The sequence below is a fragment of the Neomesorhizobium albiziae genome (assembly GCF_900114255.1).
GTDB lineage: Bacteria > Pseudomonadota > Alphaproteobacteria > Rhizobiales > Rhizobiaceae > Neomesorhizobium > Neomesorhizobium albiziae.
In genome coordinates this window covers 1-55,389 of record NZ_FOSL01000020.1, presented here as the reverse complement: position 1 = coordinate 55,389, position 55,389 = coordinate 1, and the positions used below count along the sequence as shown (strand labels likewise).

Below are 55,389 nucleotides of genomic sequence, written 5' to 3'. Positions count from 1 at the left end.
TTCGCATCGGGTGTAAAACGTATCACCGCGGAAAAGCGCGATCTTTTCCGCCGCCCTCTCACCTTCAAGGAGCTCAATGCGTTCGACGGCGTGGTGTTCGACCCGCCGCGCGCCGGCGCCGAGGACCAGTCGAAGCAACTCGCCCGCTCGGACGTACCGCTTGTCGCCGCCGTTTCCTGCAATCCGGTAACGCTGGCGCGCGACCTGAAAATATTGATGGAGGGCGGCTACAAGCTGAAAAGCGTGACGCCCATCGACCAGTTCCTGTGGTCGCCGCATGTCGAGGCCGTGGCGCTGCTGGAGAAGCCGCGGAAGCGGCGGTAGCCGGCTCTACCCCTTGCCAAGCAGCCGTTCGACAAAGGCGGGTACGATTTCGGTCGCCCTGCCGTGTTCGGCTTCGGCAAACAGATTGTGCCCTTCGGACGGTTCGAGATTGAGCTCAACTGTATGGGCGCCAGCGTTGCGCGCTTCTTCGACGAAGCCTGCGGCGGGATAGACATTACCGCTGGTGCCGATGGAGACGAACAGGTCGCAGGCGCCGATCGAGGTTTCGATTTCGTCCATCCGGGAGGGGAATTCGCCGAACCAGACGACATCGGGGCGCATGAAACCGGCGACGTGACAGGCGAGGCAGGGAACTCTGGTGGAAAGGTCGTCATGCCATTCGCATCGGGTGCCGCAATTGGTGCACCATGCCCCGGCCAGCTCGCCGTGCATGTGAACCAGCTTTCGCGAGCCGGCGCGCTCGTGCAGATCATCGATGTTTTGCGTAACCAGCAGGAAATCGCCGGCAAATTCACGCTCCAGCCGCGCCAGTGCGATATGCGCCGCGTTCGGTTGCACGTCGGCCATGCGACGGCGGCGCTCGTTGTAGAATTCGTGAACCAGCGCGGGGTTTCGGTGGAAACCTTGTGGTGTCGCCACGTCGCGGTAGTCGACCTTCGACCAGATGCCGTCCTTGTCGCGAAACGTGTCGACGCCGGATTCGGCCGAAATGCCCGCGCCGGTGAGGATGACGATCCGTCGGAATTTGCTCAAGCGCGCCGGCCGGCGATCAGGCGGATGGAGCAGGCGATGAACAGGAACGGCATTATGCCGAACAGGAGCAGCGAGCTCATGTTGGATGACGACGTCGGCGCACGGAAGACGGCGAGATAGAAGACGTAGCCGGTGGCCAGGCCGACAGCCACGCACAGCGGCCAGAGATCGAGCCGGTAGTGCCTGAGGACCAGGAATGCCGGCAAAAGCAGGAACAGGCTGGTGGCGTAGCCATAGGCAAGCGAGGTTGCGAGGTAATAGAAGAAGCCGTGCGTGCCGGTGCCCGCAAAAACGCCGGCGATCGCCGCATGCAGAATTGCACCAAGCAGCGGGCCGAGCAGGAAACCGGCGACGAAGCGCTGGTCGATCAGCGGCGGTGGCGGGTTCATTTCAGCCTCCCGGTGGAATCACTGGGGGCTATCTAATGCATGTCGCCCGAAAGTGTCATCGGTTTCGGGACAAACGACATGCACAACTGAAGCTACAGCGCGGCCGCCGAATCCCATTCGGCGAGACGCGCTGTAGAGCATTGATCGCGAGAGGCGGGGAACCGCTTTCGAGGAACCGGGCATCAGGCCCGCGTGCCGCCGACCGTCATCTGGTTCATGCGCAGATGCGGCTGGCCGACGCCGACCGGCACGCCCTGTCCGGCCTTGCCGCACATGCCGATGCCGGTGTCGAGTTTCATGTCGTTGCCGACCATGGTGACCCGGTGCATGGCGTCCGGCCCGTTGCCGATCAGCATGGCGCCCTTGATCGGCTGGGTCACCTTGCCGTTTTCGATCATGTAGGCTTCGGTGCAGCCGAACACGAATTTGCCCGATGTGATGTCGACCTGGCCGCCGCCAAATGAGACGGCATAGATGCCGTTCTGCACCGAGGCGATGATTTCGGCCGGGTCCATGTCGCCGGCGGTCATGTAGGTGTTGGTCATGCGCGGCATCGGCTGGTGCGCGTAGGATTCGCGGCGGCCGTTGCCGGTGGCCGCCATGCCCATCAGCCGAGCGTTCTGGCGGTCCTGCATGTAGCCGACCAGTCTGCCGTCATCGATCAGCACCGTGCGGTTGGTCGGCGTGCCCTCGTCGTCGACGGTGAGCGAGCCGCGCCGTTCGCTGATCGTGCCGTCGTCCACCACGGTGACGCCCTTCGAAGCCACCTGCTGGCCCATCAGGCCGGCGAAGGCGGAGGTCTTCTTGCGGTTGAAGTCGCCCTCCAGCCCGTGGCCGACGGCCTCGTGCAGCATGACCCCCGGCCACCCGGAGGACAGCACGATATCGAACGTGCCGGCAGGCGCTGGGATCGCCTGGAGGTTGACCAGCGCCTGGCGCAACGCCTCGTCGGCGGCGAACTTCCAGCTGTCCTCGGCCACGAATTCGCCGAAACCCTTGCGCCCGCCCATGCCATAGGAGCCGGTTTCCTGGCGGTCGCCGTCGCCGACGACCACCGAAACATTCATGCGCACCAGCGGGCGCACGTCGCGCACCGCCTGGCCGTCGGCGCGCAGGATCTCGACATGCTGCCACGAAGACGCGAGCGACGCCGTCACCTGGCGCACCCTCGGATCCTTGTTGCGCAGGAACGCATCGATTTCCTGCAGCAGCTTCGCCTTTTCCTCGAAGGAGGGCGAAGCGATGGGGTTTTCCTCGCCATAGAGATGGCGGTTGGTGCGTGCGGGTGCGGCGGCGAGCGTGCCGGAATAACCGCCCTTGACGGCTGAAACCGCGCCTGACGCGCGCAACAGCGCCGCCTCGGACAGTTCACTGGAATGCGCGTAGCCGGTCGCCTCGCCGGCGACGGCGCGCAGGCCGAACCCCTGGTCGGTATTGAAATTAGCGGTCTTCAGGCGGCCATTGTCGAAGACCAGCGATTCGCTCTGGCTCGATTCGAGGTAAAGTTCGCCGTCGTCGGCGCCCTCGATCGTCTCGGCCACGATGCGGCGGATACGATCGTCGGAAATATCGAATTGCTTGAGCAGGCTGTCCATCGAAGCGTCCATTCTCAATGCCGCAAAAATCTCAGCACCGATGTAGGCGCGCAAGCTCCATTCGGCAATGGATGGAACAAGGACGGATCAGGGAAGTGCTGCGAAACCTTCGCCGAAACCCTTGAGGTCGACCGGGATGCCGACGCCTTCCTCCGGCGTCTGGAAGACGATGAAGGTGGCGGCCTTGCCGGTCTTCAGCGTGTCGAGCAGCGGCTTTTCGAGAATGACCTCGGCGTAGCAGCCGTCCTGGAAGCAGCGCACGAAATAGGCGCGGCCGATATCCTTGCCGTCGACATTCAGTCCAAGCCCGTTCGGCAACAGGACCCCGAGCGGCGCCAGCACGCGCAGGATTTCCGCCTTGTTGTCGGCGGTGCGCAGCACGACGACCGACAGGCCGATTTCCGGGCGGTCCTCGGCGACGACGTTCTGCATCATCGCGCACTGCTCGGCGGTTGCGCCGGCCGGCGTGTCGCAGATGATCGACCAGGCGCCATGCGTCGACTTGACCGTTCCGCTCTGCTGCGGTTGCTGCGCAGCAGACGGGAGCGCCAGCCCGAAAGTAGCGGCAAGGACAAGGAACGCTGTCCTCGAATTGAAAAGCCTGAATTCCATGGTGGCTCCGTGCGAATCACGGCACTCTAGACCGCGACCTTGGCAAGTAAAAGAACAGGCAGGTTGTGGAAGCCTGCTGAATTGGCGAGTTTCCACGACATTCGTCATGAAAATCCGCCTGAATTGCGACGAGCGCCTGTATCTCCAAAACCTCGTGCCCTTTGCCCGGCGCGCTCGGCTGCACATCAGCGCCGCAATGATGCTTACCTGGCGCCGTCCTTTGCGCGCAAAAATGCCGCACAGTTTCCGCCGCTCCTTTCTTGCGGTCGGAAAGAGAGTATGGTTTGAACGCCCCAACAGGCTCCGGGATTCCCGTTCCGGCGTCGTTCCACGTTCGCGGGCACGCTTTACCGCGGTGAATTGGGAGAAGAAGAGGGCGATGAGGAAATTTTTTGCGGGCGCAACTGCTCTGGCCGCGTTCTTCACGACCGCCACAGCATTTGCTGATCAGCCGACGCCGTGGCAGTGGCGCTTCCAGGAAGCCGCCACCGATATCATGGAACAGATCGAGTGGTTCGAGCGCTATACGCTCTGGTTCATCATTCCGATTACACTGCTGGTGCTGGCGCTGCTTGCCTGGTGCATCATCAAGTACCGCGCGAGCGCCAATCCGACCCCGTCGCGGACCAGCCATAACACGCTGATCGAGGTCATCTGGACTGTCGGTCCGGTCGTGGTGCTGCTGTTCCTGGCAATCCCGTCCTTCCAGCTGCTGACGGCGCAGTATACGCCGCCGGAAGAGCCCAAGCTGACTATCAAGGCGACCGGCAACCAGTGGAACTGGGACTATGAATATCAGGTCGAGGAGCCGCTTTCTTTCAATTCGGCAATGCTTGCCGACGGCGACCGTGCGGCCGCCGGCAAGGAGGATCGTGGCGTTTATCCGCGGCTTCTGGCCGTCGACAACGAGGTTGTCGTGCCGGTCGATTCCACCGTGCGCGTCCTGGTGACGGCAAGCGACGTGATGCACGCCTTCGCCATGCCGGCGTTCGGCGTGAAGACCGACGCGGTGCCCGGCCGCATCAATGAGATCTGGTTCAAGGCGCGCAAGGAAGGTCTCTACTACGGCCAGTGCTCCGAGCTTTGCGGCAAGGATCACGCCTACATGCCGATCGCCATCCGCGTCGTCTCCGACGCGCAGTACAACACCTGGTTCGCTGCGGCCAAGACCGACCTCAACGGCGCCAACAAGGCGCTTATGGCGGAAGTCGAAGCCAAGCGGAACGTGGCGGTCGCCGGCAACTGATGCCGCGGACCGAGAAGGAATAAGGAACGGAGCGGAACATGGCAGGCGCGGCAGCTCACGACGATCATAGCCACCACGACCACAAGCCCAAGGGCTGGGTCCGCTGGGTCTATTCCACCAACCACAAGGACATCGGCACGCTCTACCTGATCTTCGCGATCTGCGCGGGCATCATCGGCGCCGCCCTGTCGGTCGTCATGCGCATGGAGCTGCAGGAGCCTGGCGTCCAGATCTTCACCGGTCTGGCGCAGATGGTCTACGGCCTGAACGGCGATGCCGCTGTCGACGGTGGCAAGAGCATGTACAATGCGTTCACCACCGCGCATGCCCTGATCATGATCTTCTTCATGGTCATGCCGGCGCTGATCGGCGGTTTCGCCAACTGGATGGTGCCGATCATGATCGGCGCGCCGGACATGGCGTTCCCGCGCATGAACAACATCTCGTTCTGGCTGCTGCCGCCGGCCTTCATCCTGCTCATCCTGTCGGCCTTCATGCCGAGCGCTCCGGGCGCCTATGGCGTCGGCGGCGGCTGGACCATCTATCCGCCGCTATCGACATCCGGCCAGCCCGGACCAGCGATGGATCTGGCGATCCTGTCGCTTCACATCGCCGGCGCCTCGTCGATCCTCGGCGCCATCAACTTCATCACCACCATCTTCAACATGCGCGCCCCTGGCATGACGCTGCACAAGATGCCGCTGTTTGCCTGGTCGGTGCTGATCACCGCCTTCCTGCTGCTTCTGTCGCTGCCGGTTCTGGCAGGTGGCATCACCATGCTCCTGACCGACCGCAACTTCGGCACGACCTTCTTCGCGCCTGAGGGCGGCGGCGACCCGATCCTGTTCCAGCACCTGTTCTGGTTCTTCGGTCACCCGGAAGTCTACATCCTGATCCTGCCGGGCTTCGGTATCATCAGCCACATCGTCTCGACCTTTGCGCGGAAGCCGATCTTCGGCTATCTCGGCATGGCCTACGCGATGGTGGCTATCGGTGCGGTCGGCTTCGTCGTGTGGGCCCACCACATGTACACCACCGGCCTGTCGCTCGACACACAGCGCTATTTCGTGTTCGCCACGATGGTCATCGCGGTGCCTACCGGCGTGAAGATCTTTTCCTGGATCGCCACCATGTGGGGCGGCTCGATCACCATGAAGCCGCCGATGCTCTGGGCGATCGGCTTCATCTTCCTGTTCACCGTGGGCGGCGTCACTGGCGTCCAGCTCGCCAATGCCGGCCTCGACCGCTCGCTGCACGACACCTACTACGTGGTGGCCCATTTCCACTACGTGCTGTCGCTGGGCGCCGTCTTTGCGATCTTTGCGGGCTGGTATTACTGGTTCCCGAAGATGACCGGCTACATGTACTCGCCGATGATCGCCAACACCCACTTCTGGGTCACCTTCATCGGCGTGAACCTGATCTTCTTCCCGCAGCATTTCCTCGGCCTTGCCGGCATGCCGCGCCGCTACATCGACTACCCCGACGCGTTCGCGGGCTGGAACATGGTCTCCTCCTACGGCTCCTACATTTCGGCCGTCGGCGTGTTGGTGTTCCTCTACGGCGTGTTCGAGGCGTTCTCGAAGAAGCGCGTTGCCGGCGCCAATCCCTGGGGCGAGGGTGCGACGACGCTGGAATGGCAGCTGCCTTCGCCGCCGCCATACCATCAGTGGGAGCAGCTGCCGAAGATCAAGTGATCGGCAGGAATTGATTTCGAAGCCGTCGGCCCTGTCGGCGGCTTCGGCCAAACGGAGAGACTGGAACTCGTACGCATGGCCGTGGTTCACCACAATCGACTGGACGATTCCGGCATAGTCATGTCGGAAGCGACGGCGGGCGATTTCTTCGCCCTGCTGAAGCCGCGTGTCATGTCGCTGGTCGTGTTCACGGCGTTCGTCGGACTTGCCGCCACGCCGGTCGCCGTCAATCCGCTGATCGCAATCATCGCGATCCTCAGCATCGCGGTCGGGGCAGGCGCCTCCGGTGCGCTCAACATGTGGTACGACGCCGACATCGACCGGGTGATGTCGCGCACGGCGTCGCGGCCGATTCCGGCCGGTCGCGTGCAGCCCGGCGAAGCGCTGACCTTCGGCCTGGTGCTGTCCGCGCTTTCGGTGCTGACGCTCGGCGTACTGGTCAACTGGCCGGCGGCGGCGATGCTTGCCTTCACCATCTTCTTCTACGTGGTCGTCTATACGATGTGGCTGAAGCGGGCGACGCCGCAGAACATCGTCATCGGTGGCGCCGCCGGCGCATTCCCGCCGATGATCGGCTGGGCCGCGGCCACCGGCACGATCAGCCTCGAAAGCGTGATCCTGTTCCTCATCATCTTCCTGTGGACGCCACCGCATTTCTGGGCGCTTGCGCTGTTCAAGTCTGAAGATTACGGCCGCGCCGGCATCCCGATGATGCCGAATGTCGCCGGTCACGCGTCGACGAAGCGGCAGATTTTTGCCTATGCGCTGCTGGTGGCCCCTGTCGGCGTGCTGCCCTGGGTGCTCGGCTATACGAGTGCTGCCTATGGCATCGTCGCGCTGGCGCTTGGCGTGGGTTTCGTCTGGTACGCCTGGAAGGTGCTGGCGATGCCAGCCGGCGATGCCAGGATGCGTCCGGCGAAGGCGTTGTTTGCCTATTCGCTGCTCTATCTTTTCGGCATTTTCGCCGCCTATCTCGCGGACAGCCTTGTGGCCCGCTGGATGGTGCTGGCGGGAGCCTGACCAGTGCGGGATGAAGACATGGTGACACTGACCGACAGCCAGAAGAAGGCGCGCCGCAGCCGCTCGATCGCCATCGCGCTGGCGTTGGCGGCATTTGTGGTCGTCGTCTATTTCGGCAGCATCGCGAAGTTCGCCCCGGCGTTGTTCGACCGGGCGATGTGAGACGTCAATAATGAGCGACCAGCCGACCTCGACGGAAACCGGGAAAGAGCGCAGCAACCGCGCGGTTGCCGTCGCCTGCTTAGCGTTCATCGCCGGCATGGTCGGCATGGCGTATGCCGCGGTGCCGCTCTACGCGATGTTCTGCCAGGTCACCGGCTACGGCGGTACCACGCAGCGCGTCGAGCAATATTCCGACCGCGTTCTCGACCGTGAAATCACCGTGCGTTTCGACGCAAATGTTTCGGGCGGCCTGCCGTGGGACTTCCAGCCCGTCCAGCGCGACGTCACGATGAAGATCGGCGAGACCACGCAAATCTCCTACAAGGCGAAGAACATCTTCGACACGCCAACCAACGGCCGTGCGTCGTTCAACGTCACGCCCGAGATGGCGGGCGCCTATTTCAACAAGGTCGAGTGCTTCTGCTTCACCGACACCACGCTGAAGCCGGGCGAAACGCTCGACATGCCGGTCGTCTTCTATGTCGATCCCGACATCGTCGACGTGCCGGAACTCAAGGACCTCAAGACGATCACGCTTTCCTACACCTTCTTCCCGATCGAGGGGGAAAAGCCGGTGGCGACCGCGCCAAAGGCGGAAGACGGGAAAGCACCAGCAAACTCCACCGGGGGCTGACATGGCTGACGCACACGCAAAACCGCAGCACGACTATCACATCATCGATCCAAGCCCGTGGCCGTTCATCGGTTCGGTGGGTGCGCTCGTCATGGCGATCGGTGGCGTTGCCTGGATGCAGTATCTGAAGGCCGGCGACTTCCCGTTCTTCGGCATCAACCTCGCCAACCCGTGGCTGTTCTTCATCGGCCTCGCGATCGTGCTCTACACCATGTATTCGTGGTGGTCGGACACCATCAAGGAAGCCCACGAAGGCCACCATACGCGGGTCGTGTCGCTGCATCTGCGCTATGGCATGATCATGTTCATCGCCTCCGAGGTGATGTTCTTCGTCGCCTGGTTCTGGGCGTTCTTCGACGCCAGTCTGTTCCCCAACGAAACGGCGCAGTATGCCCGCGAAGCCTTCACCGGCGGTGTCTGGCCTCCGAAGGGCGTCGAGGTCCTCGATCCCTTCCACCTGCCGCTCTACAACACGATCATCCTTCTCTTGTCCGGCACCACGGTGACCTGGGCGCACCATGCCCTCCTGCACGACGACCGCAAGGGCCTGGTCTGGGGCCTGGTGCTGACGGTGGCTCTCGGCGTGCTGTTCTCGATGGTGCAGGCCTACGAGTACATGCACGCGCCGTTCGGCTTCAAGGATTCCATCTACGGCGCGACCTTCTACATGGCGACCGGCTTCCACGGTTTCCACGTTTTCGTCGGCACCATCTTCCTGCTGGTCTGCCTGCTGCGGGCGATGAGGGGTGACTTCACGCCGAAGCAGCATTTCGGCTTCGAGGCGGCGGCCTGGTACTGGCACTTCGTCGACGTCGTCTGGCTGTTCCTGTTCGCCTGTGTCTATGTGTGGGCTTCGTCCGGAGCGCCGGTCGCGCACGGCTGACGGCGCGTCCAGCCTGGAATGCGGAGGCGGCGGTGGCGACACAGCCGCCTTCTCTTTTTCGGCGTAATGTTGCGTGAAGTTCCCGCCATGTCCGGCAGTCAGATTCGCACCCTCGGCGCGTTGGTCTTTTCCGTACTCGCCGGCGAGGCGGCAGCGGAAAAGGCCGATCTGGTCCGGGTCGACAAATCCGACCGCCGTATGGAACTGCTGGCTGATGGCGTGGTGCTGCGAACCTACGCCATCGCGCTCGGCGCCAATCCGGTCGGTCACAAGAACCAGGAGGGCGACGAACGCACGCCGGAAGGCCGCTATATCCTCGACTGGCGCAACCCGAAGAGCGCCTTCACGCGGTCGATCCACATCTCCTACCCGAACGAGGAGGACAAGGAGAGGGCGCGCAAGGCAGACGTCTCGCCAGGCGGCGACATCATGATCCACGGCCAGGCGAAGGGATTTGGCTGGTGGGCGTGGCTGTTTCAGATGTTCGACTGGACAAACGGCTGCATCGCCGTCACCGATGAAGAGATGAAAGAGATCTGGGACACGGTCGCCGACGGCACGCCGATCGAGATCAGCCCATGATCGGGCAGGACCGACAATGAGCGACGACAAGACCTGGCCGCCTGTGGAGCCGATCAGGGCAGGCCTTATGGGGCGCTGCCCGCGTTGCGGCGAGGGCAGGCTGTTCAAGGGCTTTCTGGCGGTCGGCAAGGAATGCGAAACCTGCGGGCTCGACTATTCCTTTGCTGATCCGGCCGACGGTCCGGCCATCTTCGTCATGCTGATCATCGGCTTCATCGTCGTTGGGTTCGCGTTGTGGACCGAAGTCTCGGTGAATCCGCCGCTCTGGGTGCATTTCATCATCTGGATACCGCTCACCTTTACGCTTTGCCTGCCGGCGCTGCGGCTCATCAAGGGCGTGCTGATCACGCTTCAATACGCCAACAAGGCCGAGGAAGGCCGCTGGGACAGGTCGCGGTGAGCACGACGGTGAAAGGAGCGAGCCACACGCACGCACGCTTCCCCTGGCTGGCGCTGGTCCTTGCCGGCATCGTCTTCGCCATGCTGATCGGGCTTGGCACCTGGCAGCTGCAGCGCCTGCAATGGAAGGAGGCGCTGATTGCGACGATTGACCAGCGGACGAAGGCCGAGCCGCTGTCCCTTGAGGACGTCGAGTTGCAATATGGGAGAACCGGCGACGTCGACTACACGCCGGTCGTCGTGACCGGCGAGTTCATGCACGAAGCCGAACGGCATTTCTTTGCCACCTGGCAGGGTGCGTCGGGCTATTACGTCTATACGCCACTGCGGCTCGAGACGGGACGCTCCGTCTTCGTCAATCGCGGATTCGTGCCGTTCGACAAGAAGGATGCTTCGACACGCCAGCAGGGCCAGGTGACGGGCGTCCAGACGGTGAAGGGGCTGGCGCGCAATCCGCTTCCCGGCAAGCCGTCGGCGATGCTGCCCGACAACGATCCCGACAAGAACATCTTCTTCTGGAAGGACTTGCGGGCGATGGCGGTGCTGTCCGGCCTCGATGTCGACCGCGGCGTCGTGCCGTTCTTCATCGATGCCGATTCCCAACCCAATCCCGGTGGCCTCCCGCAGGGCGGCGTGACGATGATCGACATGCCCAACAGCCACCTGCAATATGCCGTCACCTGGTATGGGCTGGCGGCCGCGCTCGCCGGCGTTCTCGGCATCTGGCTGTACCGGCGCCGAAAGGCGGTGTGACGCGACGCGCCCTTGACAGGAGGGCATGGCACGCATCATTTCCGCATTGCCTCGGAGTACCGGACAACAATGGACGCAACATCCACCAGATCGCCGCTGACGATACGGCTGTGCCAGCCGCGCGGCTTTTGCGCCGGCGTCGACAGGGCGATCCAGATCGTCGTGCTGGCGCTGAAGAAATATGGCGCGCCGGTCTATGTCCGCCATGAGATCGTGCACAACCGCTACGTCGTGGAGGGGCTGCAGAACCTCGGCGCCGTGTTCATCGAGGAGCTTTCCGAGATCCCGCCGGAGCATCGCGCCAGCCCGGTGGTGTTTTCAGCGCATGGCGTGCCGAAATCGGTGCCTGAGGATGCGCGCGAACGCGAGCTTTTCTATCTCGACGCGACATGCCCGCTGGTATCCAAGGTGCACAAGCAGGCGATGCGGCACCAGCGGCTCGGCCGCCATGTGCTTCTGATCGGGCACGCCGGGCATCCGGAAGTGATCGGCACGATGGGCCAGTTGCCGGAAGGCGCCGTCACGCTGATCGAGACCGATGCCGATGTCGCCAATTTCAAGCCAGCCGACCCTTCGGCGCTGGGCTTCGTCACCCAGACGACCCTTTCGGTGGAAGACACTGCCGGCCTGCTGAAGGCGCTGCAGGAGCGGTTCCCGCAGATGCAGGCGCCCGCCGCCGAATCGATCTGCTACGCCACCACGAACCGCCAGGAGGCGGTGAAGGAGACAGCACCCGGCGCCGATCTGTTCCTGATCGTCGGGGCGCCGAATTCCTCGAATTCGCGCCGGCTTGTCGAAGTTGCGGAGCGTGCCGGGGCGAAGATGTCGCTTCTCGTGCAGCGCGCCGCCGAAATTCCGTGGGATGAGATCGGCAGGATTTCGACGCTCGGCCTCTCGGCGGGGGCTTCCGCTCCGGAGATCATCGTCGACGAGATCATCAACGCGTTCCGTGATCGTTTCGACGTGACGGTCGAACTGGCGGTGACTGCGACCGAGACGGAGGATTTCCCGGTCATGCGGGTTCTGCGCGATGTCGAACTGACGGCCGCCGACATGGCTTTCGTTAACGGAATGGCCTGACCTCGTGGCGGTCTACACGGACATAACGGAGGGCGAACTCGAAGCCTTCCTCAAGAACTACGATGTCGGCCAGCTGCTTTCCTACAAGGGCATCGCGGAAGGCTCGGAGAATTCCAACTTCCTGCTGCATACGGCGAGCGGCGCCTACATCCTGACGCTTTATGAGAAGCGGGTGGACGCGGCCGACCTGCCGTTCTTCCTCGGGCTGATGGATCATCTGGCGAGGAAGGGCATCAATTGCCCGCTGCCGGTGCATCGCCGCGATGGCGCCGTCATCGGCAAAATCGCCGGGCGGCCCGCCGCCCTGATCACCTTTCTGGAAGGCATGTGGATGCGCCGCCCGACGGTGACGCATTGCCGCGAGGTCGGCAAGGCGCTGGCCGGCATGCATCTGGCCGTCGCCGATTTTCCGCTGAGCCGTCCCAACGCCCTGTCGGTCGAGGGCTGGCGCAAGCTCTGGGACGGGGCGCGGCCGCGCGCCGACGAAGTGGAGCCGGGGCTGGTGGCGGAAGTGGATGCCGATTTCGCCGAACTTTCGGCCAGATGGCCGTCAGACCTGCCTTCGGGTGTGATCCACGCCGATCTTTTTCCCGACAATGTGTTTTTCCTCGGCGACCGGCTGTCCGGGGTGATCGACTTCTATTTCGCCTGCAACGATCTTTACGCCTACGATCTGGCGACCTGCCTCAACGCCTGGTGCTTCGAGAAGGACCATGCCTTCAACCTCACCAAGGGTACAGCGCTTCTGGCAGGCTATCAGAGCGTGCGGCCGCTGACTGCCGCGGAGAAAGACGCGCTGCCCATGCTGGCGCGCGGTTCGGCGCTGCGTTTCATGCTGACCAGGCTCTACGACTGGCTGACCATTCCTGATGGGGCGCTGGTGCAGAAACGCGATCCGTTCGAATACATAAGGCGGCTGCGTTTCCAGCGGCAGATCCGCTCGGCTTCCGAATATGGACTTGGTGAAGCATGAAATCGGTCGAAATATTCACGGACGGCGCCTGTTCCGGAAATCCCGGCCCGGGCGGCTGGGGCGCCATCCTGCGTTTCAATGGCACCACCAAGGAGCTTTCCGGCGGCGAGGCGGTCACAACCAACAACCGCATGGAACTGCTGGCGGCGATCTCGGGACTGAATGCGCTGAAGGAGCCGTGCACGGTCGACCTCTACACGGACAGCAAATACGTCATGGACGGGATCTCGAAATGGATCCACGGCTGGAAGAAGAACGGCTGGAAGACCGCCGACAAGAAGCCGGTGAAGAACGGCGAGCTCTGGCAGGGTCTGGATGAGGCCAACAAACGCCACAAGGTGACGTGGCACTGGGTCAAGGGCCACGCCGGCCATGCCGAAAACGAACGCGCCGATGAACTGGCGCGCCTCGGCATGGCGCCGTTCAAGCCGCAGCGAAAGATGGTCGCCGCGCCCGATCCGCTGAGGAAGGCGGCAAAGCCCGACCCGTTGAGGCAGGCCGCCGGCGACAAACCGCCGGCGAAGAAAACGCGGCGTTCGACCCAGAGCTACTGATCCGGGGAACAGCCCGAAAACCGCCGATGGCTTCCGGGCCGCGCTATGGGGTTGATTACGTCAGAGCTGTTCGAGCAGCTTCGCAGCCCCGGACTCGACGGCCTGGCCGGGCGCATCCTCGATGTTGAGCGCCGTGACCTTGCCGTCCTCGACGATCATCGAGAAGCGCTTCGAGCGAAGTCCGAGGCCGCCTACGCTGAGATCGATGTCGAGGCCGAGCGCCTTGACGAAATCGCCATTGCCGTCGGCCAGGAAGTCGATCTTGCCTTCACCGCCGGTGAAGCGCGCCCAGGCGGTCATCACATGATGGTCGTTGACGGCGACGACGGCTATTTTGTCGACGCCGCGCGCCAGGATAGCGTCGTGGTTTTCGAGATAGCCCGGCAGGTGGTTGTTGCTGCAGGTCGGCGTGAAGGCTCCGGGAACACCGAACAGCACGACTTTCTTGCCTGCGAAGAATTCGCCGGTGGTGACGTTCTTGGCGCCATCGGCGGCCAGCATCTTGAAGGTCGCATCGGGCAGTTTCTGGCCTACGGCAATGGTCATCTCTTTACCTCGGATTTGGGATCTGTTCCGCAGGATGCGTACCGGCTTCCGGCTGCCTGGGCAACCAGAAGATGCGGCCGAATTCACGGATAGGGAAGGGTGCCTTCGACAGCGCCTGTGGCTGTCGACAATGTGTAGTGGAGCGCGCCCTCGGCGGGTTTGGTGTCCGGCCGTTCGACGATGGGCACGGTGAAGACCGTCCTGCCGTCTTTTTCGGCGCGTTCCGGCGTCCCGAATATGTAGCCTTGCTCGCCGGCGACGAAGAATTCGGCAGGCGCCGCGTCGCCGGGCAAGGCTGCCTCGACCGTCAACTGCTTGTTGTCGGCTCTCCGTACGGTCACGCCGAAATCCGGCCGCGCCGCGCCGGGAAGCGTTTCGACTGCCGCCGTGACTAGCGCCTGGTGGTCGGCGTTGTCCGGGTCGTTGGCGGGGTCGAGCGCGAAGGTGCCCTTCACGGGAATGCAGATCGTCTCGCAGATGCCGAGGAACACATCGGCCTCGATTTGCGTCGGCTCGCCCGGCGTCTTCAGCGTGAAAGTAACGGGAAACGCCACCGGGTGCTTGTAACCTGCCCATTTCGAAAAGCCGTCGTCGAAACGCTCGGGCGCCGGAAAGCGCATCTCGGCGGCGGTGACATTGATGCTCCGGGAAACATCGATCTGCGGCGGCACGCCGGCATAGCCCGGATCGCGCCAGTAGGTCTTCCAGCCGGGATGCAGGTCGATTTCCAGGACGCCCTGCAACGTCCCGCCGGCGTCGGGCGCGCCGGCGGTCACCAGCCTGACGCGGCCGCCTTCAACCTCCACCCAGTCGCTGGCGGTCGCGGAGGCGGAAGTCTGGAACGCTGCAGCAAGGAGCAGGTAGAGAGCGGCGGTCGACAAAATGCGCATGGCCGACATTTGAGTGGCGCTGACACATTTCGCAACCGCAGAACCGGCAGATTTCATCATATTCGCGTGAGACCTGGCTTCAGACTGGAGGTTCATCCCCGAAAGTCGCCTTCCAAGTAAGCCGGAAAAAGGTTACCTTCGAAAAATGGACCTCTTGCGGCAGAAAAAGACCGCGACGCGCGGCTTTCTTGACGACCAGTTCCTGATTGCCATGCCCGGCATGAAGGACGACCGGTTCGCGCGCTCGGTCATCTACATCTGCGCTCACAGCGACGAAGGGGCCATGGGGCTGATCATCAACCAGACCCAGCCGCTGCGTTTTCCCGATCTTCTGGTGCAACTCGGCATCATGAACGAGCAGGAGGCGATCAGGCTGCCGCCGCCGACACGCGATTTCGTCGTGCGCAACGGTGGCCCGGTTGACCGCAGCCGCGGCTTCGTCCTCCATTCGGACGACTATATGGTGGAGTCCTCGCTGCCGGTTTCGGAGGACATCTGCCTCACTGCGACGATCGACATACTACGGGCGATCTCATCAGGCCGCGGACCCCGCAAGGCTCTGATGGCGCTGGGTTACGCCGGCTGGGGCGCCGGTCAGCTTGAACACGAGATTGCCGAGAACGGCTGGCTGACCTGCCCGGCAAGCATCGACCTGCTGTTCGATTCCGACATCGAGCGCAAGTACGACCGCATCATGGCCTCGATCGGCATCGATCCGGCGCATCTCAGCCAGACCGCCGGTCACGCCTGAGCGACGGGATATTGTTCCTTCAGCAGTTTGAGCACGGTGTCGCCCGGTTGTGGCGAGCCGAACATGAAGCTCTGCACATATTCGCAACCCATCTGGCGAAGCCGTAGCGCGTCGCTTTCATCGGCAACACCCTCGGCCACAACCGACATGCCGAGATCGTGCGCCATGTTGACCATGGATTTGAGCAGCACTTCACGCTTCGGCGTGGTGTCGTCGACGAAGCTCTTGTCGATCTTGATCGTGTCGAAGGGGAAACGCGTCAGGTAGGCGAGCGACGAATAACCGGTGCCGAAATCGTCGAGCGACAGGCCGATGCCGAGCTTCTTCAGCTTCGAGAGCACATGGTTTGATTGCTCGGGATTGTCCATTATCAGCGATTCGGTCAGCTCGAGCCGGAAACAGCGCGGCTTCAGATTGGCGCGGGCGATCACCGAGCGGACGTCGGTGACGAGATCGCGGCGGATCAGCTGCCGGCTGGAAAGATTGACCGAAACAGAAAGCGGCACGTCGCCGATCTGCTTTTGCCACATCGCCAGGTCGTCGGCGGCCTTCTGCATGGCAAACAGGCCGAGCTGCACGATCAGGCCGCAGCTTTCCGCGACCGGGATGAAATCCGATGGCGGGATGGAGCCCCGGCGCGGGTGCTCCCAGCGCAGCAGCGCTTCGAAGCCAGCGACCGAGCGGTCTTCGAGGCGCACGATCGGCTGATAGGCGAGCGTGAACTCCTTGCGGTCGATCGCCCGGCGAAGGTCGGATTCGAGCTGCAGGCGATCGGTGCCGACGGAGCGGAACGCCGGCCGGAACGGCTCGATGCGGTCGCCGCCGAAACGCTTTGCCTGATGCATGGCGAGTTCCGCGTCCTTGACCATATCCTCGGCGGAGGCCTGTGCCTGCGTCCAGGTGATCAGGCCGATCGACGCGGTCAGCACGATTTCGCGCTTGGCAAAGGTGATCGGCGCGCGGATCGCCTGCTTGATCGCGTCGGCGACGCCAGCGATGTGCGCCGGGTCCTGTTCGGAAAGCAGCATCAGGGCGAACTGGTCGCCGGCAAAGCGCGACAGCGTATCGCGCGGCTTGAGCAGACGATGGAGACGCCGCGCGATGGTGAGCAGGATAGTGTCGCCCGCGGAGATGCCGAGCCCGTCATTGACCTGCTTGAAGCGGTCGATATCGATGACGAAGACCGTGGGCCTGATCGACTCCTCGCCCTTGGCGATGGAAATAATGCCCTCCAGGCGGTTGAGGAACAACTCGCGGCTCGGGAGGCCCGTCAGGTTGTCGTGCACGGCGTCGTGCAGCAGGCGCTCCTCGGCCTTCTTCTGCTCGGTCACGTCGACCAGCGTGCCGACGCAGCGGATCACCTCGCCGTCGGAGCCGATGACGGGCCGGGCCCGCAGTGCGAACCAGTGATAGTGGCCATCGGCGCCGCGCAGCCGGAAATTCTGGGAGACGCGGCCGCGCCGGTGCTCCAGCACCACGTCGAGTGTGGTGCGGAAGGTGTCGCGATCGTCGGAATGCAATACCGGCAGCCAGTTGCGCGCCGGGCCGGTGAGGCTGTTGGGGGCGAGGCCGAGCTGGTTGCTGACGTCCGGCCGGGTCACCACGCGGTCGCGCAGCACGTCCCAGTCCCAGACGGTATCGCCAGCACCAGTAACGGCGAGCGCCTGGCGCTCCATGTCGCTGAATAGACCCTGGTAAAGGCCGCCGCCGGCGAAGGCATGCTGCATGACGGTGAAGCCGATCAGCAGGATGATCAGGATCAACGCGCCGCCAAGCGCCGGCTGCACGACGTCATTGTCGAGCACGCCAGTGATCGCCATCCAGGATCCCGCCATCCAGACCAGCACCATCAGCCAGCTCGGCACCAGCATGATGGCGCGGTCGTAGCCCTGTATGCCGAGATAGACGATCAGGCCAATGCCGACGATGGCGGTGGCGGCGAACGAGACGCGCGCGATCCCGGCAGCAATCGCCGGATCGACGACCGCCACTCCGGCGATCAGCACCAGGCCGAGAACCCAGGCCAGGGCGCCGTAGCTGAAATGGCCGTGCCAGCGGTTTAGGTTGAGATAGGTGAACAGGAAGACGACGAAGGTCGCGGCAAGCGCCACCTCGGCGCCGGCGCGCCATATCTGCTCATTTCCGGGCGAAATCTCGATCACCCGGTTGAGGAAGCCGAAATCGACGCAGATATAGGCGAGCACCGACCAGGAAAGAGCGGCGGTGGCGGGAAACATCGAGGTTCCCTTGACCACGAAGAGGATGGTCAGGAACAGCGCCAAAAGGCCGGAAATGCCGATCACGATGCCGCGGTAGAGCGTGTAGGAATTCACTGAATCCTTGTACGATTCAGGTTCCCACAGATAGACCTGCGGCAGTTTCGGCGAGGCGAGCTCGGCGATGAAGGTGACCACCGAACCAGGGTTCAGCGTGACGCGGAAGACGTCGGCGTCCGGGCTTGCCTGGCGATCGAGCGCGAAACCTTCGCTGGGGGTGATCGCCGCGATGCGGCTCGAACCGAGGTCCGGCCAGAACAGCCCGGAATTCACCAGCCGGAAATGTGGCGCCACGATCAGTCGGTCGATCTGCTCGTCGGTGGTGTTGGCGAGTGCAAACACTGCCCAATCGCCTGTCGAGCGCGCATCGTTGGCCTCGACCTCGATGCGGCGGACGATGCCGTCCGGGCCGGGTGCCGTGGAAACCTGGAAATTTTCGCCCTGGTCCCGGTAGATTTCGACGGCGCCGGAAAGATCCAGCGCGACGTCGTCGCGGGCAATCTTGATCGGCTCGATGGCCAGAGCCGACGAGACGGCGCACAAGGTGACAATTGCCGCAAGGGCAAACGCCAGCAAGTTCCCGCTCTTGAAGAATCGTACCAAAAATCAGCCTCGTGTTTTGCTGCCGCCCCAGTCGTCGGAAATGAGGGCGTAGAGATAGTGATCCTGCCAGCTGCCGTTGATCCGGAGATAGGATCGCAAGAGGCCTTCGCGCTGAAATCCGGCTTTTTCAAGCACACGCACCGAACGCGCGTTGTTGGGAATACAGGCAGCCTCGATGCGGTGCAACCTCAGCGTCTCGAAAGCGAAATGGACGACCAGTTTCACAGCTTCGAGCATGAAGCCTTGGCCGGCATAGCGCTCACCGATCCAGTAGCCGATCTGGCCGGATTGCGAAACGCCGTGGCGGATGTTGCCCACGGTGATGCCGCCCATCAGCTTGCCCGAGCGGCTTTCGAAAATGAAGAAGGCGACAGCAAGCCCTTGCTCGAAATCCTCGCGGTAGCGGCGGATGCGCTGGCGCCATGCGCTGCGCTCGAGTTCATCCGGAGACCAGCGCGGCTCCCAGGGCTCGAGGAAGGCGCGGCTCGTCTGGCGCAGCGCCGCCCATTCACGGTAGTCGTTGGGTTCCGGCAGCCGCAAGGTGATGCGCTCCGCTTTCAGCGCCGGAAGTTCTCGGCGGAAGAAAGGCAGCGGAAACATTGCCTTGGTGTCCGGTGTCAGACGGCAAGTCTGCGGGCTGTGATGCCCGAGGTAGGCAATGCGTCGCGGATCGCCTCATAGGGCGCCAGCGTGCCGACAGGACCGACGGCGGTGACTGTCGGCTTGGTCGAGAACAGACGCCCCGACAGATCGGTGAGGCGCTCGACGGTAAGGTTCGACAGCCGCTCCACAAGCTCGTCCATGCCGATCGGCCGGCCGAAGAGCAGGAGCTGCCGGGCGATCTGCGAGGCGCGGCTGGCCGAGCTTTCGGCCGACATGACCAGCCCGGCGCGATATTGCGCGCGCGCCCGGTTGAGTTCCTCCTGCAGGATCGCATCGCCGGCCTTCTGCAGTTCGCTGACGATCACCGGCACGAGTTCGGCGATATCGCTCTGCCCGGTCGCGGCGTGGATGCCGAAAATGCCGGTGTCGGAGAAGCCCCAGTGAAAGGCATAGACCGAATAGCAGAGGCCGCGCTTCTCGCGCACCTCCTGGAAAAGCCGCGACGACATGCCGCCGCCGAGAATCATCGACAAAACCTGCGAGGCGTAGAAATCGCGCACGTGATAGGCCCGGCCCTCGAAACCGAGCACGATCTGCGCGTCCATCAGGTCGCGGTTCTCGCGATAGTCGCCGCCGACATAGTGAGCATATTGCGGCAGCGCGCTTTCGGCCTTGGTGCGGAACGAGCCGAGATTGCGCTCGACCTCGCGCACGAACTCGTCGTGCTTGATGGCGCCGGCGGCCACGACCACCATGCGCTCGGCGCCGTACTGGCGCTCCATGAAGTCGTGCAACTGTTTGGAGGTGAAGGATTTCACTGTCTCGGGTGTGCCGAGGATGGAGCGGCCGATGGTCTGGTGACGGAAGGCCGTTTCGGTGAAGCGGTCGAAGACGATGTCGTCGGGCGTGTCGTGCGCGGCGCCGATCTCCTGCAGGATCACATGCTGCTCGCGTTCGAGTTCGTGCTCGTCGAAGCGTGAGTCCGTCAGGATGTCGGACAGGATATCGATGGCGAGCGGGACATCGTCGCGCAGCACGCGCGCATAAAAGGATGTCGTTTCGACGCTGGTGGCTGCATTGATTTCGCCGCCGACGTCCTCGATTTCCGAGGCGATCTTCCACGCACTGCGTTTGTTGGTGCCCTTGAACGCCATGTGTTCGAGCAGATGGGCCATGCCATGCTCGTCCTCGCGCTCGTTTCTTGCGCCGGACTTGACCCAGACGCCGAGGGCAACGGATTCGACTTGTGGCAGCGTTTCGGTGGCGACTGTCAGGCCGTTCGACAGACGGCTTACCTCAACACCCATGTACGATTTACTCCCTAACGCGCCGCCCGCGCACGGCGACTAATATGATCTTCCACCATTTTCAGTTCTGATGGAAGAACGGTAAACTTTTCTTCACGCAGCATCATCCCATCAAGCCACGACGGGAGTTTCGGCGCAACCCCCGATGCTTTTTCGACCGCGGCAGGGAATTTCGCCGGGTGGGCGGTGGCAAGCACAATCATCGGTATTGTGCTCTTCGGCTGCGTATTGGCGACATGGACGGCGGTTGCCGTGTGCGGGTCGAGCAGATAGCCGGTCGAGGCGAGCGTCGAGCGTATCGTTTCGTCGGTCTCTGCCATAGACGAACGGCCGGCTGAGAATTCGCCACGGATGTTTTGCATCTGCGCTTTTTCGATGGTGAAGGCGCCCGATTGCTTCAGGCCGGCCATATAGCGCCGCACAGTGGCGGCGTCACGGCCGCCGGATTCGAACAGCAGCCGCTCGAAATTCGACGACACCTGGATATCCATCGACGGCGATGTGGTCGCGACAACGCCCGTCGTGCGGTATTCGCCAGAGGCCATCGTGCGGGCAAGTATGTCGTTGTCGTTGGTGGCGATCACCAGCCGGTCGATGGGCAAGCCCATGCGCTTGGCCGCGTAACCGGCGAATATGTCGCCGAAATTGCCCGTCGGAACGGTGAAGGAAACCGGGCGGTCGGGGCTGCCAAGCGTCAGCGCCGACGAGAAATAATAGACGATCTGGGCCATGATACGGGCCCAGTTGATCGAATTCACGCCAGACAGCGCGACCCTGTCACGGAAGGCGTGATCGTTGAACATGTCCTTCAGCAGCCCCTGGCAATCGTCGAAATTGCCTTCGATGGCGAGCGCGTGGACATTGGCGGCGGTGGATGTCGTCATCTGCCGCTGTTGCACCGGCGAGACCCGGCCGTGCGGGAACAGGATGAAGATGTCGGTGCGGTCGCGGCCGGCGAAGGCGTCGATGGCCGCCCCGCCGGTATCGCCCGAAGTTGCGCCGGCGATCGTCGCATGCTGGCCGCGTTCGGCGAGCACATGGTCGAGAAGCCGCGCCAGCAACTGCATCGCCACGTCCTTGAAGGCGAGCGTCGGTCCGTGGAAGAGTTCGAGAATGAAGCTGTTGGGTCCGCTCTGCACCAGTGGGCAGACCGCATCGTGCCGGAACGTGGCATAGGCTCCGCGCACCAGTTTTTCGAAGACGGGTGCTGCGATTTCCCCGCCGAGAAAGGGCGTCAGCACGCGGATCGCCAGATCCGGATAGGCAAGGCCGCGCATGGCGCGAATCTCGGCTGCGCTGAATTGCGGCCACTGCTTGGGAACGTAGAGCCCGCCGTCGCGGGCGAGGCCAGTAAGGACAGCGTCCGAAAATCCAAGCTCGGGGGCGTCCCCGCGGGTGCTGATGTACTGCATGCTCACCTGTCCATAGCGGCGTCGATGCCGGCTGGTAGCAGACTTTGGAAAACCGCGTTCCGCAGTCGCATTTTTGCCGCCGGGTTGCTATAGACGGCCCGTTTGCGAGAGGGAAGTGCAGTATGGCGTTGATCGACAGTCGCTTTTTCACGGGTTTCGCTCTGGCTGGCTTTATGCTCGCCGCCGCAGGTTGCCAGTCTGGCGACAAGAATGCGATTGCGGCGACCGACGATTTGAAGCCGCCGGAAGGCAAGATCCTCGCAAGCGAACTGCGCGCCTATTGCCCGGCGATCACGCTGCGCGAAGGAACCGCCTTCTTCAACACCTATGAAAAGGGCGGCCAGGACGACCCAACCAAGGTCATCTACCAGGCGTCGATCTCCGACGTTACGCGCAGCTGCAAGAGCGCTGACGGCAACCTGACCATGAATGTCGCGGTTGCCGGCAAGGTGGTGCCCGGTCCGGCAGGCAAGGCCGGTAACGTGACCATGCCCATCCGCATTGTAGTCGTGCGCGGCGACGAGGTGCTTTATTCCAAGCTGCATAGCTATCCGACCGCCGTAGGCTCCGAATCGACGCAGTGGATGTTCAGCGATCCCAACGTGGTCATCCCCGTACCAGCGGAGCGCGACGTCCAGATTTTCGCGGGCTATGACGAAGGCGAGCCGAAGAAAAAGAAGCCGGAATAGCTGCTCCCGGCTTCAGGCCGCATTGCGGCTCCGGCGTTCTCCGCGTAGCGTTGCGACCAGCGCGTCGACATTGGCTTCGGCGCGTGCGATCGATGCCTGAAGCCGCTCGTCGGCGAATTCGTCGTATTCGATGGCGATCGTCCGGATGTCGGTGACGCCGATGTAGTTGAAGGCCGTGGAGATGCTGGCCTCGACATGGTTCATCGCCTCGATCCGGCCACCGCGCCCATAGCCGTAGTCGCCACGCGACGACAGGATGACCAGCGTCTTTTCGGCCTGCGACAGCAGCGGCCAGTAGGGCTCGCCGGCGCGAGAGCGATCGAAACCGAAGGTTCTGCCGACCCTCACGATATTGTCGATCCACGCCTTGAACTGCGCCGGCGGCGCGAAATTGTACATCGGAACGCCGGCGACGATGATGTCGGCGGCCAGCAGCTCATCGACGAGCTTGTCGCTTTCGAGAAGCGTTTCGTTCATCCAGGGCAACCGCATCTCCGGCTTGGTGAAAGCCGCGTGGATCCAGCCGCCGGTCACGGGTTGCGGCGGCTGCTGGCCGACATCGCGATAGACGATTGTGTCGTCGGGCTGCGCCTCGCACCAGGTGCGGGCGAAGCGCTGGGTCAGCCGGCGGCTGTGCGAGCCATAGGGATTTTCAGCCGAGGAATAGGGGCGGGCGCTGGAATCGATGTGCAGGATGTTGGTCATTTCCACGTCCATGAAACAGTTGATCTCATCTGAAGCGAGCGGGTGCTTTGGTTTCGCTCGCCTTCCATGTTGAAATAGGGGATGTTAGGGCGAGTGACGAAATCGAATTCGTCATCAGACAGATGAGGCATGTTCATGCGTCGAGCGTTGCCGCCACTCGCCACGCTGCGGGCTTTTGAAGCCGCAGCCAGGCATCAGAGCTTCAAGCAGGCGGCCGAGGAACTAGCCGTGACGCCGACTGCGATCAGCCATCAAATCAGGTTGCTGGAGGAAACGCTTGGGCTGCGGTTGTTTGAACGCCGCACCCGGCAGGTCGCGCTGACGCGCGAGGGGCGTGAGCTTTACCCTGTTCTCAGGGACGGATTCGATGCCTTCTCCAACGCGGTGATCCGCATCTCTGAAAAGCGTCGCAGTGTGGTGACGCTATCGGCAACCACCTCGTTCACCGCGCGCTGGCTGGTGCCGCGGGTGGCTTCTTTCCGCGAGAGGTATCCGTCCGTCGACCTCAGCCTGCACGCCTCCGACGATCCCGTCGATTTCCGCACTGGCATCGCCGACGCCGCCGTCCGCTATGGGCGCGGGCCCTATCCCGATCTCAGTTCAACCCGGTTGATGGCCAACCGATTCGCGCCCGTCTGCAGCGCCCGCCTGGGATTGAAGACGCTGGACGACCTGCACCATGTCACTCTGCTTCATTCCAGGTGGCGGCATCCGAATGCCGATACGCCGACCTGGCGGCGCTGGCTCGATGCGGCAGGCATGCACTCCATCGACGGCGAAGCGGGCATCAGTTTCAACGACGACGGCCATGCCGCGCAGGCGGCGATCGCCGGCCAGGGTGTGGCACTGCTCAGTCTTGTGCTCGTCGCCGATGACCTCGCTTCCGGCGTGCTGCTGCAGCCCTTCGGTCCCGCCATCGACGGCTACGACTTTCATCTCGTACATCCGAGGAATGCGCGGCCGGAGGTGGGCATGCTCAGCGAATGGCTGCTCGATGCGGTGCAGGCGGCATCCTAGGCGGCCCGGATAATGGTGTATGGAAACGCCTGAGCGGCTTCAGGCGTCTTCGGACCAGACGGCAAGTGCTGCAATCGTGCTTTTCAGTTCCGCCCAGCGACGGATGACGGTTTCGGCGCCGGCATCCGTCAGCGCGTCGGCATGGCCTGGATAGGTGTGGGAAGCGCCGGTGAAACCGATCACCCGCATGCCCGCGGCCCTGGCGCCGGCGATGCCATGCACTGAATCCTCGATGACGAAAGTCTGCGCGGGATCGGCATCCATCTGCTGCGCGGCGTGGAGGAAAACGTCGGGCGCCGGCTTCGGCTTGCCGGTCGGCGTTTCCAGCGCAGAAAAGATGCGGCCTTCGAAAAAAGGCTTCAGCCGCGTTCGCGTCAGCATGGCATCGAGCCTCTCGCTGCGTGAGTTCGAGCAGATGCAGCGTTTTGAGGTGATGCCGTTGACCGCCTCGTGGGCGCCGTCGATGGCGCGAACCTCGCCGGCAAGGCGGCGGTCGACCAGCACCTCGGCCTGATCGATCAGTGACGCCTGGAACGGGATCTTGGACTTCTCCTCGATCCTGAGCATGATGTCCTTGAAGGTCAGGCCGGCATAGGTTTCCGAAATCTCCTCGGCCGAAATCTCGAAACCGGCGGCGGTCAGAAGCTCGGCTTCGACGCGTGAGGCGATGATCTCGGAATCGACGAGCACGCCGTCGCAATCGAAAATGACAAGTTCTGGCTGGATCATCGGAAATTCCTGGATTGCGGGTCGCGGCCCGCAGAGCAGGCGGCGCTATAACCTCTTGCGGATATGGTGGCAACCTCAAGGTTTTGCCAGCCTGAGCGACCCGACGATCATTGTTTTGGGGGAATTTTGGCTCCGTCCCAGGGGGTAAGACGCGGCAGCCATCCCGGCACGGCGCGGCGATACGCCTCGTATTCCGCGCCGTAGCGCTTCGCTAGCGTCGGCTCTTCATACAAAAGCACGAAGACGACGAAGGCTAAGGCGACGACTGCGGCGTAGGCGAGCAGCCTCGGCTGGCCAAGCATCAGCGCCTGCCCGACGATCGCGGAAAGCACCGAGAGATACATCGGGTTGCGAACATGGCGATAAATGCCGCCGACGACCAGATGCTCGGTCGGCGCGACCGGCGCCGGGGTGCCGAGGCCTTCGCTGACGAAACGCCAGAAAGCCTGCAGCAGGAAGGCAACGCCGGCCAGGGTGAGCAAGGCGCCGGCAAGCCGCAGGAGAAGCGGAGCCGGTTCCATGTGCCATTCCGTCAGCCACCAGGGAATGAGCCCAGCGACTATTCCAGGCGCCAGGGCGAAGAAAACCGCGCTGCCCAAAGCCGCCTCGGATCGACGCATCTTCATTCTCCTTGGCTACGCAATTCGCCACCGGGTTTCACTAAATATTTACGCAAAACAGTAACCATAACCGCGAGTAAACAGTAACGCGTCATACCGGGTATTTCCATGTCAGCCATGCGTCAGCTTGCCGATCTTTCCGCTTTTCCGGCCGAGTCCGAATGGCTGAACACGATCCTCAAGGGCGATTGCGTTGCTGCCCTCGACAAGCTCCCGGAAAAGTCGGTCGACATCATTTTCGCCGACCCGCCCTACAATCTCCAGCTCGACGGCGATCTTCACCGCCCCGACCAGTCCAAGGTCGATGCGGTCGACGATCATTGGGACCAGTTCGAGAGCTTCGCGGCCTACGATGCCTTCACCCGCGCCTGGCTGCTCGCGGCGCGCCGCGTCCTGAAGCCGAACGGCACGATCTGGGTGATCGGCTCCTACCACAACATCTTCCGCGTCGGCGCGATGATGCAGGATCTCGGCTTCTGGATCCTCAACGATGTTGTGTGGCGCAAGACCAATCCGATGCCGAATTTCCGCGGCCGCCGCTTCCAGAACGCGCATGAGACGCTGATCTGGGCTTCCCGCGACCAGAAAGGCAAGGGATACACCTTCAACTACGAGGCGATGAAGGCGTCGAACGACGACGTTCAGATGCGCTCCGACTGGCTGTTTCCGATCTGCACAGGGGGCGAGCGCCTGAAGGATGCCAATGGCGACAAGCTGCACCCGACCCAGAAGCCGGAAGCGCTGCTCGCCCGCATCATGATGGCCTCGACCAAGCCCGGCGACGTGGTGCTCGATCCGTTCTTCGGCTCGGGAACGACGGGCGCCGTGGCCAAGCGCCTCGGCCGCAATTTCGTCGGTGTCGAGCGCGAGCAGGCCTATATCGACGCCGCCCGGGAGCGCATCGAGGCGGTCAGGCCGCTCGAGGATTCAGAACTCAGCACGATGTCGGGCAAGCGCGCCGAGCCGCGCGTCGCCTTCGTCAGCCTCATCGATTCCGGCATGATGAAGCCCGGCACCATTCTCTACGACGCCAGGAAGCGCTGGGCGGCCAAGGTGCGCGCCGACGGCACGCTGGCGGTCGGCGAAAAGGCGGGCTCGATCCACCGCATCGGCGCTGAAGTGCAGGGCCTCGACGCCTGCAACGGCTGGACCTTCTGGCACTACGAGCGCAATGGCGGGCTCACGCAGATTGACGAATTGCGCCGCATCGTGCGTGTCGGCATGGAGCGCGCCGGCGCCTAGCGCCGCCGCTTCCAGGCTCAAAGAAACAGGGTCACCGGTCTGCCGTTCTTCCAGTCACGGCATGATCCCGAAACGCTCGAGGTCCTCCTCGAGCGTTTTGGCGTTCTGGAACAGCACTGCGTGCCAGCCCGCGGCCTTCGCGCCGTCGACATTTTTCTGGCTGTCGTCGATGAAGATCGTCGCAGCGGGGTCGAGGCCGAAGGAAGCGACGTGCAGGTCGTAAATTTCCTGCTCCGGCTTGATTAGTCCCACAAGGCCGGAAACCGTGATGCCGCGCGGCCGTTCGAGAAACGGAAATCGCCCTTTGGCCTCTGTAAAAGTATCGGGTGCCCAGTTGGTAAGCAGTGTCACGTCGTGGCCGCTGTCGATGAGCTTTTCCATCAGGTCGACTGTGTCTCCATAGGCGTGCGGCACCATTTCGTGCCAGTAGCGGCGGAAGTTGCGGATATTTTCGGCGTGTTCGGGATGGCTCGCGATCAGCAGCGCCTCGGCCTCTTCCCAGCTGCGGCCGCGGTCCTGTTCGATGTTCCAGTCATGCGTGCAGACATTGTCGAAGAACCAGCGGCGCGCATCCGGGTCCGGGATCAGCCGGCTGAACGGCAGGTCGGGATCGTAATGGATCAGCACCTTGCCGATGTCGAAGACGATATGGCGGATTTCGTTCAATTCATGCCCCTCGGGTGACGTGGTTTCTGGGTCGCGCCGGGTATCGCCGCCTCGATCGCCTTTTTCATGACCGTCGGTAATGCTTCGCCGTGGATGTCGGCGGCATCGGCCCACCAATGGCCGGGCGGCGCCGGACGATTTGCCAGATCGGCCCTGAAAATCGTGAGTTCGAGGGCAAAGTGAGTGAAAACATGCGAAATGCTGCCGGTTTTGCGCCAATCGGCAGGAAATGGCGCGCCCTCGACGGTCGCCACGCCATCGGTCCTTGCCGTCCAGGCTGTGGTCGGCACTTCGGTCATGCCGCCAAGCAGGCCGCTCTCGATGCGCTTGCGCAAGAGGATCGCGCCGTCGCCGCGCACTGCCACAAAGGCAGCGCCGCGCCGGAACGGTTTCTCGGCCTTCGCCGCCTTGACGGGAAAGCGCTCGGGATCGCCGTCATCGCTTGCGTGGCAATCGTCGCGCAGCGGGCAGGGCAGGCAGGCCGGCCGGCGCGGCGTGCAGATGGTGGCGCCGAGATCCATCGTCGCCTGGGCGAAGTCGCCTGGCCGGTCGACAGGCAGAAGCCGGGCGACGATGTCGCGGATTTCGGCCTTGGCGGCGGGCAGGGGCGTTTCTATGGCGTAAAGGCGGCTCACCACCCGCTCGACATTGCCGTCGACCACCGCCGCCGGCCGGTTGAAGGCGATTGCCGCAATAGCCGCCGCCGTATAGCTGCCGACACCCGGCAGCGCACGCAGGCCGTCCTCTGTGTCGGGAAAGCGGCCGCCATGTTCGGCGGCCAGGAGATCGGCGCATTTCTTCAGGTTGCGGGCGCGCGAATAGTAGCCAAGCCCGGCCCACGCCTTCATGACGTCCTCGGTTTCGGCCGCGGCCAGCGACTTGACATTGGGCCATCTGGCGAGAAAGGCGCGGAAATAGGGTTTGACCGCCTCGACCGTCGTCTGCTGCAGCATGATTTCCGACAGCCAAACATGATAGGGGTCGGGCCGCTGGCCGGCCGCGATGGCTTTCGGCGGCATGCGCCACGGCAGGTCGCGGTGGTGGCGATCGTACCAGGTGAGCAAGCGGGCAGCGACGCTGCCCGCCACGACAGGGGTGTCCATCGCTACGCCGCCACGTCAACGGCCATTTCCGCGGTGATGCGAGACCACGGAACGGTGATCTTTCCGTCGTCCGATCGTTCTATCAGACCGGCATCCAGCAACACCGCAACATCGGCATGAACACCGCGGTAATCCCGTTTCAGCAGATGAGACAGGGCGCGGATGGATTGCGCGCCATTCGCCCGCAAGGTTCTAAGCAGGACCCAGCGATTGGGGGTGAGCGTCTTCAGCAGCATTTCCATGCCCTCGAAGGAAATCGAAGCAGGCTCCGGCATCCGATCTCCAGCGTCTAGGCGCTTCGCCATCTCCACCGCGCCGCTGAAAAAATCATCCACGCTTTCAATGAGAATTCTAACCTCACTCATGAGCGCGCTCCTTTTTCACATCGTTCCAAAAATCGGTGATCAGCTTTTCCATCGAGATAAAAGAGTATCGTTCTTCTCTGTCGCGATAGTGGCGATGATCACCATTCCCCGCTTCGTTGTCGTAGCCGATGATGCGCTCGCCCTTACGCCCATAAAAAAGCGAATATTTCAGTCCGTGCGGCCGCTCGGGAGTGATGCTTGGCAACTGCCAGATTTTGATCTGGATTATGATTCCGTCGGCGAGATCAAGTCTGCGATTCTGCAGGAGAATGGCGGAAGCAGGCATGTGTAATTCATAGCATATGCTTTTAAGATCATCAATGGATGCGGTGGTTTTCCCGCCGAAAAGCCGATCTTTCCATTTGGCGTCGCAATTGATACGTCCCAGGATAAGATCGAACGGATTTGCAAATTGCAGGAGACGGTTCATGGCAGGGAAAGGCTGGCACGGCAATCCTGTCGCCGTCAGCGACCTCGCGACCCAGATCCTCGATCCGGTGCTGCGCAAGCGGGCGGGCATTTCTGTCGGCCTTGTCCAGTCCTGGGAAGAGATCGTTGGCCCGCGCCTGGCGACCCGCACCCGTGCCGAAAAGATCGTTTGGCCGCGCCGCATGCACGAGGACGACCCGTTCGAGCCGGCCACGCTGATCATCGCCTGCGAGGGCTCGGTAGCCCTGCACCTGCAGCATGAAACCGGCGAAATCATCAGCCGGGTCAACAGCTTCCTGGGATTTCGGGCGGTTGGCCGCATCAAGATCGTGCAGAAGCCGGTGGTTTTGGCCGAACAACGCCGCAAGCCGCAGTTGCGGCAACTTACGGAACCGGAAAAGTCGGACATCGCCAGGACTGTCGGGCAGATCGAGGACGAGGGCCTGCGAGCGTCACTTGAGCGGCTGGGCGCCACAATCGTCGGTTCCCGTAAACCAAAATAGCTGGCCTCCTCGCGAATTCGTGATCGCTGTTTCCATTTTTCTTAATTGGTTTGGGGAAATGGATGCCTTAATTCGCGCCAACTCTCGCCTTCTGGTGCTTAGGCATTAAAAATCAACAGGGTTTTCAGGTGATTCGTATGCTTCGTCAGCTTCCGCGCAGAACAGTTCTTACGTCGCTTCTGGCCGTTCCGGCGGCCATGGTGCTTGCCGCTTGCAGCGATGATGGCGATGCGGTCGCCCAGAATACAACGCCAGCCCCGGCCGATCCTGCAAAGCCGGCTGAGCCGGCTGCCAAGGCCGTCGAAGCGCCGAAGGCTGCCGGCACCGTCGATGTCGCCAAGTTGATGGAACCGGGCGCATTGCCGGAAAAGGCGCTCGGCAAGGACGATGCGCCGGTGACCATCGTCGAATACGCCTCGATGACCTGCCCGCACTGCGCGAGCTTCCACGAGACGACGCTGCCGGAACTGAAGAAGAAATATATCGACACGGGCAAGGTGCGTCTGATTTTCCGCGAATTTCCGTTCGACCCGCGCGCCGAGGCAGGTTTCATGCTCGCCCGCTGCTCCAACGACAATTATTTCCCTATGGTCGACGTGCTCTTCAAGCAGCAGCAGAGCTGGGCCGGCGTCCAAGACGCCAAGGCGGCGCTGCTTCAGATCTCCAAACTTGCCGGTTTTTCACAGGAGTCGTTCGAGGCCTGCTTGACTGACCAGAAGCTTCTGGACGATGTGAGAGCGGTACGCGAACGCGGATCGAACGATTTCGGCGTGGATTCCACGCCAACCTTCTTCATCAACGGGAACAGATACCCGGGAGCCATGTCGATTGACGAAATGTCGGCGATCATCGACGGCATGCTCTGACCCTCCGGCTAAGCCGGGGCGTCCGCGCGGCTTCGCGCCCGTTTTTGCGGGACCGCGCGGATGAAGTTCTCCCGACTTCGCCTTCTTGGTTTCAAATCCTTCGTAGAGCCCGGCGAGTTCGTCATCGAACGCGGGCTGACCGGCATTGTCGGACCGAATGGTTGCGGCAAATCCAATCTGGTCGAAGCGTTGCGCTGGGTGATGGGCGAAAGCTCGTACAAGAACATGCGCGCCTCCGGCATGGACGACGTGATCTTCTCCGGATCGGGGACGCGTCCGGCGCGCAATACGGCGGAAGTCACGCTTTTCCTCGACAACGCCGACCGCAGCGCTCCCGCCGCCTTCAACGATGCCGACGAATTGCAGGTGTCGCGCCGCATCGAGCGCGAGGCGGGCTCCGTCTACCGCATCAATGGCAAGGAAGCCCGCGCCAAGGACGTGCAGCTGTTGTTCGCCGACCAGTCGACCGGCGCACGCTCGCCGTCGATGGTGGGGCAAGGCCGTATCGGCGAACTGATCCAGGCCAAGCCCCAGGCGCGCCGTGCGCTTCTGGAAGAGGCGGCCGGCATTTCCGGCCTGCACACGCGCCGGCATGAGGCTGAACTGAGGCTGCGAGCCGCCGAGCAGAATCTCGAACGGCTCGACGATGTGGTCGGCGAACTCGAAGCCCAGATCGACAGCCTGAAGCGCCAGGCGCGCCAGGCGTCGCGTTTCAAGAACCTTTCCGCTGATATCCGCAAGGCGGAGGCGACCTTGCTTCATTTGCGCTGGACGCTGGCCAAGGCACAGGAAAGCGAAGCGAAATCCGCGCTCGCCGCGGCAACCGCTCTGGTCGGCGAGCGGGCCAGCCAGCAGATGGAAGCGGCCAAGGAACAGGCCATCGGCGCCCACCGGCTGCCTGAACTGCGCGACGCCGAGGCGCAGGCCGCGGCTGCGTTTCAGCGGCTGTCGATCGCGTGCGCCCAGATCGAGGAGGAGGCGGGCCGCATCCGCGCCCGCCAGGCCGAGATCGAGAAGCGCCTGTTCCAGCTCGACGCCGACATCGTGCGCGAAGAGCAGATGGTGCGCGACAACGCCGACACGCTGCAGCGTCTTGCTGAGGAAGAAGAGACGCTGAATGCCGAAAACGCAGGCGCCTCGGAGCGTGAAATCGCTGCGCGGGCAACCTTCGAGGAAGCGTCCGCGAAATTGACGCTCAGCGAGGCGGCGCTTTCAGCCCTCACGGCGGAGCGCGCAGAGGCTTCTGCTGCCCGAAGCCAGGCGGAGCGGGGCATGCGTGACGCTGCCGAACGGCGCGACCGTCTTGCCCGCCAGCTCGCCGATGTCGACCGCGAAGCGGCCGAAATCGCTTCGAGGATCAGCGGTTTGGCCGATCCGGTGGAAAAGCGGATCATCGTCGAGGAAGCGACGGCTGCGGTCGAAGAGGCCGAGGCGAATGCCATCGCCGCGGAAAAAGCAGTCACCGAAGCGCGCCAGCGCGAAGGCGCGTCGCGTCCGCCCCTGCAGGAAGCCAAGGCCGAGTTGGCGCGTATCGAAACCGAAGCGCGCACGCTGGCGAAAATCCTGAATGCGGTTTCCGGCGGCCTTTTCCCCGCTGTTCTGGAGCAGGTGAAGGTCGAACGCGGCTTCGAGACGGCGCTGGGTGCAGCCCTCGGCGAAGACCTCGACATACCGCTCGACCGCAGCGCCCCTGCGCATTGGGGCGACGTGGCGCCCGACGCTGGCGACCCGACGCTGCCGGCTGGCGCCCGCCCGCTGATCGAAATCGTGCATGCGCCGCGGCAGCTGGCGCGACGGCTGCAGCAAGTCGGCGTTGTTGAAGCCGCCGATGGGCCTCGCTTGCAGGCCTTGCTGAAACCCGGCCAGCGGTTGGTCAGCCACGACGGCGCCTTGTGGCGCTGGGACGGTTTTACCGCAAGTGCGGACGCACCGACGCCGGCAGCACAGCGCCTGGCGCAGAAGAACAGGTTGGCCGAACTCGACGCCGACGCGGTCGCCGCGACCGTGAAGGTGCGACAGGCCGAGGAAGCGCTGGCTGCGGCGGAAGCCGGCGTCCGGCAGGCGACCGAAGCCGAGCGGCTGGCGAGGCAGGATTGGCGCGACGCGCAGCACCGCGTCAGCGAAGCCCGCGATGCGCTGGAGCGCGCCGAAAAGGCGGCGGGCGAGCTGTCGAGTCGCCGCGCAGCCCTTGAGGAAGCACGCGCCCGCGTCGCCGAGAGCCATGAGGAGGCGAGTGCCGCCTTTATCGAGGCCGAGGAACAGTTTGCCGGTGCGCCCGATCTGGGCGACCTGCAATCGCGGCTTGACCGCATGTCCGCCGATGTGTCGGGCGACCGCGCAGCCCTTGCCGACGCGCGCGCCGCGCATGACGGGCTGAAGCGCGAGGCCGAAGCGCGAATGCGCCGGCTGGAAGCGATCGCTGCCGAGGGCCGGAGCTGGACCTTGCGCGCGGAAAATGCTGACCGGCAGATCGCCTCGCTTGCCGATCGTCGCGCCGAAGCGGCGCGCGAGCATGAAGAGTTGGCCGACGCACCGGACGAGATCGAGGCGCGACGGCGAGCGCTGATGTCGCAGCTGAGCGAAGCAGAAGTCCTGCGCAAGGCCGCCGCCGACCGCCTGCAGGAGGCCGAAAACCGGCAGGCAGCCTGCGACAAGGCGGCTACCGCCGCGATCCAGACGCTTTCGGAAGCGCGTGAAAACCGCGTCCGCGCCGAGGAGCGGCTGACCGCCGCCGACGACCGCCGCAAGGAGGTAGAGGCGCGCATCCAGGAAGCGCTGAACACGCCGCCGCATCTGGTCATCCGCTACACCGGCCTGGAAGCCGACAGCCCGCTGCCAGACATGGGCGAGATCGAGCGGCAGCTGGAACGTCTGAAGATAGAGCGCGAACGGCTGGGCGCCGTCAACCTGCGCGCCGAGGAAGAGCAGAAGGAGCTCTCCGAGCGGCTGGAAACCATCGTTTCCGAGCGCGAGGACATCATCGAGGCGATCCGCAAGCTGCGCCAGGCGATCCAGAGCCTGAACCGGGAAGGCCGCGAAAGGCTGCTTGCGGCGTTCGACGTGGTCAATGGCCATTTCCAGCGGCTGTTCACGCATCTTTTCGGCGGCGGCACGGCGGAGCTGCAACTGGTCGAATCCGAGGATCCGCTGGAAGCCGGGCTCGAAATCCTTGCGCGTCCGCCCGGCAAGAAGCCGCAGACGATGACGCTGCTTTCCGGCGGCGAGCAGGCGCTGACCGCGATGGCGCTGATCTTTGCGGTGTTCCTCACGAATCCGGCGCCGATCTGCGTGCTCGACGAGGTCGACGCGCCGCTCGATGACCACAATGTCGAGCGTTTCTGCAACCTGATGGACGAGATGGCCAAGACGACCGAAACGCGCTTCGTCATCATCACCCACAATCCCATCACCATGGCGCGCATGAACCGGCTGTTCGGCGTCACCATGGCGGAGCAGGGCGTCAGCCAGCTTGTTTCGGTCGATCTACAGGAAGCAGAGCAGTTGCGCGAAGCAAGCTAGCCAGCGCTAACGCACGTCGCGCAAAGTGCAGCGGTTTGCGACAGCAACATGCGTAAAAATCAAAGACTTAAAGCGCGGAACGCTCAGCCGAGATCCGCAACTGGGCTTTCGATGGTTTACGGGATTGTTGCTGCAACAGGCGCTCGGCAATGCGCGCCCGATTTGCCGCGATGGCCACCGCCGGCGGCTCCCAGTCTTCGCACCATTCCTGAGGGATGCCCGCCATAAGCTCCGCCGTGGCGACAAAGGCCGGTCTGTAGCCGCGCGCCAGCATTTCCTGCACGAGGCTGGCCTGCCGTCTGGCGAGATAACCCAGGCGGCAATAGAAAAAGCGGATATGCCCGGCGCCGAGCGTGTAGAAACGCGGGTTGCACGGGTCGGCTGGGCTTTCGCCCCGCAGTGCTGCCGCGCGGGCCAGCGCAAAGACACGCGGCAGTTCCCAATATTCGGCCACCAGATGCGGCCCGCTGAGTTCGGAAGGCGGCACGCAGTTTATGCGTGTCACCGCTGGTCGCCTCGCTCGGAGGGGCCGAAAATCGCCTGCACCCGCCCGTGAAAATCGCGGTCGATCGACTGGAAGCGCCGCCTTGCCGCTTCGCCGATCTTCATCTTGTCGGCGTCCGGCATCGCAATCAGCCGCTCGATCGCCTGTTCCAGGGCAGGCCGGTCGACAAAATAGTTGGTGCCGAGGTGGCGGGCTTCGGAGCGGCCGGCGGCGACCAAAACACCGCAGCTGGCATCGACATGCTCGTTCATGGGTGCAGCGTCGGTGACCACTGCGACGCAAGCGGCCGAAAGGGCCTCAAGGATGTTGTGGCCCCAGCCTTCGGAGCGCGACGGGCAGAGATGGATGCCGGATTCGTTCTGCAACTGGCGCAACCGCGCGTCGTCGATGAAACCGGAGATCAGGGTGACGTTCGCCGGAACTTTTGTCGGCGCGTTGGCCTTTTTCTGAACCAGCACGAGTTCTGGCCATTCAGGATGGGCTTCCCAGAGCGCCAGAACGTCCTCCGTGCCTTTCAGTGTGCTGCCGCCGGCGAGATGGAAGAAGCTGTTCCAGTTCTTCGCGACGGCAGCGTCGAAACGGTCCTCCGAGGTGAAGCCGAGATAGGAGACCGGCCGACCGAGGGCCGCGAAAATCTCTTCCGCATGGCGGGTCTTGGCCAGTACCCGGTCGACGCGCCGCAATCTGCCGAGATGGCGGCGGGGAAAGCGCTCCTGATTGGGGATAAGCCAGTTCTCGCGGGCCGCCGAGAACCAGCGGGGGAAGACACGCTCGATATGGAGGATGTGGCCGGCGCGCTTGCGGCGCAAAAGCCGCTCCAGAAGGCCGCGTTGACGCGTCTCCGCAAACGCGCTGGTGCGGCCGACGCCGCGAATCGCTGCCGCGAGAATCTCCGCGTCGCGTGTCAGGCCGTAGTTGTTGGATCGGGCAACCAGCAGCCAGTCGATCAATGTTTGTCCAACCTTTATTTCATTTTCTGCGACGGGTTTGTTCCGCTAGGGCCCGGCGATGGTGCCTGCAGATGGGCGACATGGGAAATTTTGTCAAATTTGTGTGCGAGCCGGTAATGGGAGGGACGCCATTTCATATAATGTGGACCGCAAGCAAAAAAAGCCTTTAGTCTACAATTGGGTGTTTGAACGTTGGATATCAGTGCCAGGTCATAAGACATAGTGAATGCAAGGAGTTATACCTGTTGCGAGGCTAGAGACGAAACCCTTTGACGCCCATGCAGACATTTCCTCATCTGTGCAGCCAATTTCCCTACTTCGTAAGCCGGCGACATCTTTAAGCGCGTGCTGGCTCACAGGGTAAATATCTGATAGTCGGCGACCTTGGCGCGGGTTTGGTGGATGGACGGCAACCTAAAGAGTCGAAGGCAATCGGTCCTCGTTTGTGGCGCGCTTTTCGCTATTGCGCTTTACATGCTGGCATGGCTCGATGTGCCATTGTTCTATGATGAAGCATCATTCCGCCGCCTCTACGGTCGAGCGTTCATTGACGGGTTCCTTCTATACAGCTTCTTCCCAGTATGCGCTGAGCCGAAAGCTGTGCCATTCGTCTTCGTGCCATCACACATTGTGTTCTCCTGGATTGATGGGTGGCCCAACTGGGTGGGGGTGCGCCTCCTCCCTTTGGGATCAATTGCGGGCTTGGCTGTAGCCACAACTATGTTGGTCCGACAGCAACAGTCAACATCGATGAACTGGGGTTGGTCGCTTGCGATACTTTGCGGCGGCTTCATCGGGTTGAGCGGGGCCGGGCTGGTCCTGTCGCGGTGGGAGTATTTGGTGACACTGCAGATTACCATGTGCTTGGTAACATGGATGGTTGCGAGCCAAGAACCGGTCCCGCTGTGGGGGACTGTTAGCGTTTTGGCAGTGCATCTTTTTGCGATTCTGCTTTCGCTGTTCGTGCATCCCCAGGGCTTGCTTGTGATGCCCCTCAGCTTTCTGACGTGCGTGTATCTCCTCCGGAGTCATAGATGGTTGGCAGTCGGGGTGGGCGGGTTGCTTGTGCTTCTGAGCGTCCAGTCCCTGGTTCACAACCAATTCCGATGCCCGGAGGATCCGGAACTTGAAGCGGTGATCGCCAAAACACATGGCGTTGTTCTTACGAATCAGTTGGCGGGATACTCATTGATCGAACGTATGGTGCATCGTGCCGTACATTTCGAGAGGCAGTTCTTTTTCCAATACGTAGAAGCGATGAGTATCCCGGTGCCGCAGTTGCCCGAGGCGGTGGCATTGATCGTAAATCCACCGATAGCTGTGGTAGTCAGTTTTAACCTGCTTGGGTTGGTACTGGGCTTCGCCTACGCTTTGAGGCTACTATGGCGCGCTCACTACGTCACGCTCCGACGACGACAATGGTGGCTGTTCGTCAAGAATGTTGCGGTTGATGCGCGCGCGCTGTGGGCGCTTAGTGCATTCCTCGTTCTGTTTTACTCGTTGTTCGATTTCGGCGGCGTGTTTTATCGCGCACATTTCCGCAATCTGTTGAGTGCACTCTTGCTAGCTATCGCCGGAGTACATATCGCTGAGGCGGTTGGTCTTAAGTGGCTCAAGCGATGGTCAATTCTTTCGTCTGCGACCTGTATCGTGAGCGCTCTCGTTGCTTGGTTCTTTCTGACGCCCCAATTGGCACAAGGCTACGAATCCTATTACGTGTCACTGCAGCGCGACTGGCCTACATTCAACAACAGGGTCCGTGCGCTCGCCAATCGCTGCGGTATAACCAAGGATGACGAACATGTCGTTGTCGACGTTGCGACATACAACGCGATGCGTGAGCATCCTCGCACACTCGATTTCCTGTATGTGTGGTACGATGAATATCTGAAGGGCACGCTTGATCCGGATCGAACTCCACAGGAGTGGCTCAATCTCTACAAGCGGTTCAGCACCAGTGGGTACGTTGTACGTTGCCAGACTCTTCAGTTTGCGAAGCTACCCATACAATATCGGGACGCTGATATTTGTTGTCTCGGTTTCTAGTTCCTAAAGGCTTAACCAGCTTTGCCGCCGATTGTCCAACAAAAGGTGATAACATTGCGCCCGCTCCGAGAGCTGTAACAAATAGGGGCTAGAAATTGCTGGTGGCCAAGAATTACGTCTTCCCATTTACATGCTTATTGATCCGAAGTTGCCAAGAGTATGCCGCCAACGATGAGTATGTTGCCCGCTAGTCTCAGCCAGGAAAAATCCTCGCGCAGAAAGACAATTGCCCCCACAAAAATTAAAGGATAAGCGAGCGCTGCAGCCGGAAAAGCGACCGATAGCGGCACGCGAGAAATTCCGGCGTACCAGCCCAACGCCGCCACAGCGAGCATCGCAAAACCTCCGACAAGGCGCACGTCCAGGATCACGATCGTGAGGTAGTGCAGCAGGTCAACGCCAGCCAACGGAATGGGACCGTGCTCATTAAGACGGGTTTTAATAATCAGCTGCGCGGCCGTCAGAAGTACGACGGCAAAAAGAATAAGGCCTATGCCAGTGATCCGAATAGAACGTCCTCCTTGGTTCGAATACATGAAAGCCGGGTGCACAGTTGGATGAAAGACTGTACTGGAACGATTGGCATCGCGGCATACAGCTTGTTTGCAATGGTTCAGTTGCTGGCAATCTTGGTGGCCATTACCACCAACGGAGTGGCGAACTGAGGAGGCCATCTACGCAGCAAGTTCAGTCCCCCAGTTGCCTTCAGGAATTTTGCAACGGATGCCATAGCTGGGCTGTGGCGCCCGGCGAAGCCTTGGTCTAGGAGCACCCTCTCGAAGGCTTGAGCCATGATGCCCTTCGCAAAAACAGGCTTGAGCCCAGCACGTTGCATCAAGCGTTCCAGCTCCCCGGCGGTGACAAAGTTGAAGCTGCGCCAAAGGTCTTCGGCCTTGCGACCGCGCGCCCAGGGCGTCGCCGCTGGCGCAAAGGGCAGCAGCGGCATGCGATAATGTGGCTCGTATGGAACGGTGTAGTTGGGGCAAGTGTGCACCATCACGCCGTCTGCTGATAGAACACGTGCCAGAGCTCCGACCACTGCCTCAAGGTCGGACACATGCTCGAGTACATTGGCGGAAAATATAATGTCGAACCGGCCGTTGCGCTCCGGATCGAGGACTTCCGCTCCAAAGGAGAGCAAGGATACTTCTGAGCAGTCGAGATGATCGCGCAGCGCGAAAAACAGCGTGTGGTTGATCTCGAATCCAATTCCACCTGGTTCTAAGGCCGTGACGTCAAAACCAGAGCGATGCAGAAAGAACGACGTAAGTCCGATACCGGCCCCTACATCCAGGGCCCTTCGATTCGCGAGGGAAACGCCGTCGAGCAACGATAAAGCGATTGGAACCTCGCCCGCATATGTCTGAATTCTCTTGAGAATTGCATCTGCGCTAGCGCCCACTTTCGCCGCGCAATAGCTGATGCATTCAGGCGCGACAACGGACGCCAAAAATTCGGCCAACTCACTCCGATCGATCGCGCCAGCCTTCATAGGCTGCACCGTGTGATTGCATGACTGTACGGGACGCGAAGCAGATCGCGGCGCGGCTCTACCGAAATGATCGCAAACACCGAGCGCGCGAGTTCGCTATAGCCTTCGCGCGTGCGTACAAACTGGCCCCTGTCCAAGCGTGCGAGAAGGCGTGCGATGGGATTTTGCGGATATTCAATCAATGGATCGACGCAAACGAAACGACCTCCAGGCTTCAGGCTATCCCGCACGTCGCGCATCAGGCCCTTGGCAGAGACGTCATCGAGATGATGGAGAACTCCGAGGGCGATTACCACGTCAAAGCCCGTTATCCCTTGGTCACGGAGTGAACTCACGTCGGCAGCGAGGAAGCGTCCTCGATTTCCGAAGCGGCGCCGCGCTGCGTCTATATAATCTTCCGAATAGTCGATACCGAGATAGTCGACCTGGGGCAAGAAAGCCAAAATGTCTGCAGGTCCGCATCCGACATCAAGCACGCGATCACCTGAACGAATTTCGAGCACGTCATCGACAATGCGTTGGCGTGCCGAGCGGGCTCCGACGAAATCCTGGAACCCCGTGTAAACCTTCGGCACTTCTAATATCCGTCGAATAATGTCACGGCGTTCCAGTGAAACCTCCGCAGGGTAGACACGATCGGCAAAGGGATATAGCTGGATCCTTGGGCAAGTCCAGCGACTCTCTGAGATGGAGCGGTTAGAGAGCTGCGATATTGTCACCAACCAGTCACGTCATTCGGGCTGCAAAAGGCTTGAGTCCTCCCTAATGCTCTTCAGATGTCCTCTAGCTGCGGTTCCGCACTGCATCAAGGTGTCGATCATGCTTACTCCGTGCTCAAATGCTGGCGAGCCTTGGTCATACACAGGATATCCGGTGTAATTCGCATAGTGGAGGCGAATGCGCGCAGCATCGAACTGGGCGCGATCAATGTAAGACTTGGCTGCCGGGCCAGAGAGATAATCGGTCGCTCCTCGCGAGACACAGATCTCGACCAAGCGCGCGGTCGGATCATTGGTTGTACGCGGAACGCTTCTGTCGCGAACGAGAGGCGTCCGGATGCCGAGAATCAGCGCTAGCTCTTTCAAGAAAAGCTCATTGATCTCCGTTAGAAGCGTTAGGTTCTCAGCGTTGTGATAGGCTGCCTCCAGTCTCGGCGCGATCTCCTCAAAAAATGGTGCTCGCCGATAGTTGAGGCTGATCGTCTGCCAATGTTCTCGCGCCCATCTCGAGCCCATCACTTCGATCTCATCGATCGGTGCATCGTATCTGCCTTTCGTCTGCACCGGAATCGTTAGCCATCGCGGCTGCCCTGCGACGATCAGCTTGTTCCGGTTGCGCCAGTCGCGGCGCGTGAACTGAACCTCGTCGAAGATAAAGAACTCGTCGGCCGCCGCGAGGAGGTCGAAGTAGCCCTTCCATGGAATGTAGTTCGACTGAAGGATGACCAGCATCTTTCGTGGCGCAACGTTCATGAGGCGGGTATCCGCAAGGGCCGGTTCCTGTCGGTCTTTAGCACGGCGACGCCAAAGCCGGTGCGCCCATAACCGTTACCGCTATAGAAAAGGTACAAGCGATCCCCCCAGGCAAGCACCGCTGGGTAGCAGGTCGCCTCACTTTCCCACGCCTCAGCCGAGCCGGTGAGAAGATTGCTCGAAAGTCGCAACCAGCGGCGGCCGCTCTCCCTTTGCTCGGCGAGGCCAATTGTGTAGTTCTCGCACCGAATTGAGTAAAGCATGAACGTGCGTCCAGAGATGCAGAAAACCCAAGGCCTCGACAGTCCGTATTCGCCCTCCTCGAGACCGATCTCCTCAAGCCCCGTTGGCCTCCAGTCTATTCCGTCAACCGAGGTGGCCGATGTAATGACGTGGTCCATTGTCTCCCCGCGATTGCTCCCGCTCCGGCTCGATCCGTAGTACATGATCCAGTTCTTTCGCCCAGCGCCGGGAATAACGAATGGATAGCTGATGGTAAAGGGATCGAAACGACTGCGATCGAGAAGCGGTCCCTGGAAAATGCGCTCGAAACTCTCACCCCGGCCGTCTTTCGAGATCGCTAGCCCAATGGCGTTGCGAAAGGGAACATCGACCGCTGTGTTCCAGCCCATGTAGTAGAGCCAAAGTTCCGAGCCGATACGATTGGCAGACCCGATCGAGATGCCTCGGTCGTCAAAGGCACCAAGTGCTCCCGGCATCAGACACGGGCGGTCGGAAACCGCGAGAATGCGCCGTGGATCATCCAGCGCGACGTCCACCCAGCCGACTAAGCCGCGATTTTCGTCGTCCCGCGTAACAATGAAAACACGCGCTCGGCTCTTATCTAGTGATACCGGCGCAGCATAAGTTGCATGGCTTCTCATCCAGCTCGGACCCTGCTCCGCCGAGAAGACATGTCCCAAGCGGACCGCGTGCATGGCCTAGAAGCCCCTAAGCCGGCTGCTCGGCACGCGGGATAGTTTTGCTGGCTCCGACGACATAACGCTCTCGTCCTTCAAGTTCTGGGAAATAAGGCAACCTGATCCGACGATACATCGTTCGCCGATGCTGATGTGATCATTGGTGGTGGAGTTCACGCCGATGAACGAACGCTCGCCGACCTTCACGCCACCCGAAATGACAACGTGGGAACTGATGAATACGAAGTCTCCAATTGTCGAGTGGTGTCCAATGTGGTTGCCGCTCCAGAGCGTCACGCCGTTCCCGATCTTGGCGAACGGCTGCACCGTGTTATCTTCGAGGATAAACGCGTTCCAGCCGATCGCGACGTTCGAGAAGACGGACGCTCGCCTCGAGACGTAGCTCGTGAGCGAATATCCGAGCCCGAACGCTGCCTCGCATTTCGATTGCCGAAGGCCGTTGATCCGCGAATAGCCTACGGCGACAAAGAAATCATGCGACGTAGGCGGAAAAGCGGCTGCGACTTCCTCCATCGCCACAACAGGCCTGCCACAGAAATGAGGCTCAATTAGCCTTTCGCCATCTACGGTAAAAGCGGCTACTTCGCGATCGGCCTCGTTGAAATAAAAATTAGCGACCTCGGCTAACTCGCCGGCGCCAAAAACAACGATCGGACGCGTCTTCATGTCACTCGTCATCTTAAGTCTCCTCGAGATGCCGATAGACATAGCACGTCGTTTCGAAGAGCCCGTAGTCGTTGCGCAGCACAAAATGGCGCGAAAGGCTTTTGCATATGAAGCGCGAGAGCTCGCCGTGCGAAGGATGAAATAGGGATTCGCTCTCCCAGTCGACGCAGCTCGACATGACATTGAACGCAATGCCTATGCGGGCAAACGAAAAAACGCGCGTCGCAAGTTTCTCAAAATAGGTTTGCATCTCCGCAGTCGTAAGGTCATGCCGTCGTGTGAAGATGCCGTTCATGACGACGTAGTCAAATTGAGGCAGATCGCTGTCGTCCTCAAGCACGTCGTGGCAATAGATCCGGACGTCGGGGTGCCGCGCACGGGCGGCCTCAGCAAACTTAGGTGAAAGATCGAGCCCAGCGTAAAGGATCGAACGAAATCCACGCTCATCGATGTGGTCTTTGAGCGCGCCGAGCCCGCATCCGAAATCAAGAAGTGTAGTGGCTCGATCCTTCTGGCGGACGAGCCCCAACATAACATCATAGCGGATGCGTGCGCTTTCGTCCGAACTCCAGTCGACCGCTGCCGCCCCCTCGTTATGTCGTGCCAAGCAATCCTCGTAGTGCCTCACGATTCGGTAATAGGACCCATCGGGCATCTGCTTTCCTCTCTCTTCGCAACCACCGAGCGCTTGGCCTGTCATGTAGGTATTCGCTAGTCCGATATGCCATTACTAGCCTTCGGTCCAGAATCTAACAGCTTTAGCGAAGTGGATGCCCTATGAAGTGTACAATTTGCGATTCAGTTGATGTCGTGGAACTGCCCGTGCCACATCCTTCCCGTTCAGTTGTGAGCGACGGATCAATTTTCCCGTGGGCGCTGCGTAAATCGTCGTGCTGCGTTTGTGGGGCAACTAGCCATTCGGAATCGCTTTCGAAGGACAAGGTGCGAACCTTCTATTCAACAGACTACGACCTTGGGCTTTACAACAGCGGGTTCGACGTACGCAGGGGCGGGAGCTACGCGTCGCTAGTAAAGCGCGAAGCAGGTAGCCTACAACCTCGCGATGTGCTCGAGATTGGCTGTGGCGCTGGCTTTGTGCTAAAAGAACTCTCTAAAATTTGGCCTCGGTCCGGTTTCACTGGGCTAGAGGCAGCATCGAGCCTAACTGTGGGCGTCCCCCAACCAGGGATTACGATTCTCAATCGTTATTTGGAAGACTTTTCGGCTCCTCCCGGCTCCTTCGATCTTATATTTGCAATCAATGTTATCGAGCACGCCGCCGATCCGTGCCAATTCTTAAACAAGATTTCGCATCTATTAAAACCTGAAGGAATAGCAATTCTCATATTTCCTTCGGCCATTCCGAATCTTGAGCTTCTATTTGTCGACCATGTCCATACCTTTACAAGCAGAGCGTTTGCGATTCTTGCAGCCAAAGCGAACCTTAGAGTGATCGCAAACACAGAACTTGCACAGTCAACAGGCGGAGATTTCCAATGCGCCACCTTGATGCCGCTATCTTCCCCCCACTCTCCGCTTCGCGATAGCGTCAGGCCAAGCATACCGACCTCGAACGAACTAAATGATTTGACTCGAGCGCGCATCCGCTATCTTACCGCTTGGCGGAATCTCGACGAAATATTGCTAGGGCGGCTCGTTTGCCATTCGACTGTTTATGCCTTCGGGGCAGGGGAAACGGCTACTTTGCTACGCGCTTACGCGCCCACCACCTGGTCGCGGATCAAAATCCTGCTAGTCGACGATCCCGCAGGAGCGCGGCGGCTTGGCATTCCTGTAGAAGCTATTTCAAGTACAGACGTCGGTGGCGGCGCCGCTCTTCTGCTGGCCACGCATCCTCGAACTCAAACAAGGTTGTCACCCTATTTTGACAACAAGCGTTTCGCTGTTACGACTTGGCATGACATAGTGGATCGATAAGGGAGTCTATCCGAACAATGGCAATGGTTGAACGTTCGTCAGTGCCGCGCTACGGCGTAAAGGAGCAAACCGCCACTGTGGACCGCATCGATGTCGCGTGTGAAGAGCTGCGACTGGTTGGTTTCTCGATTGTCGATCCCGGTTTCTCTGATGATTACAAGGCGCACATCGCAAAGTGCTTCGATACAGTCGCCCAAACTTACTTCACCAGCCATGGCGGCCGTGATGCTCTGCGCAGCATCGACGAGCACAACACGATTCGGGGAATGCTAGCTTACGACCACATGTTTTTGGAGCTTGCCAAAACGCCGACTATCATTTCGCTCTGCGAACGGCTCCTTGGCAATACATTTATTCTCAATCAGCAAAATGGCGTCATCAATCCCGCGGTATCCGATCGGTACAACCAAGCATACTATCACCGAGATCTCCCCTATCAACACTTCACAACCTCGAGGCCGCTGGCAATCAACGCGCTCTATTGCGTCGACGCCTTCACCGTCGAGAATGGAGCCACAAGAGTCGTGCCTGGCTCCCATAAACAAGAGGCGTTTCCATCGGATAGCGCGGTTCATGGACTCGAGACTGTTGCGCTTGCGCGGGCCGGGTGCTTCATCGTTCTCGACTGCATGACCTTCCATTGCGGAGGACGAAATGTCACCCTTTGCGATCGGCGTGCAATCAATCACGTCTATACGTTGCCCTTCATCAAGCAGCAGATTTATCTAAAGAGCATGGTTGAAGATTCGGGTCGCCTGTCTCCTGCCGATCGACAACTATTGGATTTGGACAATCAGCCTGCCGCGGACGCAGCGGGATACCTCGAGACCCGGCGCGCGAGACTTTTAAGAAACCCCATATAACTTTGCGACTTCGCGGTGTCACTGAGGGCGGCGTTGCGCCTTTTTGCTCGGGGCTCTATGGACTTCGCGGACTATTACGCGCGGTCGCTGCTTTACTTCGATAAATATCTTGGCAATGTAAATTGCCATAATTCCATTGAAGAAGAGCGTGAGCCCACCGATGATCAGCGTTGCTGCCATCGTTGAAGTCCACCCTTCAACTGCAACTCCCCAAAACATTCTTCGTAGCGTGATCCATAACGTGTACGCGAATGCCACGGCCGAAAGGCAGATGCCCGCGACCGCTATCGAGATCAGCGGCCTGGTCGAAAATGCCGTGACTGCGTTGATGAAAAGCCCGGCAGCGCGTGTAAGCGTGTAAGTTGTGGTGCTTGTGTCCAATTTCTTTACCCTCACAGGCAACTGCGCAAACCCGGCTACATGCCAGATGCCTGCGAGGTAGACTTCTCTCTCGCCAAATTGTTGAAGAGCATCGATGTACCTGCGCGACATCAAACGGGCCGTCACCACATTTTCAGGAAAGCCGAAGTCAGAAAGGGAATTCAGCACTGTGTAAAAGATTCGCCGCGCCATACGGTAAACGGATCCTCCCTTCTTTGTGTCCAAAACGCCATACACGACATCGACTCCGCGTGTGGTCATCGCCTCATAAAACAGTGTGATCCACTCCGGCTCCTCCTCGAGGTCACTGTCCATCACGAAGGTCAGATCACCGCTGGAATGCTCAAGACCAATCAGAATTGCTCTGTGCTGGCCGAAATTGCGCGAGAGATCGACAACGATCACAGAAGGGTCTCGCGCGGCAATTTCCTTCGCGACCTCAAGGCTATTGTCTGGTCCGCAATCGTTGACGAATATGATCTCATGTTCGCCGGCTCCAGTTGCCTCAATGGCGGCAACCGTTCGCTGGTACAGTTCCTCAAGGTATGGAGCGCTTCTGTAGAGTGGCGTTACGACCGAAATCCGCATTTTGCTCAACCTCGTTTTTCGCTCCGCCTGCCTAGCTGGAGTTCACAATGGGACAAAAGAGTATAGGTGGGTCGAGTGTAAGCGCCTCGACGCAGTTGAATAGGAATTCTCGGAATTATCAACAGGAAGGTGAGACTGCTTGAATTGGGCCCAACCGTGTTGCTTGCTCGGTGCAGGGTAGCGCCTTATGAAGCGCAAACACAGATTCTTCTGATGGGTAGGTTCATGCGGACGTTCGAAATCGTCTCTATCACTGGGGGCTTGGGTTTTATTGGCAAGCACTTCGTGCGGCGTTGCCTTGATATGGGGTGTTTCGTCAGAAACTTCGACAAGGTCAGCTATGCCGCTGATCTCAGGGTCCATCAGGAGTTTGAAGCCTACCCCAACTATCGCTTCCACGAAGTGGATATCGCGAAGCTTGATTTCCTGCCCGAGTGCGACGTACTTGTTCACATGGCTGCTGAGAGTCATGTGGACAACGCGATAACATCCAATCGCCGGTTCTGCGAGACGAATATCTTAGGGACGCAGAATCTGCTTGAACTTGTCAGGCACAAACACGTCAACGAGCGCCCGCTCTTTGTTCATATGAGTACAGATGAGGTTTACGGGGATATCGCGAACGGCAAGCACTCGGAAGCCGATCGTCTCGTTCCATCGAATCCTTATTCCGCGACCAAAGCCGCGGCGGACATGCTGGTAAAGAGCTGGGGGCGCACGTATGGACTTAACTGGATGATAGTGCGCCCTACCAACAACTATGGTGCGCACCAATATCCTGAGAAACTGATTCCAAAGAGCGCGTGGCGCATGCGCCGAGGCCTGAAGGCCGTTATGCACGGCGATGGCAGCTATGTTCGATCGTGGCTCCACGCCGACGACACGGTTGATGCTTTGCTAACCCTAATTCATAGCGGCGAGGCCAACAGAATCTACAACGTTGGTGGTGGCATCGAGCTTTGCAATATCGACGTATTGAGAGCTATTGCAGGTATCCTGAATGTGCCCGAGGAAAGGGCCTGGGAGCAGACCGTCGACCGGTCCGGGCAGGACATCCGTTACAGCCTCGATGATACGGCTTTAAGGGCCCTCGGGTGGTCTCCCAAGCGAAACTTCTCCGAAGAGCTACCGCATATCGTGGAAAGCCTCGACTTCACGCGCTTTGCCTGAAAGGTGCAGCTATCGTATGAAAGTAGATTTCTATCGCCACGGACTTTCGCGCGCCGATGCCAACGCGGTTGCCGATGTTCTCGATTCGCCGTTCCTCACAACTGGCAAAGTCGCCCACCGCGTTGAGGCCGAGCTTTGCGAGTATTTTGATGTGCCTCACGCCATCCTCGTGAACAGTTGGACCAGTGGCGCGACGGCAACGCTGATGGCTCTGGGTATCGGACCTGGCGACGAAGTTATTGTTCCGGCGATGACATTCATTGCCACTGCCAACGTCGTCGAAATGGTAGGAGCGAAGACGGTGCTTGTCGACGTGCATCCAAACACACTCCTCCTGACACCCGAAGCGGCTGCGGCCGCGGTAACGCCTCGCACGAAGGCTGTGATTCCCGTGCATCTTTACGGTCAGATGGTCGATGTCGCGGCGCTACGCCGAGCCGTTCAGGCCCGCGCGGGCCGGAACCAACAAATTTTCATTCTCGAAGACTGCGCTCACTGCTTTGAAGGTACACTCAACGGCGAACGGCCAGGCCGATACGCAGACGCTGCCTGTTTTTCGTTCTACGCGACCAAAAACGTAACGTGCGGTGAAGGCGGAGCGATCATTCTTCGTGACCCCGACCTCCACGGTCGCATCCTTGAAACCCGCCTCCATGGAATGACAGCGACAGCGGTCAATCGTTTTGCGGGAGGTCGCTACAATCACTGGGATATGAAGCGGCTTGGGATCAAGGCTAACCTTCCCGACCTCCTGGCGGCACTGCTTCCTGCTCAGATCCGATCAGTTGATGATAGCCTTCGGCGAAGACAGGCGGTTGCGGGCCGTTACGATGAAGCGCTCGCAGGCAGTCCCTTCCGGATGCTCGGCAACGTCGTGGGTTGCAACACAGCCAGCCATTTATATGTGATTGGTATACCAAGTGGTCGGCGCGACGAAGCGATTACCGTCTTGAATGAGGCAGGCATCGGCGTGACAGTCAACTATCGGGCATTACCTGGCCTCACGTACTATCGTGACCGCTACCCGCAAGCCGGATCTGAATGCCCGCACGCGATGTTATGGGGTGAGCAGACTCTCAGCCTTCCACACTATCCTGACCTGCCTCGCGATGAACAGGATCATGTCGTGGCGACGTTGCTCAACCAAATTGCCACAATCGCATAGAACCGAGCGTCTGCGGAGAGAGACAATAGTGCTAAAAGGCGATGAAGAACCGGACAGTATCGCTGAATTCTGGGATTGACGTTGGGCAAAGGGAGAGCCGCAGGTGTTCTGTCGACACGACTGTCGAGACCTTGGCTATTTTGACGGCACGAACGCTCTTGAAGGCCTCCGTCCACATCCGATATTTGCTTCGGCGCCTTCCCTCCATGCCAGCCAGCTGCTCGCGCCCTCCTACAATGGGATCAAAAACGCTGGCAGAAAAGTCCAAGGTGTCGATTGCTACCATCAAACGTCTGGAACCGCTTTCGGGCACACTAAGAGCCAATAAAGTAACGATCGAAGCGTTGCAGCGTGCTCTTGAGGTCGCAGGTGTGGAATTCATTCCAGAGAATGGCGGAGGGGCGGGTGTACTGCTGATCCGACGCAGTCGGGATTCGGGTTCCGGGTAGCGTTTGCCGATCAGGCGACAAAACCAACTTTCGTAAGACGCGGTCGCTTGTTCGAGTGTTCCCGCCGCGCAAGCTATGGGTTTCGCTGTTGGTCGAGCGATGGCGTCGCGAGAGATGGCTGGGGCGCCAGGATTCGAACCTGGGAATGTCGGTACCAAAAACCGATGCCTTACCGCTTGGCGACGCCCCAATAACCGACAGGCCGAGTCGGAACGGCCCGTCTTATATTGAGAGCTGGCGAAAAGCACAATCGCCTTCAAGGCAGACAAATGCGAACAGAAGGGCGCTCAATTCAAAGCAATCCGTCAAAATTCCCGCGGTCGGGCATCTAATGATGTCACTGCCCCCACACTGCCAGCTCATTTCCGGCTGGATCGGTGAAATGGAAGCGGCGGCCGCCGGGGAACGAAAAGATCGGCCTGACGATCTTGCCGCCGGCATCTTCCACCGCCGCAAGCGTGTCCTCCAGGTTTTCCGAGTAGAGAACCGGCAACGGTTTTGCCAGCGCGTCCGCGGTGTCGGAGTAAAAACCGCCTTCGAGGCCCTCGTCATAGGCTGAATAGGTCGGGCCGTAGTCGGTGAACGACCATGAGAAGGCGGCGCTGTAGAACGCCTTGACGCTGTCGAGCGTGCCGCCCGTGGCCGGCATTTCCAGATAATCGAGCTTTCCGGTCTGTTTCATAACGCACCTATTTGTTCACTTTATGTTCTAATCCTTTTGCCGATGGCTGGCAAGTCCGGAATCGGTCGGCTTCCTCCAGCGGAATGCATTCGGCTTGAACCAACATTCCGCTCCACCGATTTATTTCGGCCACATTTGTGCGCCGCCCGGTGATTCCACCAGTCTGCAAAAATGCTCTAATCGATTCGAAGCGGAATTGACGGTTTTGCCGGGTTGCGTTTCGCGGCGCATCACCCTATCGCTCGCGCGTCCGGCTTTCGCCGGTGCTGAAAATCCAGCTTGCGGTCGTGAGGAGCATGCATGACGAAGTGGGTCTACACATTCGGTGATGGCGCGGCGGAAGGCCGCGCCGGCGATCGCAATCTGCTTGGCGGCAAGGGCGCAAACCTCGCCGAGATGTGCAGCCTGGGGCTGCCTGTGCCGCCCGGGTTCACCATCACCACCGAAGCCTGCAACTGGTACTATGCCAACGACAAGGCGTATCCGGGCACACTCAAGGCCGATGTAGGTGCTGCACTCGACCAGGTCGGCAAGCTGACCGGGCGGCGTTTCGGCGATCCGCAAAAGCTGCTCCTGGTGTCCGTGCGCTCCGGCGCCCGCGCTTCGATGCCGGGCATGATGGATACTGTGCTCAATCTCGGCCTCAACGACGTGACGGTGGAAGCGCTGGCCAAGGATTCGGGCGACGCGCGCTTTGCCTATGACAGCTACCGGCGCTTCATCCACATGTATTCGGACGTCGTCATGGGGCTCGACCACGAGGTGTTCGAGGAAATCCTCGAGGACGAAAAGGCTCGTCTCGGCCACGAACTCGACACCGAACTCACTGCTGCCGAATGGCAGGAGGTGATCGCGCTCTACAAGGCCAAGGTCGAGGAGGAGTTGGGCAAACCGTTTCCGCAGGAGCCGCAGGAGCAGCTCTGGGGCGCGATCGGCGCGGTCTTTTCCAGCTGGATGAACCATCGCGCGATCACCTACCGCAAGCTGCACGATATCCCCGAGAGCTGGGGTACTGCGGTCAACGTGCAGGCGATGGTGTTCGGCAACATGGGCGACACATCGGCCACGGGCGTTGCCTTCACCCGCAATCCGTCGACGGGCGAAAGGAAGCTCTATGGCGAGTTTCTGGTGAACGCCCAGGGTGAGGACGTCGTTGCCGGCATCCGCACGCCGCAGAACATCACCGAGGCGGCCCGCATCGCGGCCGGCTCCGACAAGCCGTCGCTGCAGAAGCTGATGCCCGAAGCCTTCGCCGCCTTCGTCGATATCTCGGATCGGCTGGAGAAGCACTATCGGGATATGCAGGATCTGGAATTCACCATCGAGCGCGGCAAGCTCTGGATGCTGCAGACCCGCTCGGGCAAGCGCACCGCCAAGGCAGCGCTGAAGATCGCCGTGGAGATGGCCGCTGAGAAGCTGATCAGCAGCGAGGAGGCGATCACCCGCATAGATCCGGCCTCGCTCGACCAGCTGCTGCATCCGACCATCGATCCGAAGGCGGAGCGTCATGTAATCGGCACGGGCCTGCCGGCGTCTCCGGGCGCTGCCACCGGCGAAATCGTGTTTTCTTCCGACGACGCCGAGGATCTGAAGACGCAAGGGCGCAAGGCGATCCTGGTGCGTATCGAAACCAGCCCGGAAGACATCCACGGCATGCATGCGTCAGAAGGCATTCTGACGACGCGCGGTGGCATGACCAGCCATGCGGCCGTGGTTGCCCGCGGCATGGGCAAGCCCTGCGTTTCCGGCGCCGGGTCGCTGCGCGTCGACTACAGGAACGGCACCCTGATGGCGATGGGCGTGACGCTGAAGAAGGGCGATGTCATCACCATCGACGGCAGCAACGGCCAGGTGCTGAAAGGCACGGTTCCGATGCTGCAGCCGGAACTTTCCGGCGATTTCGCCGCGATCATGCAATGGGCCGACAAAATCCGCCGCATGGCGGTGCGCACCAATGCCGAGACGCCGGCCGATGCGCGCATGGCGCGTTCCTTCGGCGCCGAGGGCATCGGCCTTTGCCGTACCGAGCACATGTTCTTTGACGACGACCGGATCGTGGCCATGCGCGAGATGATCCTGGCCGACACCGAAAAGGATAGGCGCACCGCGCTCGAAAAGCTGTTGCCGATGCAGCGCTCGGACTTCCTCGAACTGTTCGAGATCATGGCCGGCCTGCCGGTGACCATCCGCCTGCTCGATCCGCCCCTGCACGAATTCCTGCCCAAGACGGAAGCGGAAATCGCAGAGGTCGCCGGTTCGATGAGCGTCTCGGCCGAAAAACTGCGGCAGCGCACCGAAGCCCTGCACGAGTTCAATCCGATGCTCGGCCATCGCGGCTGCCGGCTGGCGGTCTCCTATCCCGAAATCGCCGAGATGCAGGCGCGGGCGATCTTCGAGGCGGCCGTCGAGGCGGCGAAGAAGACCGGCGCCCCGGTAGTGCCGGAGGTGATGGTGCCGCTGGTCGGGCTGGTGGAAGAGCTCGATTATGTGAAGAGTCGCATCGACCAGGTGGCCAAAAGCGTCATGCAGGAGTCCGGGACCACGATCGACTATCTCGTCGGCACCATGATCGAACTGCCGCGCGCGGCGATCCGGGCGCAGGTGATCGCCAAGACGGCCGAATTCTTCTCCTTCGGCACCAACGACCTGACCCAGACGACCTTCGGCATTTCGCGCGACGATGCGGCGTCGTTTCTGGAGACGTATCGCCAGAAGGGCATCATCGAGCAGGATCCGTTCGTGTCGCTGGACGTCGACGGTGTCGGCGAACTGGTCCGCATGGCATCCGAAAAGGGCAGGGCGGCGCGCCCGCAGATCAAGCTCGGCATCTGCGGCGAGCACGGCGGCGATCCCGCTTCGATCCGCTTCTGCGAAGAAGTCGGGCTCGATTACGTCTCCTGCTCGCCCTATCGCGTGCCGATCGCAAGGCTGGCAGCGGCACAGGCCGCGGTGAAGAAGGGGTAGGAGCCGCTTGCCGGCGGGTGTGATAGGAAAATAGTCCTTTACACCGCAAACGCTTCCCTGCTAAGGTTATCGTCGGTAGCGTGCGCTTTCGCGCCCTCGGCGATTTTGTTTCCCAAAATTTTGGAGATCGACGATGCCCGAAGCCCTGAGCGACGAGCAATGGGAGGCGATGCGCGGCTTGGCGGAGGGGATGGCGCCGACGCATGGGCGGGCTGCCGCCGCCGGCGGCATCTATCAGACAACGCTGTGCGGCGCGCCGGAGCGGAAGGCTGGCGTACGCTTGACTTTCGCTGTCCGCAGGTACGCGCCGCCCACAACACCATGATCGAACTCGCCGCGCAGGCCGCTGCCGGCGCGTTGCCGGACGAGGAGGCGCCGGAAGAAACGCAGGATGAGGGTTCGCCAATGGGCGAGACCGACGAGGGCGCGCTGGCCGCGATGAAACCGCTGCCCGATGAAAGTGCGCAGACGTGGCGGGCGCGCATCGGTGGCATGCTGACCCGGCAGACCAACATGGTACTGAGGCGCGCCGCCGCCGGGCATCCGCTGGACAGGCGCCAGGTGGCCGCGCTCTCCACGATGGTGCAGCTTACCGAGCGCATTGCGGCGCTGGCAGGCGACCGGATCGTCTATCTCGCCCGCGAGCTGGCCGGGCAAATACTGGTCGAGCACGGGATGAGCGAGGGCGCCGCCCGCGCCGCGGTGGCAGTTCCGGTTCTTTCGACAAAGTGACAATCGCCTCTTGACTTAGAGTGCACTCTAACCCGTAGCTTCCTGTGCGTCGTGACGAAAGAAGGGCGTTGATGAAGATTGGCGAACTGGCGAAGCGTTCGGGACTGTCTGCCCACACCATCCGTTACTATGAGCGGATCGGGCTGTTTCCCTATGCCGACAGGGACCAATCGGGCCAACGTGACTACGACGCATCAATCCTGATCTGGATAGAATTTCTCGATCGTCTCAAAACGACCGGGATGCCTATTCGGGAAATGCTGCGTTACGCGGCCTTGCGGGAGCGCGGCGTCGACACGGAAGCGGAGCGCGGCGCGTTGCTCGAACAGCACCGTGAGCGTGTCCGTGCACACGTGGCCAAACTGCAAGCCTGCCTTCTCGTCCTCGACACCAAGATTGCCGGATATGCCGGCAAGGAACAGAGGATGAAGGACTATGACGCACCAATCCCCGAACGCCGGCGAAAGCCGGCTGGAACGCGGCAAGCGGGCGCTCGCTGAAATCGACGGCGAAGCCGGCCACAATGTCATTGCAGCTCTGGCTGACATCGCCCCCGACTTTGCAAACTACGTGTTCGAGTTCTCGTTTGGCGACATCTACAGCCGCCCTGGCCTCGATCTGCGAGCCCGCGAGATCGCGACCATCGCGGCGCTGACGGCGATGGGGACCGCGATCCCGCAACTGAAAGTCCATATCGAGGCGGGCTGAATGTCGGGCTGACCAAGGACGAAATCACCGAAATCATCATGCAGATGGCGGTTTATGCCGGCTTTCCCGCGGCGCTCAACGGACTGTTTGCGGCCAAAGAAGTCTTCGCCGCCCGGTTTCCCGTCCAGAAGGGGGAAGCGGCATGATGAACCTTCTCCGCTCCTTGACCAGCGGCCGGCGCTCTCGCTCTCACGGCGAGTCCCGGTTCCCCGATTGTGGCTCCCTTGATCTTGATTGGCCGGCAACCTACTATCTCTAGAGACTAGAGGTTCAAGAGGTTTTTGGATGATTTCGATTGGCGACATGTCGCGCCGTTCGCGGGTCAAGGTGCCGACGATCCGTTATTACGAGCAGATGGGGCTTATCGGCGCGCCCGAACGCTCGCAAGGCAATCAGCGGCGCTATGAGAAATCCGATCTCGAGCGGCTGATGTTCATCAAGCACGGGCGCGATCTCGGCCTGACGATCGATGCGATCCGCGAGTTGCTCGATCTCAGCGGGCATCCCGAACGGCCTTGCCAGAATGCCGACAGGATCGCCGCCGCGCACCTGGCCTCGGTGCGCGAAAAGATCGCCAGCCTGCGCAAGCTGGAAGCCGAACTCGAACGCATCGCCACGCATTGCGGCGGGTCAACCGTCAGCGACTGCTATGTCATCCGCGCACTGGCCCACCACGAACTCTGCGCCGACGAACACGACCGCGTAATCTGACAGCGGCCGGAGCATTTCCAGGAAAAGTGCTTAGAGCAGTTCCGGTTCTTTCAGAACCGGTAACTCGCTCTAACTATTTCTTTTGCCGCATTTATGCGGACGCCAAATGATTCCATTTGGCTGCAAAATGCTCTAGGTTGTAGTGACGATTTAGTTATTTGAGCCAGAGCATGATGCTGACGAGCTTTACGAAGCCGAGGAATGTGGCGGCGAGTTTGTCGTAGCGGGTTGCGATGCGGCGCCACTGCTTGAGTTTGGCGAAGAATCCCTCGATCCCCCAGCGCTGCCGGTAGGCGATCTTGTCGTAGCTGTGCTGGTATTTGCGATGGCGGCGTGGCGGGATGACGGGCTGGCCGCCTTCGTCGAGGATGGTGTCGTGGAGGCTGTTGGCGTCATAGGCGCGGTCGGCGATGACTTTGCCGGAGGCAAGCCCGGTGACGAGGCCGCAAGCCGGCGCCATGTCGTTCTGCTGGCCGGGACCGATCTCGAAGCGGACCGGCAGGCCGAG

The 55,389-nt window shown here is 61.1% G+C and carries 58 protein-coding genes, 1 tRNA gene and 1 pseudogene (1 of these 60 only partly in view); 30 read left to right on the top strand and 30 right to left on the bottom strand.

Going from position 1 to position 55,389, the window contains the following annotated elements:
* Positions 1-324, top strand: the end of a protein-coding gene (locus F3H98_RS23625; RefSeq protein ID WP_149762790.1) for a class I SAM-dependent RNA methyltransferase. It extends 918 nt beyond the left edge of the window; only the last 324 of its 1,242 coding nucleotides appear in the window; its start codon lies off the left edge, out of view; the stop codon is at positions 322-324.
* 6 nt (positions 325-330) lie between these two features.
* Here the strand turns inward: F3H98_RS23625 and F3H98_RS23620 are convergent, their stop codons facing one another.
* The 4 genes from F3H98_RS23620 to F3H98_RS23605 all read right to left on the bottom strand — a co-directional run bounded on the left by F3H98_RS23620 (position 331) and on the right by F3H98_RS23605 (position 3,634).
* Entirely contained in the window at positions 331-1,038 is a 708-nt protein-coding gene (locus F3H98_RS23620; RefSeq protein WP_149762789.1) for an NAD-dependent deacylase, read from the bottom strand.
* Positions 1,035-1,427, bottom strand: coding sequence for a hypothetical protein (locus F3H98_RS23615; protein ID WP_149762788.1), 393 nt, complete (start codon positions 1,425-1,427; stop codon positions 1,035-1,037). Before F3H98_RS23615 ends, F3H98_RS23620 begins: the two co-directional genes overlap by 4 nt.
* Before the next feature lie 182 nt (positions 1,428-1,609).
* Positions 1,610-3,022 carry a metalloprotease TldD gene (gene tldD, locus F3H98_RS23610; RefSeq protein ID WP_149762836.1) on the bottom strand — a complete coding sequence of 471 codons (1,413 nt, stop codon included), beginning with the start codon at positions 3,020-3,022 and terminating at the stop codon, positions 1,610-1,612.
* Between the two features lie 87 nt (positions 3,023-3,109).
* On the bottom strand, positions 3,110-3,634 hold the full coding sequence (locus F3H98_RS23605) for an invasion associated locus B family protein (protein ID WP_244621859.1): 525 nt from the start codon (positions 3,632-3,634) through the stop codon (positions 3,110-3,112).
* A gap of 379 nt (positions 3,635-4,013) precedes the next feature.
* Here F3H98_RS23605 and coxB point away from each other — a divergent pair, with 379 nt between their 5' ends.
* From coxB to rnhA, 12 genes are all read left to right on the top strand, one after another.
* A complete protein-coding gene (gene coxB, locus F3H98_RS23600; protein ID WP_149762787.1) occupies positions 4,014-4,880 on the top strand; it encodes a cytochrome c oxidase subunit II in 867 nt (288 codons plus the stop codon).
* 38 nt (positions 4,881-4,918) lie between these two features.
* Positions 4,919-6,577: a cytochrome c oxidase subunit I gene (gene ctaD, locus F3H98_RS23595; protein WP_149762786.1), complete on the top strand. Its 1,659-nt coding sequence runs from the start codon at positions 4,919-4,921 to the stop codon at positions 6,575-6,577.
* A 75-nt stretch (positions 6,578-6,652) separates the two neighbouring features.
* Positions 6,653-7,597 carry a heme o synthase gene (locus F3H98_RS23590; RefSeq protein WP_149762785.1) on the top strand — a complete coding sequence of 315 codons (945 nt, stop codon included), beginning with the start codon at positions 6,653-6,655 and terminating at the stop codon, positions 7,595-7,597.
* Between the two features lie 18 nt (positions 7,598-7,615).
* Positions 7,616-7,759, top strand: a complete 144-nt coding sequence (locus F3H98_RS31245; protein WP_188130535.1) for a hypothetical protein — start codon at positions 7,616-7,618, stop codon at positions 7,757-7,759.
* Positions 7,760-7,769: 10 nt separating this feature from the next.
* Complete coding sequence (locus F3H98_RS23585; protein WP_149762784.1) at positions 7,770-8,393, top strand: cytochrome c oxidase assembly protein; 624 nt, start codon at positions 7,770-7,772, stop codon at positions 8,391-8,393.
* Between the two features lies 1 nt (position 8,394).
* On the top strand, positions 8,395-9,276 hold the full coding sequence (locus F3H98_RS23580; protein WP_149762783.1) for a cytochrome c oxidase subunit 3: 882 nt from the start codon (positions 8,395-8,397) through the stop codon (positions 9,274-9,276).
* Between the two features lie 87 nt (positions 9,277-9,363).
* Positions 9,364-9,858 carry a L,D-transpeptidase family protein gene (locus F3H98_RS23575; RefSeq protein WP_210249705.1) on the top strand — a complete coding sequence of 165 codons (495 nt, stop codon included), beginning with the start codon at positions 9,364-9,366 and terminating at the stop codon, positions 9,856-9,858.
* A 16-nt stretch (positions 9,859-9,874) separates the two neighbouring features.
* Entirely contained in the window at positions 9,875-10,258 is a 384-nt protein-coding gene (locus F3H98_RS23570; protein ID WP_149762781.1) for a DUF983 domain-containing protein, read from the top strand.
* A complete protein-coding gene (locus tag F3H98_RS23565; protein WP_425294867.1) occupies positions 10,255-11,010 on the top strand; it encodes an SURF1 family protein in 756 nt (251 codons plus the stop codon). The genes F3H98_RS23570 and F3H98_RS23565 overlap by 4 nt, the downstream gene beginning before the upstream one ends.
* A gap of 69 nt (positions 11,011-11,079) precedes the next feature.
* Complete coding sequence (ispH, locus tag F3H98_RS23560; protein ID WP_149762780.1) at positions 11,080-12,090, top strand: 4-hydroxy-3-methylbut-2-enyl diphosphate reductase; 1,011 nt, start codon at positions 11,080-11,082, stop codon at positions 12,088-12,090.
* 4 nt (positions 12,091-12,094) lie between these two features.
* Positions 12,095-13,063 (top strand): homoserine kinase, encoded by a 969-nt coding sequence (locus tag F3H98_RS23555; protein WP_149762779.1) that lies wholly within the window; start codon positions 12,095-12,097, stop codon positions 13,061-13,063.
* Complete coding sequence (rnhA, locus tag F3H98_RS23550; RefSeq protein ID WP_149762778.1) at positions 13,060-13,617, top strand: ribonuclease HI; 558 nt, start codon at positions 13,060-13,062, stop codon at positions 13,615-13,617. The genes F3H98_RS23555 and rnhA overlap by 4 nt, the downstream gene beginning before the upstream one ends.
* Positions 13,618-13,677: 60 nt before the next feature.
* On the opposite strand, the gene F3H98_RS23545 is transcribed toward rnhA, so the two are convergent.
* Both F3H98_RS23545 and F3H98_RS23540 read right to left on the bottom strand, forming a co-directional pair.
* Positions 13,678-14,163, bottom strand: coding sequence for a peroxiredoxin (locus F3H98_RS23545; RefSeq protein ID WP_149762777.1), 486 nt, complete (start codon positions 14,161-14,163; stop codon positions 13,678-13,680).
* Between the two features lie 83 nt (positions 14,164-14,246).
* Positions 14,247-15,062, bottom strand: coding sequence for a protein-disulfide reductase DsbD domain-containing protein (locus tag F3H98_RS23540; RefSeq protein ID WP_188130534.1), 816 nt, complete (start codon positions 15,060-15,062; stop codon positions 14,247-14,249).
* Between the two features lie 136 nt (positions 15,063-15,198).
* Between F3H98_RS23540 and F3H98_RS23535 the strand changes: the two genes are divergently transcribed.
* A complete protein-coding gene (locus F3H98_RS23535) occupies positions 15,199-15,804 on the top strand; it encodes a YqgE/AlgH family protein (protein ID WP_149762776.1) in 606 nt (201 codons plus the stop codon).
* On the opposite strand, the gene F3H98_RS23530 is transcribed toward F3H98_RS23535, so the two are convergent.
* The 4 genes from F3H98_RS23530 to thrC are packed head-to-tail and all read right to left on the bottom strand — an operon-like array spanning position 15,795 to position 22,005.
* A complete protein-coding gene (locus F3H98_RS23530) occupies positions 15,795-18,656 on the bottom strand; it encodes an EAL domain-containing protein (protein WP_280178023.1) in 2,862 nt (953 codons plus the stop codon). The two genes, F3H98_RS23535 and F3H98_RS23530, sit on opposite strands and share 10 nt — an antisense overlap.
* A 30-nt stretch (positions 18,657-18,686) precedes the next feature.
* A complete protein-coding gene (locus F3H98_RS23525; RefSeq protein WP_149762774.1) occupies positions 18,687-19,283 on the bottom strand; it encodes a GNAT family N-acetyltransferase in 597 nt (198 codons plus the stop codon).
* Positions 19,284-19,300: 17 nt separating this feature from the next.
* Complete coding sequence (locus F3H98_RS23520) at positions 19,301-20,593, bottom strand: M16 family metallopeptidase (protein WP_149762773.1); 1,293 nt, start codon at positions 20,591-20,593, stop codon at positions 19,301-19,303.
* Positions 20,594-20,607: 14 nt separating this feature from the next.
* On the bottom strand, positions 20,608-22,005 hold the full coding sequence (gene thrC, locus F3H98_RS23515; protein ID WP_149762772.1) for a threonine synthase: 1,398 nt from the start codon (positions 22,003-22,005) through the stop codon (positions 20,608-20,610).
* A gap of 122 nt (positions 22,006-22,127) precedes the next feature.
* On the opposite strand from thrC, the gene F3H98_RS23510 reads away from it, so the two are divergent.
* Positions 22,128-22,694, top strand: coding sequence for a hypothetical protein (locus F3H98_RS23510; RefSeq protein ID WP_149762771.1), 567 nt, complete (start codon positions 22,128-22,130; stop codon positions 22,692-22,694).
* Between the two features lie 12 nt (positions 22,695-22,706).
* Here the strand turns inward: F3H98_RS23510 and F3H98_RS23505 are convergent, their stop codons facing one another.
* Positions 22,707-23,399: an FMN-dependent NADH-azoreductase gene (locus F3H98_RS23505; RefSeq protein ID WP_149762770.1), complete on the bottom strand. Its 693-nt coding sequence runs from the start codon at positions 23,397-23,399 to the stop codon at positions 22,707-22,709.
* Positions 23,400-23,534: 135 nt separating this feature from the next.
* Between F3H98_RS23505 and F3H98_RS23500 the strand changes: the two genes are divergently transcribed.
* Entirely contained in the window at positions 23,535-24,416 is an 882-nt protein-coding gene (locus F3H98_RS23500; RefSeq protein ID WP_244621858.1) for a LysR substrate-binding domain-containing protein, read from the top strand.
* A 39-nt stretch (positions 24,417-24,455) separates the two neighbouring features.
* On the opposite strand, the gene F3H98_RS23495 is transcribed toward F3H98_RS23500, so the two are convergent.
* Positions 24,456-25,145 carry an HAD family hydrolase gene (locus F3H98_RS23495; RefSeq protein WP_149762768.1) on the bottom strand — a complete coding sequence of 230 codons (690 nt, stop codon included), beginning with the start codon at positions 25,143-25,145 and terminating at the stop codon, positions 24,456-24,458.
* Positions 25,146-25,252: 107 nt separating this feature from the next.
* Positions 25,253-25,765: a methyltransferase family protein gene (locus tag F3H98_RS23490; protein WP_149762767.1), complete on the bottom strand. Its 513-nt coding sequence runs from the start codon at positions 25,763-25,765 to the stop codon at positions 25,253-25,255.
* A 108-nt stretch (positions 25,766-25,873) separates the two neighbouring features.
* Between F3H98_RS23490 and F3H98_RS23485 the strand changes: the two genes are divergently transcribed.
* The gene (locus F3H98_RS23485; RefSeq protein WP_149762766.1) at positions 25,874-27,007 is read left to right on the top strand and encodes a site-specific DNA-methyltransferase; all 1,134 of its coding nucleotides are present in this window, start codon (positions 25,874-25,876) and stop codon (positions 27,005-27,007) included.
* Between the two features lie 54 nt (positions 27,008-27,061).
* Here F3H98_RS23485 and F3H98_RS23480 read toward each other — a convergent pair whose 3' ends face one another.
* From F3H98_RS23480 to F3H98_RS23465, 4 genes are read right to left on the bottom strand one after another with little or no spacing between them, the layout of a single operon-like run.
* Positions 27,062-27,673, bottom strand: coding sequence for an HAD family hydrolase (locus F3H98_RS23480; RefSeq protein ID WP_149762765.1), 612 nt, complete (start codon positions 27,671-27,673; stop codon positions 27,062-27,064).
* Complete coding sequence (gene mutY, locus F3H98_RS23475) at positions 27,670-28,776, bottom strand: A/G-specific adenine glycosylase (protein ID WP_149762764.1); 1,107 nt, start codon at positions 28,774-28,776, stop codon at positions 27,670-27,672. The genes F3H98_RS23480 and mutY overlap by 4 nt, the downstream gene beginning before the upstream one ends.
* Before the next feature lie 2 nt (positions 28,777-28,778).
* The gene (locus F3H98_RS23470; RefSeq protein WP_188130533.1) at positions 28,779-29,111 is read right to left on the bottom strand and encodes an HVO_A0114 family putative DNA-binding protein; all 333 of its coding nucleotides are present in this window, start codon (positions 29,109-29,111) and stop codon (positions 28,779-28,781) included.
* Positions 29,112-29,133: 22 nt separating this feature from the next.
* Positions 29,134-29,571 (bottom strand): toxin-antitoxin system TumE family protein, encoded by a 438-nt coding sequence (locus F3H98_RS23465; RefSeq protein ID WP_244621857.1) that lies wholly within the window; start codon positions 29,569-29,571, stop codon positions 29,134-29,136.
* Between F3H98_RS23465 and F3H98_RS23460 the strand changes: the two genes are divergently transcribed.
* From F3H98_RS23460 to F3H98_RS23450, 3 genes are all read left to right on the top strand, one after another.
* Positions 29,570-30,073 (top strand): DUF721 domain-containing protein, encoded by a 504-nt coding sequence (locus tag F3H98_RS23460; RefSeq protein WP_149762762.1) that lies wholly within the window; start codon positions 29,570-29,572, stop codon positions 30,071-30,073. The two genes, F3H98_RS23465 and F3H98_RS23460, sit on opposite strands and share 2 nt — an antisense overlap.
* Positions 30,074-30,210: 137 nt before the next feature.
* On the top strand, positions 30,211-30,939 hold the full coding sequence (locus F3H98_RS23455) for a DsbA family protein (RefSeq protein ID WP_149762761.1): 729 nt from the start codon (positions 30,211-30,213) through the stop codon (positions 30,937-30,939).
* Positions 30,940-30,999: 60 nt separating this feature from the next.
* Entirely contained in the window at positions 31,000-34,458 is a 3,459-nt protein-coding gene (locus F3H98_RS23450; RefSeq protein WP_149762760.1) for a chromosome segregation SMC family protein, read from the top strand.
* A 67-nt stretch (positions 34,459-34,525) separates the two neighbouring features.
* On the opposite strand, the gene F3H98_RS23445 is transcribed toward F3H98_RS23450, so the two are convergent.
* A complete protein-coding gene (locus F3H98_RS23445) occupies positions 34,526-34,963 on the bottom strand; it encodes a pyrimidine dimer DNA glycosylase/endonuclease V (protein WP_149762759.1) in 438 nt (145 codons plus the stop codon).
* Complete coding sequence (locus tag F3H98_RS23440) at positions 34,960-35,913, bottom strand: glycosyltransferase (protein ID WP_244621856.1); 954 nt, start codon at positions 35,911-35,913, stop codon at positions 34,960-34,962. Before F3H98_RS23440 ends, F3H98_RS23445 begins: the two co-directional genes overlap by 4 nt.
* A gap of 402 nt (positions 35,914-36,315) precedes the next feature.
* On the opposite strand from F3H98_RS23440, the gene F3H98_RS23435 reads away from it, so the two are divergent.
* The gene (locus F3H98_RS23435) at positions 36,316-37,959 is read left to right on the top strand and encodes a hypothetical protein (protein WP_149762758.1); all 1,644 of its coding nucleotides are present in this window, start codon (positions 36,316-36,318) and stop codon (positions 37,957-37,959) included.
* A gap of 134 nt (positions 37,960-38,093) precedes the next feature.
* Here F3H98_RS23435 and F3H98_RS23430 read toward each other — a convergent pair whose 3' ends face one another.
* The 7 genes from F3H98_RS23430 to F3H98_RS23400 all read right to left on the bottom strand — a co-directional run bounded on the left by F3H98_RS23430 (position 38,094) and on the right by F3H98_RS23400 (position 43,230).
* Positions 38,094-38,495 (bottom strand): DMT family transporter, encoded by a 402-nt coding sequence (locus F3H98_RS23430; RefSeq protein WP_149762757.1) that lies wholly within the window; start codon positions 38,493-38,495, stop codon positions 38,094-38,096.
* Positions 38,496-38,572: 77 nt separating this feature from the next.
* Positions 38,573-39,451, bottom strand: a complete 879-nt coding sequence (locus F3H98_RS23425) for a class I SAM-dependent methyltransferase (protein ID WP_149762756.1) — start codon at positions 39,449-39,451, stop codon at positions 38,573-38,575.
* Positions 39,448-40,026, bottom strand: coding sequence for a class I SAM-dependent methyltransferase (locus tag F3H98_RS23420; RefSeq protein WP_188130532.1), 579 nt, complete (start codon positions 40,024-40,026; stop codon positions 39,448-39,450). The genes F3H98_RS23425 and F3H98_RS23420 overlap by 4 nt, the downstream gene beginning before the upstream one ends.
* A gap of 156 nt (positions 40,027-40,182) precedes the next feature.
* Complete coding sequence (locus tag F3H98_RS23415; protein ID WP_149762754.1) at positions 40,183-40,923, bottom strand: WbqC family protein; 741 nt, start codon at positions 40,921-40,923, stop codon at positions 40,183-40,185.
* Entirely contained in the window at positions 40,920-41,861 is a 942-nt protein-coding gene (locus F3H98_RS23410; protein WP_149762753.1) for a hypothetical protein, read from the bottom strand. Before F3H98_RS23410 ends, F3H98_RS23415 begins: the two co-directional genes overlap by 4 nt.
* Positions 41,862-41,864: 3 nt before the next feature.
* Entirely contained in the window at positions 41,865-42,542 is a 678-nt protein-coding gene (locus F3H98_RS23405; RefSeq protein WP_244621855.1) for an acetyltransferase, read from the bottom strand.
* 1 nt (position 42,543) lies between these two features.
* A complete protein-coding gene (locus F3H98_RS23400) occupies positions 42,544-43,230 on the bottom strand; it encodes a class I SAM-dependent methyltransferase (protein ID WP_149762752.1) in 687 nt (228 codons plus the stop codon).
* A gap of 77 nt (positions 43,231-43,307) precedes the next feature.
* Between F3H98_RS23400 and F3H98_RS23395 the strand changes: the two genes are divergently transcribed.
* Entirely contained in the window at positions 43,308-44,468 is a 1,161-nt protein-coding gene (locus F3H98_RS23395; protein ID WP_149762751.1) for a class I SAM-dependent methyltransferase, read from the top strand.
* Positions 44,469-44,485: 17 nt separating this feature from the next.
* Positions 44,486-45,331 (top strand): phytanoyl-CoA dioxygenase family protein, encoded by an 846-nt coding sequence (locus F3H98_RS23390; RefSeq protein WP_149762750.1) that lies wholly within the window; start codon positions 44,486-44,488, stop codon positions 45,329-45,331.
* Between the two features lie 18 nt (positions 45,332-45,349).
* Here F3H98_RS23390 and F3H98_RS23385 read toward each other — a convergent pair whose 3' ends face one another.
* Entirely contained in the window at positions 45,350-46,300 is a 951-nt protein-coding gene (locus F3H98_RS23385; protein WP_149762749.1) for a glycosyltransferase family 2 protein, read from the bottom strand.
* 225 nt (positions 46,301-46,525) lie between these two features.
* Between F3H98_RS23385 and F3H98_RS23380 the strand changes: the two genes are divergently transcribed.
* Positions 46,526-47,470, top strand: a complete 945-nt coding sequence (locus tag F3H98_RS23380; RefSeq protein ID WP_188130531.1) for a dTDP-glucose 4,6-dehydratase — start codon at positions 46,526-46,528, stop codon at positions 47,468-47,470.
* A gap of 16 nt (positions 47,471-47,486) precedes the next feature.
* Positions 47,487-48,635 carry a DegT/DnrJ/EryC1/StrS family aminotransferase gene (locus F3H98_RS23375; RefSeq protein ID WP_149762747.1) on the top strand — a complete coding sequence of 383 codons (1,149 nt, stop codon included), beginning with the start codon at positions 47,487-47,489 and terminating at the stop codon, positions 48,633-48,635.
* A 564-nt stretch (positions 48,636-49,199) separates the two neighbouring features.
* Here F3H98_RS23375 and F3H98_RS23365 read toward each other — a convergent pair.
* Together F3H98_RS23365 and F3H98_RS23360 are read right to left on the bottom strand one after the other, a co-directional pair.
* A tRNA-Gln gene (locus tag F3H98_RS23365) sits at positions 49,200-49,274 on the bottom strand.
* Positions 49,275-49,421: 147 nt separating this feature from the next.
* Complete coding sequence (locus F3H98_RS23360; protein ID WP_149762745.1) at positions 49,422-49,766, bottom strand: VOC family protein; 345 nt, start codon at positions 49,764-49,766, stop codon at positions 49,422-49,424.
* A 300-nt stretch (positions 49,767-50,066) separates the two neighbouring features.
* On the opposite strand from F3H98_RS23360, the gene ppdK reads away from it, so the two are divergent.
* From ppdK to F3H98_RS23335, 5 genes and pseudogenes are all read left to right on the top strand, one after another.
* Positions 50,067-52,730, top strand: coding sequence for a pyruvate, phosphate dikinase (ppdK, locus tag F3H98_RS23355; RefSeq protein WP_149762744.1), 2,664 nt, complete (start codon positions 50,067-50,069; stop codon positions 52,728-52,730).
* A gap of 159 nt (positions 52,731-52,889) precedes the next feature.
* A complete protein-coding gene (locus F3H98_RS23350; RefSeq protein ID WP_149762743.1) occupies positions 52,890-53,462 on the top strand; it encodes a hypothetical protein in 573 nt (190 codons plus the stop codon).
* A 71-nt stretch (positions 53,463-53,533) separates the two neighbouring features.
* A complete protein-coding gene (locus tag F3H98_RS23345; protein ID WP_149762742.1) occupies positions 53,534-53,962 on the top strand; it encodes a MerR family transcriptional regulator in 429 nt (142 codons plus the stop codon).
* Positions 53,898-54,316, top strand: a pseudogene (locus F3H98_RS23340) (carboxymuconolactone decarboxylase family protein). Before F3H98_RS23345 ends, F3H98_RS23340 begins: the two are co-directional and overlap by 65 nt.
* A 139-nt stretch (positions 54,317-54,455) precedes the next feature.
* Positions 54,456-54,881, top strand: a complete 426-nt coding sequence (locus tag F3H98_RS23335; protein WP_149762741.1) for a MerR family transcriptional regulator — start codon at positions 54,456-54,458, stop codon at positions 54,879-54,881.
* Positions 54,882-55,035: 154 nt separating this feature from the next.
* On the opposite strand, the gene F3H98_RS23330 is transcribed toward F3H98_RS23335, so the two are convergent.
* The coding region (locus F3H98_RS23330; RefSeq protein ID WP_149762740.1) for an IS5 family transposase at positions 55,036-55,389 on the bottom strand (354 nt) is incomplete at its 5' end.

Bases quoted from the DNA above. Each gene is read 5' to 3' on its own strand.
- F3H98_RS23615 (WP_149762788.1), bottom strand. From the start codon at position 1,427: ATGAACCCGCCACCGCCGCTGATCGACCAGCGCTTCGTCGCCGGTTTC.
- tldD (WP_149762836.1), bottom strand. From the start codon at position 3,022: ATGGACAGCCTGCTCAAGCAATTCGATATTTCCGACGATCGTATCCGC.
- F3H98_RS23605 (WP_244621859.1), bottom strand. From the start codon at position 3,634: ATGGAATTCAGGCTTTTCAATTCGAGGACAGCGTTCCTTGTCCTTGCC.
- coxB (WP_149762787.1), top strand. From the start codon at position 4,014: ATGAGGAAATTTTTTGCGGGCGCAACTGCTCTGGCCGCGTTCTTCACG.
- ctaD (WP_149762786.1), top strand. From the start codon at position 4,919: ATGGCAGGCGCGGCAGCTCACGACGATCATAGCCACCACGACCACAAG.
- F3H98_RS23590 (WP_149762785.1), top strand. From the start codon at position 6,653: ATGGCCGTGGTTCACCACAATCGACTGGACGATTCCGGCATAGTCATG.
- F3H98_RS31245 (WP_188130535.1), top strand. From the start codon at position 7,616: ATGGTGACACTGACCGACAGCCAGAAGAAGGCGCGCCGCAGCCGCTCG.
- F3H98_RS23585 (WP_149762784.1), top strand. From the start codon at position 7,770: ATGAGCGACCAGCCGACCTCGACGGAAACCGGGAAAGAGCGCAGCAAC.
- F3H98_RS23580 (WP_149762783.1), top strand. From the start codon at position 8,395: ATGGCTGACGCACACGCAAAACCGCAGCACGACTATCACATCATCGAT.
- F3H98_RS23575 (WP_210249705.1), top strand. From the start codon at position 9,364: ATGTCCGGCAGTCAGATTCGCACCCTCGGCGCGTTGGTCTTTTCCGTA.
- F3H98_RS23570 (WP_149762781.1), top strand. From the start codon at position 9,875: ATGAGCGACGACAAGACCTGGCCGCCTGTGGAGCCGATCAGGGCAGGC.
- ispH (WP_149762780.1), top strand. From the start codon at position 11,080: ATGGACGCAACATCCACCAGATCGCCGCTGACGATACGGCTGTGCCAG.
- rnhA (WP_149762778.1), top strand. From the start codon at position 13,060: ATGAAATCGGTCGAAATATTCACGGACGGCGCCTGTTCCGGAAATCCC.
- F3H98_RS23545 (WP_149762777.1), bottom strand. From the start codon at position 14,163: ATGACCATTGCCGTAGGCCAGAAACTGCCCGATGCGACCTTCAAGATG.
- F3H98_RS23540 (WP_188130534.1), bottom strand. From the start codon at position 15,062: ATGTCGGCCATGCGCATTTTGTCGACCGCCGCTCTCTACCTGCTCCTT.
- F3H98_RS23535 (WP_149762776.1), top strand. From the start codon at position 15,199: ATGGACCTCTTGCGGCAGAAAAAGACCGCGACGCGCGGCTTTCTTGAC.
- F3H98_RS23525 (WP_149762774.1), bottom strand. From the start codon at position 19,283: ATGTTTCCGCTGCCTTTCTTCCGCCGAGAACTTCCGGCGCTGAAAGCG.
- F3H98_RS23520 (WP_149762773.1), bottom strand. From the start codon at position 20,593: ATGGGTGTTGAGGTAAGCCGTCTGTCGAACGGCCTGACAGTCGCCACC.
- thrC (WP_149762772.1), bottom strand. From the start codon at position 22,005: ATGCAGTACATCAGCACCCGCGGGGACGCCCCCGAGCTTGGATTTTCG.
- F3H98_RS23510 (WP_149762771.1), top strand. From the start codon at position 22,128: ATGGCGTTGATCGACAGTCGCTTTTTCACGGGTTTCGCTCTGGCTGGC.
- F3H98_RS23505 (WP_149762770.1), bottom strand. From the start codon at position 23,399: ATGACCAACATCCTGCACATCGATTCCAGCGCCCGCCCCTATTCCTCG.
- F3H98_RS23500 (WP_244621858.1), top strand. From the start codon at position 23,535: ATGCGTCGAGCGTTGCCGCCACTCGCCACGCTGCGGGCTTTTGAAGCC.
- F3H98_RS23495 (WP_149762768.1), bottom strand. From the start codon at position 25,145: ATGATCCAGCCAGAACTTGTCATTTTCGATTGCGACGGCGTGCTCGTC.
- F3H98_RS23490 (WP_149762767.1), bottom strand. From the start codon at position 25,765: ATGCGTCGATCCGAGGCGGCTTTGGGCAGCGCGGTTTTCTTCGCCCTG.
- F3H98_RS23485 (WP_149762766.1), top strand. From the start codon at position 25,874: ATGTCAGCCATGCGTCAGCTTGCCGATCTTTCCGCTTTTCCGGCCGAG.
- mutY (WP_149762764.1), bottom strand. From the start codon at position 28,776: ATGGACACCCCTGTCGTGGCGGGCAGCGTCGCTGCCCGCTTGCTCACC.
- F3H98_RS23460 (WP_149762762.1), top strand. From the start codon at position 29,570: ATGGCAGGGAAAGGCTGGCACGGCAATCCTGTCGCCGTCAGCGACCTC.
- F3H98_RS23465 (WP_244621857.1), bottom strand. From the start codon at position 29,571: ATGAACCGTCTCCTGCAATTTGCAAATCCGTTCGATCTTATCCTGGGA.
- F3H98_RS23455 (WP_149762761.1), top strand. From the start codon at position 30,211: ATGCTTCGTCAGCTTCCGCGCAGAACAGTTCTTACGTCGCTTCTGGCC.
- F3H98_RS23450 (WP_149762760.1), top strand. From the start codon at position 31,000: ATGAAGTTCTCCCGACTTCGCCTTCTTGGTTTCAAATCCTTCGTAGAG.
- F3H98_RS23435 (WP_149762758.1), top strand. From the start codon at position 36,316: ATGGACGGCAACCTAAAGAGTCGAAGGCAATCGGTCCTCGTTTGTGGC.
- F3H98_RS23430 (WP_149762757.1), bottom strand. From the start codon at position 38,495: ATGTATTCGAACCAAGGAGGACGTTCTATTCGGATCACTGGCATAGGC.
- F3H98_RS23425 (WP_149762756.1), bottom strand. From the start codon at position 39,451: ATGAAGGCTGGCGCGATCGATCGGAGTGAGTTGGCCGAATTTTTGGCG.
- F3H98_RS23415 (WP_149762754.1), bottom strand. From the start codon at position 40,923: ATGAACGTTGCGCCACGAAAGATGCTGGTCATCCTTCAGTCGAACTAC.
- F3H98_RS23410 (WP_149762753.1), bottom strand. From the start codon at position 41,861: ATGCACGCGGTCCGCTTGGGACATGTCTTCTCGGCGGAGCAGGGTCCG.
- F3H98_RS23405 (WP_244621855.1), bottom strand. From the start codon at position 42,542: ATGACGAGTGACATGAAGACGCGTCCGATCGTTGTTTTTGGCGCCGGC.
- F3H98_RS23400 (WP_149762752.1), bottom strand. From the start codon at position 43,230: ATGACAGGCCAAGCGCTCGGTGGTTGCGAAGAGAGAGGAAAGCAGATG.
- F3H98_RS23395 (WP_149762751.1), top strand. From the start codon at position 43,308: ATGAAGTGTACAATTTGCGATTCAGTTGATGTCGTGGAACTGCCCGTG.
- F3H98_RS23390 (WP_149762750.1), top strand. From the start codon at position 44,486: ATGGCAATGGTTGAACGTTCGTCAGTGCCGCGCTACGGCGTAAAGGAG.
- F3H98_RS23385 (WP_149762749.1), bottom strand. From the start codon at position 46,300: ATGCGGATTTCGGTCGTAACGCCACTCTACAGAAGCGCTCCATACCTT.
- F3H98_RS23380 (WP_188130531.1), top strand. From the start codon at position 46,526: ATGCGGACGTTCGAAATCGTCTCTATCACTGGGGGCTTGGGTTTTATT.
- F3H98_RS23375 (WP_149762747.1), top strand. From the start codon at position 47,487: ATGAAAGTAGATTTCTATCGCCACGGACTTTCGCGCGCCGATGCCAAC.
- F3H98_RS23360 (WP_149762745.1), bottom strand. From the start codon at position 49,766: ATGAAACAGACCGGAAAGCTCGATTATCTGGAAATGCCGGCCACGGGC.
- ppdK (WP_149762744.1), top strand. From the start codon at position 50,067: ATGACGAAGTGGGTCTACACATTCGGTGATGGCGCGGCGGAAGGCCGC.
- F3H98_RS23350 (WP_149762743.1), top strand. From the start codon at position 52,890: ATGGGAGGCGATGCGCGGCTTGGCGGAGGGGATGGCGCCGACGCATGG.
- F3H98_RS23345 (WP_149762742.1), top strand. From the start codon at position 53,534: ATGAAGATTGGCGAACTGGCGAAGCGTTCGGGACTGTCTGCCCACACC.
- F3H98_RS23335 (WP_149762741.1), top strand. From the start codon at position 54,456: ATGATTTCGATTGGCGACATGTCGCGCCGTTCGCGGGTCAAGGTGCCG.